Source organism: Arthrobacter sp. 05N429, assembly GCF_056397045.1.
This window is the reverse complement of record NZ_JBFTMQ010000003.1, coordinates 1-56,085: the sequence shown is the minus strand read 5'-3', so window position 1 is coordinate 56,085 and position 56,085 is coordinate 1. Positions and strand designations below refer to the sequence as shown.

Sequence of the window (56,085 nt, the reverse complement as noted above, 5' to 3'; positions counted from 1 at the left end):
TCGTATGGTTTACAGTCCTCCGGCGCGGGAATCCTCGGGTCCTCGAAGGCGGCGACGGCGGTGGTGTCGGACATGATCATCCGCCAGGCCGTCGCGCGGATGGCGACCCGCCCCTCGGCTACCAGCTCGGCCTGCACCAGCTCGATCGTCCGGCCGGGCCGGAGTGTGGTGGTGGTGACCTCGAACTCGCCGCCGGGGATCAGCCCGAGGATCTCGTAGCTCAGGCGTGCCATCCGCATGTCGTCCCGCGGTTCGTGCCGGTCCAGGCAGTCCGCCATGATGCCGGACGCCGGCGCCATGTGCTGCTCGTGCTCGTTCCAGGCGCCCTGGGCGTGGAGGGTGGAGCGGAAGCGCCCCTCCCCCAAAACCTCGTAGTAGAAATCGCCCTCGGCAAGCTCCGGTAGTTCAGCAGTCGTCAATGTCTGCCCTTTCGCGTGGCTGGTAATCCCAGAACACACTATCGCTTCACAGCTCCCGCTATAGCCCGTCTCATGGCCGGTATAGGTCCGGTGCCTAGAAATGGTGCATGACTTCAGACAACAACCCACCACGTAAGGCGGGCGGCCGCGTGCGGCGCGCCGTGCTGGCCGGAACCCTGGCCCTGACCCTCTCGGCGGGAGGCGCCACCGCCTGGGCGCTGGACCGCTTCGTCATCGAACATGTCGAAATCTCCGACGTCGCGGCCTACGAGGCAAGCCAGGGCGTAACGTCCGGCACCGCGTCCACCGCTGATTCCGCCACGGATTCAACAGCGCAAACCACGGACAGCTCGTACACCTCGGACGGTGCCACCATCAACATCTCCTCCGTCGCCACCGGCAGCGGGGACAGCACCGTCACGTACTACGTGGCCGACGTCGTCCTGACGGACGCCACCGTGCTGCAGTCTGCCTTTGCCAACAACAGCTTCGGCGAAAACATCACCGAGACCACCTCGGACACCGCGGCAGACCACAACGCCGTCTTCGCCATCAACGGCGACTACTACGGTTTCCGGGACACCGGGATCGTCATCCGCAACGGCGTCGTCTACCGCGATGAGGGCGCGCGGCAGGGCCTCGCGTTCTACCGGGACGGCACCGCGGAGGTCTACGACGAGACCACCACCACGGCCGCGCAGCTCGTGGCCGACGGCGTCTGGAACACGCTCTCCTTCGGGCCGGCCGTGCTGCAGGACGGCGACGTGGTGGACGGCATCGAGGACATCGAGGTGGACACCAACGTCGGCAACCATTCCATCCAGGGAGAGCAGCCCCGCACCGCCGTCGGGATCCTCGGGACCAACCACCTTGTGTTCGTTGTCGTCGACGGCCGGAGCCCCGGCTACAGCGCGGGCGTCACCATGACGGGGCTGGCGGGGATCATGCAGGACCTCGGCGCCACCACCGCGTACAACCTCGACGGCGGCGGGTCCTCCACCATGTACTTCAACGGCGGACTGGTCAACAACCCGCTGGGCCAGACCAAGGAACGCGGCACCTCCGACATCCTCTACATCGGACAATGAGGCGGAGCCATGATCATCCTGATACCGGCCTACGAACCGGACGGACACCTGCTCCGCCTCATCGGTTCCGTCGCCGCCGCGGACCCCCGGCTCACCATCGTGGTGGTCGATGACGGCAGCGGGCCGGACTATCGGCAGGTGTTCGACGGCGCCGCCCGGCTGGGGTGCACCGTCATTGGCTATCCGGACAATCGGGGCAAGGGACACGCGCTGAAGGCGGGCTTCGCCTTCATCGCGGACAACTTCCCGGGCCAGGACGTGGTCTGCGCGGACAGCGACGGCCAGCACCGGGTGGAGGACATCCTCCGGGTTGCCGGGCGGCTTCCGGCTGGATCAGACGCCATGATCCTTGGCAGCAGGACTTTCGGCGGCGGCGTCCCGGCCCGGAGCCGGATCGGCAACACGGCAACCCGGTGGCTGTTCCGGCTGGCAACCGGGGAAAACATCCCGGACACGCAGACCGGCCTCCGGGGCTACCCTGCGGCGATGCTCCCCTGGCTCGTGGGCGTCCCCGGCGAGCGCTACGAATATGAACTCAATCTCCTCCTCGAAGCCAAGCAGGCCGGTTGCCTGATCCGTACGGTGGGCATCGCCACCGTCTACCTGGACCACAATGCGGGTTCGCACTTCCGGCCCTTCGCCGACTCGGTGCGGATCTACGCGCCCCTGCTGAAGTTCCTGGCGTCATCCCTGGCCGCCTTCGTCATCGACACGGCAGCGTTCCTGGTACTCCTCGCCACCACCGGCTCGGTCCTCTTCGCTGTCGTCGCGGCGCGGGGCCTCAGCTCGGCGGTGAACTTCGCCGTCAACCGGCGTCTGGTGTTCCGGCACGGCAGGGACAGGGCGGCCGCCAGCACGGGCGCCCGCTATTTCGCCCTGGTCATCGCCCTCCTGGCCGCAAACGTCGCGCTGATGTCGGCGCTGGATTCGATAGCAGTGCCGGCCCTTCCCGCCAAGCTCATGGTGGAAGCGGCGTTGCTCGCCGTCAGCTACTCCGTGCAGCAGAGGTTCCTCTTCACCCGGGAACCGGCGGCCGATGCCGGCTCTACCCCGGCGATGCCGCGGCCAGCGCGCGCCTTTCGATAGCCGCGACTCATATTCCAGCCATGGTCCCGCCACAGTCCCCGCACAGCCTGGCCGGGAATCGTAGAGACCAATCCACCCACTGATTCCGGAGTACCCCATGACACCCCTTCTTCTCATCGCCGCCGACCTGGCCGCCATCACCGTCCTGACGTTCGCCCTGTACCTGCGCCGGCACCGGCGCCGCGACCTCGTCGTCTCCTACCTCGGCATGAATGTCGGCGTCATGGCCGTGGCCGTTGCCCTCTCCGGCTCGGCCGCCGGCCTCGGCCTCGGGCTGGGCCTCTTCGGGGTCCTGTCCATCATCCGGCTCCGCTCCACCGAGCTGGCCCAGCACGAGGTGGCTTACTACTTCTCCGCCCTGGCCCTTGGCCTCATTGCGGGACTGGGGATCGAGCCCGTGTGGCTGCCGCTGGCCCTGATGGCCCTGATCCTCCTGGTGATGTTCGTGGGCGACCACCCACGGGTGCTGCCGGCCTACCGGCACCAGACAGTCATCCTGGACCGCGCCATCACCGGCGACGGCGACCTGTACGCCCGCCTCGAGGAGGTCCTCCACGGCACCGTCCACTCGGCCACCGTTCAGGAGCTGGACCTCGTCAACGACAAAACGATCGTTGACGTCCGCTATGCCTACAATCCGGCGGGCGCCGCGCACACGTTCTCCCCCGCAGCGGAAACCCGCAGCGCCGACTCCCACGGGGCCCTGTCCCGGCCGGAGCTGGCCAGTGCCACGGCAGGTGCGGCATGAACGCCGGCATCTCAGCGGGCCTCCGGCACCTGCCGGCCGTGGGGCTGGAGGAGCTGAACACCGCGGCGGCACTGCAGACCCGGGTGGACCGCAAGTACGTCATCCCCATCCTGCGGGCCGGGCAGCTTCTGGCCTCGCTTGACGCCGGCGTCCGCGTTCTTGAGATGGACGGACTGCGGACCTTCGAGTACGACTCCGTGTACTTCGATACACCCGAACGGGACAGCTACCTGCTGGCGGCCAGGGGCCGGCGTCGGCGGTTCAAGATCCGCACCAGGACCTACCTCGACAGCGCCGCCAGCTTCCTGGAGGTGAAGACCGAAGGCGGCCGCGAGGCCACCGTCAAGGAACGCATTCCGTATGGCTTGGCCGACCGGAGCCGGATCACCGCCGAGGGACTCGCCTACGTCAACGACACACTCACCGCCGCCGTCGGAGCGGTCCCGGCCGGACCGCTGGGCCCTGTCCTCGAAACCCGCTACCGGCGCACCACGCTGTTCCTCCCCGCATCCGGCAGCCGGGCCACCTTGGACGAGGCGGTCACCTGGCGGCGCCCGGGGCAGAAACCCTGGCTCCTGGACAGGTCCATGGTGCTCGAGACCAAGTCCGGCTCGACGGCCGGCCCGCTGGACCGGCATCTCTGGGCGAACGGCATCAGGCCCAGCCGCATCTCCAAGTTCGCCACCGGCATGGCCGCCCTGTGCCCGGAGCTGCCGGCCAACCGTTGGCACAGCACCCTGGGGCGAAGCCTCCACCTCACCCCTGCACCGAACGCCTGATCCCCAAGCTCTCCCTCCCGTAAGACATTTCCCCCGTCTTTTCGCAGAATAGGACCACTCCCATGAACAAGTTCCGCAGCTACTTCTCCGTCGCCGCGCTGGCGCTCGCCGTCTCACTGACCGGCTGTGCTGTGTCCGGAACCTCGGTCGCCGGAACCTCGGCGGGCGGCAGCTCCGTGGCGGGCAGCCCGGCCGCTGGCACCGCCGCGTCCACCGGCCAGGCCCTCACGGTTGCTTCGGTGGACGAGGACACCCACTTCGACGCCGACGACCTCACCTGGGAAGCCGCCGAGGAAGTGGCAGTCACCCTCGCGGACGGCGCCAGCACGGTGGCGGGCGGCTCGCCGTCGGAAGCTGTAAAGGTCGACGGCGGCACGGTCACCATCAGCGCGGCCGGCACGTACCGCCTCTCCGGCAGCCTGGCCGACGGCCAGGTGGTGGTCGCGGCCGGCGAGGAAGACGTGGTGCGGATCATCCTGGACGGGGTGAACCTCGGCAGTTCCACAGGTTCCCCGTTTGTGGTCGAGAGCGCCAACGAGGCGATCATCTACCTCGAGGACGGCACCACAAATGCACTCCAGGACGCGGCCGGCTACGCGGACCAGGGCGAGGACTCCCCCAACGCGGCGCTCTATTCCATGGCTGACCTGACCATCGCCGGCGCCGGCTCCTTGACGGTTGACGGCCGGTACAACGACGGGATCGTCTCCAAGGACGGCCTCGTGCTGGCCGCCGGCGACGTGACCGTGGACGCTGCGGACGACGGCATCCGGGGCAAGGACTACACCGTCCTCCTGGACGGCGCCTACTCCGTCACCGCCGGCGGGGACGGGGTGAAGTCGGACAACGAGACCGACGAGGGCCGCGGCTGGCTCCTGGTCAGCGGAGGCGCGCTGACGGTCTCGGCCGGGGACGACGGCGTCAAGGCCTTCAGCCAGCTGACCGTCACGGGCGGCACGGTCACCGTGGACAAATCCGAAGAAGGGCTCGAAGCCGCCCACATCGCCGTCAGCGGCGGCACCGTCACTGTCACCGCCAACGACGACGGCGTCAACGCGTCCGGGGGAAGTTCCGGCACGAGCGCCCAGACCGGCTCCCAGGCCGGCGGCCCAGGTGGCCCCGGCGGCGGGATGGGAGGCGGCATGGGAGGCGGGGAAACCGTCGGTGACTATTCCGTCGACATCAGCGGCGGCATCCTGACCATCAACTCCCAGGGCGACGGGCTGGACTCCAACGGCAACGCCACCATCTCCGGGGGCACCGTCGTCGTCAACGGCCCCAGCAACGACGGCAACGGCGCCCTGGACGTCAACGGCGAACTGGCAGTCACGGGCGGCACGGTCGCCGCAGCGGGCAGCGCTGGCATGGCGGTGACGCCGGGAACGACGTCGTCGCAGTCCGGGGTCCAGCTGAGCTTCGGCACGGCTGTTCCGGCCGGGACCACCATCCAGCTGGCAGACTCCGGCGGGAACGTCGTGGCCACCTTCGTCACGGCCAAGCGGACCGCGTCCCTCGTGTTCTCCTCGGCCGCGATCGCCACCGGCGAGGACTACACCGTCTACACCGGCGGGACGGCCAGCGTCACGGCCGGTCTGGGCGACGGAACGCTCGACGGCGGCCAGCAGCAGGGCACCGTGACCGCCGGCGAGTACACGGCGGCGCGTGGCCCCGGCGGCCGCTAGCACGCACGCGGGGGCCGCCCCGGCGGGGGCGGCCCCGGCTCAACCACCGGGCAACCCTTGATGCCGCGGTGCAGGCCTGCCCCCGGTCCCCCGGTCCCACACGATTCACGGGACTGGGTAGACTCGGAACCAGACTGTCCGCGACTATCCACCGAAGAGGTGTTCCCCTGATTCGAGTCATCAGCTACAACCTGCGTAAGCACCATGCCAGCGGTGAGCTGGTTGATCTGGCCCGCGATTTTGAGATTGATGCCTTGTGTCTGCAGGAGTGCGACACCAACGACCTGCCGGACACCATTGGTGATCTGCACCTTGCCGATGCCACCAAGGGCAACCGGCTCGGCCTGGCGATCTACTATCGGATGGACCGGTTCAGGGCCTTCGAAACAAAGACCTTCGCACTGAAGAAGTCACTGCATGACCGCGTCCTGTCCCCCGCCCACGAGCGGCTTATCGGCACCCGGGTGATCGACAACGAGACGGACCACGACCTCGTCATCGCCTCGTTCCACGCGGCCCCGCTGACGGCTTCGAACTCGCTGCGGCGGAACCAGATCCACGCCGCGCACGCGGAGCTGCTGAGCATGGGCGGCGGCCTGATGTCGCTGATGGTGGGCGACTTCAACTATCCGTTCTTCACCAAGAACCTCACGGAACAGATGAAGGACGCCGGCTACGACCTGACGCTCAGCGACCGGCGGACCTACACGCGGTACAAGGTGTTCAAGGGCCACTTTGACTTCGCAACGTCCCAGGGCCTCAACATCGAGAGTGTCGAAACCCTTCCGCGCGGGGCATCGGACCACCTCCCGATCCTCATTTCGGCGGAGTACGGCCAGGACGCTCCGCTGGCCGACGGCTCCGCGTACCCTGCCGCGTAGCCAGGGTCCACCGTGAGAGGCGCTCGGGCACTGAAACTCCCGCCGGGCCTCATAATGGTGCGGGACTATGAGCGTCCCTGGCTGAAATCCGATCTGGCCGCCGGCGCAGCCCTCAGCGCGTTCCTCATTCCGGCCGGCATGGCATATGCCGAGGCAGCCGGGCTTCCGGCCGTCACTGGACTTTACGCCTCGATCATCCCCCTGCTTGCCTATGCCGTGTTGGGACCCTCCCGGGTCCTGATCATAGGTCCCGACTCAAGCCTGGCCCCCATGATCGCGGCCGCCATCCTGCCTCTGGCCGCCACGGAACCGGATCACGCCGTGGCCCTGGCCGGCGTGCTGGCAATCATGATCGGCGGGCTGCTGCTGGCCGGCAGGGTCTTCAAACTGGGTTTCGTGACGGGGCTGCTGTCCAAACCCATCCGAGTTGGCTACCTCAACGGAATCGCCCTGGTCATCATGTTGAGCCAGCTGCCCAAGCTGCTCGGCATCACGGGAACCGGCGGCTCACTGGTCGGCACCGCTGCCGGCACCGCCCAGGCGGTGGCCCAGGGCGCCATCAATCCGCTCGCTCTGCTGTTCGGCGCCGGCACCATCGCCGTGATCGTCGGGTGCCGCTTCCTGCCGTGGAAGCTCCCCGGCGTCCTGATCGCCGTCGTCGCAGCCACGGCGCTGACGGCGGCACTGGACCTGACGACGGCGCTCCCCACCGTGGGTTCCCTACCCCGCGGCCTGCCGTCCCCCGCCCTCGGCGGAATCAGCCTGGACGACGTCATTGCCTTGCTCGGCCCGGCGGCCGGCATCGCCCTGATCGCCTTCGCCGACACGTCGGTCCTGTCGAAAAGCTTCGCCGCGCGGAGCGGAGTCCAGGTCGACGGGAACCAGGAAATGGGTGCCCTCGGCGTGGCGAACGTGGCCAGCGGCCTCTTTGGCGGCTTTCCGATTTCCGGCAGCGCCTCGCGGACCCCTATCGCCCTCGCAGCCGGTGCCAAGAGCCCCCTGAGCGGAGCCGTTGCCGCCGCCCTGGTGGCGCTGTTCATGATCGTGGCGCCCGGGGTGACAGCGTTCCTGCCCTCCAGTGTGCTGGCCGGCGTCGTGATGGTGGCCGCAGCGTCGATCCTCGACCTGAAGACGTTCCGCCGGCTGCTCAGGATGAGCCGGACCGAGGCCGCCCTGCTGGCCGCGACTTTCCTGGGCGTCGCCTTTGTGGGGGTGCTCGAAGGCATCGTGGTCGCGATCGGCCTGTCCCTGATCGCTTTTGTGCTGCGCGCCCTGGACCCCTACCGCACCGAGTTGGGCAGCGTGGGAGACGTACCCGGCTACCACGACCTGGGCCGGCACCCCGAAGGCCACCGTATTCCCGGACTCGTGATCGCACGCTTCGACGCCCCGCTGTTCTTTGCCAACGGCGCCGTCTTTACCGAACACATCAGGACGCTCGTGGACAACGCGCCGGCTCCGGCTCGGTGGGTGATCGTGGCGTCGGAGGCCATCACCGGCTTGGACACCACCGCGCTGGATGACCTAGTGGCGCTCGACGACGAGCTCGCGAAGCGCGGGATCAGCCTGGTCTTCGCAGAGATGAAGGGTCCCATCAAGGACCGCCTGATCCGGTTTGGCGTGAGCAGCCGGTTTGGGCCGGACCACTTCTTCCCGACAGTGACCAACGCGGTGCGGAGCTACAAAAGAATCTTCGGCCTGGACCAGCAGGACTAAGGCCGGCCGGAGCTGTGCCTAGCCGGCAACACCGGAGATGCTGCCGGGTGCCTCTTCGGTGAGGTCGACGACGTCGCCGGCTGCGTTCTTCTTGACCGATTCGACCCCGCCCATGGCGCTGGCCTTCGATTTGTAGCTTTGCGAGGAAGCGATCACTTCGCCGTTGGCGGCCTTGAGCCGGAAGCGGAAGCCGCCGGACTTGTCCTTGTAGACTTCAAATTTTCCCGCCATTTTGCACCCCTGATGTAGCGTCGGTGGAGCCGGCCGGGTGGGCCGTTAGCCACAATCTACCGCTGCGGGACCGGCCTGACCAGTGGGTCCGGGGCCCTCAGCCCAGCAGCGGAATCACGTCGATCCTGCCGCCCGGGCCGACCGTCACGAGCACGCGTCTTCCGGTCACGCCCTCGAGTTCCCCGGCCAGCAGAACAGCCAGCTGGCCGGCGTCGGCAACGGCACCCGCGACGGCATCCGGGCCCGCACCGGCGTCGACCCGGCGCCAGACAGTCACACCTGCCCCGGTCACATCCTCAATGACCCGTTGCAGCGGAGCCGGGTCGGAGCCGGTCACCAGGATGACGTGCCCGACGGTGCGTTTCCGGGCAGTCCCCGCCGCCGCGAGGAGGGCACGCTCGCGGCGCCACACCGCGAAGTGGTACCCGGCGACGAGCCCGGTGGCCACGAGCAACCCGAGTGGGGCACGGATCCTTTCCACCAGGCTGCCGCCCGACAGGTCGCCCAGGAAGTACTCGAACACCCGGAACCCGATAACCAGGAGGGTGATGACTGCAACCACGGCGCTGAGGCCGAACACCACAATCAGGTAAACCCGCCGGGCGTTCAGCCAGTCTCCGGAATGGCCGGCGGCACGGGCGTCCGCCGCGGAGATCCGGTCGAGCGGTTTCCAGGTGAGCCACCAGACCGGGCCTCCGACCAGGAGCGAACTGATGCCGCCGAGCAGGAGCGTGCGTGCCCCGGACCCTGCCAGCGGGGTGGCCGCCATGGCGAGCGTGGCGTTGACGATCACGCCGATTCCGGACGCTGCGGCAACCAGGGCGACGCCCGAGGTCACCAGCCGGCTACCCTGTCGGAGGGTCTCCGAACTCCCGCGCGCCAGTCCGCGGTGGTACACCCAGACGAGTGAGCCGATGGCGGCGGCGGCCACCGCGGGTGCCAGGGGTTCAAGCAGCAGCTCCATCGATTCGATGCGGTCGAATGCGAGCCGGAGCAGGACGAACAACGCAACGCCGGCGCCTCCCAGGGTCAGCACTCCGGCGCCCAGCACTCCGACGGCGATGAGGGCGATGCCGGCGAATCCGGTGCGCAGCAGCCGGCCGCCGTCGTGCTTCCAGTGGAACCACCAGACCAGGCAGCCGCCCCCGGCCCAGACAAGGTACTGCAGCGCGGACACCCCCCACGGCTTCCCCACCATTGCGGCCGCCGTGGCCCCGCGGAGGGCTGCATCCAGCAGGGTGGACAGGGCGCCGACTGCGCCACTGACGCCCATCACCAGCCCGATGTAGGTGCCCAACACGGTGGGGACGTCAACCAGGTCCAGCGGCCGCTTGCGGGGATGCCGCGACATCCACCGGTGCCAGAGCCAGACGGCGGCCCAGACGAGCCCGGCGGCCAGGGACGGGCGCCACCGCAGCGACCGGCCGCCGATCAGCGTGGTCAGCGTACTGAGCAGGTTGCTCGCCGCCAGAATCAGGGAAAGCACGTACATGCCGGTCACGTAGAGGCCCCAGCCGACGGAAGCCCGCTCTGTGTCGTCGCCGAGGCGCCGCCAGACAACCCACCATAGGAGCGCGGCGAGGGGTCCGCCGATCAGGGCGAAGGCCAGCGAACGCGCCAGCCCGGCCACATCCGCCGTCGCCAGTTCGGTACCCGCCACGAGGAGCCTCTGCAGCAGCCCACTGAGTCCGACGGCGGCGACCACCACCAGGGCGAAGAGCAGCAGGTACGTGATCAGCCGGCGGACGGTCCGCTGGGCCGAACCCACAGCCGAGTCGGCGCTCATCATTTCACCGCCGGGTCAGGGCACACCGTCAGTTGCCAGGGCGCGTTCTCGATCAGCCACTTGTCGCCTGTCTTGACCAGGTCAAAGACGTCCTCGATCTGGTACTCGGCGTTCCCGAACGGCCCGCCACCCTCGGAGACGGTGATCAGCACCTTGACGTCGGCGGTGGCCGGCCGCTCGGTCGTTGAAACGAGGGTGACGCGGAGGTTGTCCCCGGGCATCCGCTCCACGGTGTTGCAGCGGTTCTTGACGGAGTCAGTCAGGTAGGCGGCCGCGGCCGCCTCGTCCCCGGCGATGACGGCGGCAGAGTACCGCTGGACCACTCCGGCGGGGGTGGCCTCGTCCACGGGGACGGGCCCGCCGCGGGTGAAGACGACAATGAGGGCGACGACCACCAGGACGGCGATGGCGGCGAGGATGGCGAGCAGGGTCCGGTCCGGCCGGTGATGTTCTGTTGCCGGGCCCGGTGCAGGAGCCGGACCCGCGGCCGGTTCTGGCTGGTTCGGCTCGGGTTCCTTCGCCGCTGGGCTCATGCCGCCAGTATGTAGCAGGCGGGGCCCTCCGTCACGGTGCCTTTAGGCCCCATTCGGCCCTGACCTGCTGTTTCGCCGCCGCCGGAGGCCCCGCACGATAAGCGAGCCGACGACGATTGCCAGGGCCGCATAGACGGCATAGTTGAGGAAACGCGAGTACTCGTCGATGAGCCGGTACTGTGCACCGAGCAGGGCGCCGAGGCCGATCAGCAGCCCGTTCCAGATGACGCTTCCCGCGATCGTGAACGCGCTGAACGTGCCGAGGTGCATCCGCTCGGCTCCGGCGGGCAGCGAGATCAGGCTGCGCACACCCGGAAGCAGCCTGCCGAAGAAAATGGCAGACCTGCCGTGGCGCCGGAACCAGTCGGCGGCCTTCTCAAAGTCTTCGCGGTCCATGAGCGGAAGCCTGGACAGCCACCGGATCGACCGCTCGAGCCCCAGCCGGGCTCCGAGCCAATAGAGCAGCAGCGCGCCCGCGTAGGCGCCCAGTGTGCTGGTGACAAAGGACGAGTGCCATGTTCATGGTCCCCTGGCGCGTGAGGAAACCGGCCAGGGGAAGGATCACCTCGCTGGGGATGGGTGGAAAGACCGTCTCCGCCAGGGTGAAGAGCCCCACGCCCCACTCGCCGAGCGCGTCGACGGCCTGCGCCGCGAAACCGACCAGACCGCCCAGTTCGTCGACCGGAGTGGCGGGTGTCATGGCTGCCCCGGCCGTTCAGTTTCCTCGGACACTGCCGCATTCCCTTTCACGTCGGACCTGGCCAGCCTAGCCGAAACGGCACCGCGGGGACCGCGCGCGTCCGTCGACGCCGCCCGCGGCAAGCACTACGCTCAGGAAATGGGAATCGTGCGGAAAGTCCTCGGTGTCCTCCTGCTGGTGGTGACCGGGCTGGTGGGTTTGGGGCCGGCGGCGCTGGCCGTCACGCCGGTCGACGTCGTCGTGGAGGACCGGGCGGGGGTGCTGGATCAAAACACGCTTCTGCCCGCCGTCCGGGCGATCGAGTTTTACCAGCCCACCAAGGTGGCCGTTTATACCTACAACGGCTCGGCCTCGGACAACCTCAACGAGGAGGTCCTGCGGTTTGCCCGCGCCGAGCGCCCGGAGTGGATCAGCGCGGACGGGCAGAAATGGGCGGACGGGCTCTTCATCTTTGCCCTGGACCCGGTGGGCCGGCATGTGGGGACGTACATGGGTGAGGACCGGAAGGTCTCGCCCGGACAGCGCGAGGACATCCAGGATGCCTCCAAGGAACTCCTCCGTGATGCCCAGTGGACGGACGGCACCATCGCCGGGATCCAGCGCGGGGCGGAGCTGATCAACCAGCCGTGGTACCGGTCCACGGCTTTCCTCGTCGCTGCCTGGACCACCGTGGTTGCCGCCGTCGCGGGCGCAGCCACCTGGCTGATCGTGCGCTGGCGGACCCGGGTCAGCAGCCGTAAGGAGCTGGCCCGCGGCGACGCCAGCTATGCCAACGTCAGCATGGATCTGCAGGTCACGGAACTGAACGCGAGCACCATCCCGGACGCCTCCCGCTACGGCAGCACGGTGCTGGAGAAGCACAGGACCTTCATGACGAAGTACAACACCGCCACCGGCCTTTCCAACCAGGTCCATGCCCTGTCGCCGAAAGGCCTCAGCAGGCGGCCAAACCTGAAGCTTCTCCGGAGCTACGCCGACGCCGCCGCCGAACTGGATGCCCTCGACGACGTCATCTCGGACACCAACGCCCTGCTCAACCGCGGCTCCGCCTGGGCGCCCGCCTGGGACCGGCAGCTGGCCCCCTTCCGCGCCGACCTGGCCGGGATCGAACAGATGCTCATCAAGCGCAACGCCGAGGGCGACTCCGCATCCGCGGCGGCGCTGCGCTCGTTCCGGGACGAAAGCCACCGGGAGCTCGAACGGTGGACCTCGGAACTCTCGGACGGAACGATCACTCCCGAGACGGCCCTGGACCGGCTGCGGGACGCGCGCACCCATTTGTCCGAGTTGCTCAAGAACCATGCCGATACCGTCATCGAGGGTTACGCCAAAAACGAAAAGGAAGCCCGGCTCATGCGCCAGGAAATGGAGAGCGCGCAGGCCGGAAGCAAGGCCAAGTATGGGCGCGCGTACGAGCCCAGCATCCTGGGCACCGTTTACCCCGCGTACTACTTCTTCTCCGTACCCACCTTCAACTCCGGATTCACCACCGGCGTCAGCAGTGTCAGCAGCGCCCGGGGCGGCGGTAGCAGCACCACCGGTTACGGGGGCAGCGGCGGGAGCTTCTCCGGCTCCGGCAGCTCATCGAGTTTCTAGCGGGGTCAGGTCTTGCCGTGTTCGACGACGAAATCACCGCCCGGGAACAGGATGGTCTCGTGGCCGTCGTCGAACCTGACGTGATACGGCGGGGCTCCGTCAGCGCCCTTGACCTCCAGGATTTCTCCGTGCCGGTCCGATGATTCCACCGTGGTGCCACGGATGATGATGCGGTCTCCCTGTGCTGCCTTCATGGCATTCACCTCCGTACTCCAGCCTACGATTCTGTGTCCTTTAGGGGAACGGGCCCTTTAGTGAACGGCCCGTTTGGGAAGCGGATGCTTCGTCAAAAGACCCCGGCGGCGACCTTGCCGGTGAGCTGCTGGATGACACGGCTCCGTGCCGCCATGTCCGACATGTCCCGGCCCAGGGTGTAGACCACAAACACGACGGCCCGCTCCCCCTGCACAAGGATGCTCGCGTCGTGGAGATTGCCGTTGAGCAGACCGTACTTATGGAAGACGTTGACCCCCGGGGGCGCGGCGGCCGGGATCAGCGTCTCGTAATTGGTGTTCTGCATGTAGGACAGCAACTGGGCGGTGTTCGCGGCGTTGAGCAGCCGGCCGCTGTACAGCCCGGAGAGGGTCTTCGCCATCTCTGCTGGAGTCAGGCCGTTCACTGTCCGGTCATAGGGGATGCCCAGCGAGGCCGCATAGTCGGTCAGTCCCTTGTGGCCGACGGCGGCCAGGATCAGCGCCCAAGATTCGTTGTTGCTTTGCTGGATCATCTGCCGGATCTGTTGGCCCGCGGTGGACGCCCCCATCCGGGCCGTCAGCGACGCTTTGCCGGTTTCCACCATATGGTAGTAGGCCTCTGCGGCGAGGACTTTCCCGGTACTGGCGGCCACAAACTTGGTCTTCACCCCGTACTCGTGTACCTCCCCATCGCTGAGATCGATAAGGGCCACTCCCACCCGGTAAGCGCTGTTGGCTTGGATGACCGCGTTAATTTCCGCGTCGAGCGCCGGTCCGATGAAGCTCTTGGGAGGAACGACGGCGGCGGGCGTCGGGGACGGCGTCGAATCCGGCGGTGACGGTGACGCTGCCGACGGCGCCCCGCCGGTGGCGGACCGTGCGTCGGCCGCTCCAGCGGCACCCGCAGTGGCGGATTCGGTCGCTGCCTGCGGAGCGCCGGCGTCGACCGATACCCGGGACTGGACGGTGGCGTAAACGCCCACGGCCGAGATCAGGGCGAGGACCGTCACCAGCACGATCAGGAACTGTGGGCGGATCCCGCCAAGGCGCCGGAGCACACGCTGCCCCGCACCCTCGGTGGTCTCATGTGTGTGTCGGCCGCTGCTGTAATGCCGGCCTGGCCCCCAGGAATCCACCCGGCCTCACCGCCGGCACATCGGGGGCAGCGCAAAGTGCGTAAGCGCCACAGGCAGGTTCGCAGGCATACTCTTCCTTCGAAAGTAAAGAACCGCGGTGCGGCTATAAATCTAATGCATTCTGCCCCGGGCACGGCCTGAACGCAAGGTTCGGTGCCCGGAGGGCGTCTGTGTCAGCCGATGCCATTTGCCCCGCGTCCGACGCAGGGATGGCCAATCCGGCAATATGCTGCCGCCCGGCCTCGGGCAGTATCCCCCCGCCGCGTCCGCGCCCGGCGTCGTACGCTGGAACCCCTGCAGCCCATTGAAGGAGCCCGCGATGCGCAAGGTCATTCTGATGATGCAAGTGTCCCTGGACGGATTCATCGAGGGCCCGGACCAGGACCTGAGCTGGCATCGGGTCGATGAGGAACTGCACACCCACTTCAACGACTTGCTCCGGACGATGGGCGGCTTTCTGGACGGCCGGGTCACCTACGAGATGATGGCCGAGTATTGGCCGACGGCGGACCAGGACCCCTCGAACTCTGCCCCCGAGAGCGAGTTCGCCGGAATCTGGCGGGACATGCCCAAGATCGTCTACTCCGGGACCCTTGCGAAGGCCGGCTGGAATACCGAGGTGGTGGGCGACGTGGTCGTCGAGGACGTCGTGAAACTCAAGGACCAGCCCGGCGGCGACCTCGCACTGGGCGGCGCCAACCTTTCGGCGGCGTTCAGGCGGCTCGGCCTGATCGACGAGTACCGGATCTACGTCCATCCGGTTCTGATTGGTCGCGGCACCCCCCTTTTCAAGGAGACGGATGCCCTGACGTCGCTCCGGCTGCTGGAGAGCCGCACCTTCGGGAACGGCGTAGTTCTGCTGCGGTACGCGGCCGAGCCGGACACCGCGCACGCAAAAGACCGGTGATCCGCTGCCCCCAAGGCAACCGATCGACCGGTCTTCTGCGTGCTGTTTGCGGTACTGCTTAGCCGGCGCGGACGAACGTCACGGGACCGGTGGCGGTCAGCCAGGACAGCGGGTGCGCCATGGTGGCGTTGACGCCGTTCATGCCGCCGCTGATTGCCTGGCCGTTGCCGGCGTAGATGGCAACGTGGCCGGACTGGACGATGATGTCACCTGGCTGCGGAGTGGCTACGACCTGGCCGTACTTCAGGAAGGCCGTCGGGCCGATGTTGCCGACCGGGATGCCGGCAGCGTTCAGGGCCTTCTCCACCATGGCGGTGCAGTCCTGGGTGATGCCGATCTGGCCGTATGCCATGGACAGCAGTGTGGCGTTGACTCCACCTGCTGCCGGGGCAGCGGCGGGGGCGGGGGTCGACTGGACCTTCACCGTCGCCTTGGCGGCGGGAGCGGCGGGGGCCGGTGCTGCCGGGGCCTTCGGAGCGGCCGCGGGCTTGGGGGCCTCGACCACGGGGGCCGGTGCCGTTTCAACGGCGGGGCGCTCGAAAGTGATCTGGACAGCGGAGTCCGCCATGACCGGTGCACCGACCTGGCCCTTGACGTCAACGGACGACGCCGGGGCGGCGCCGCGCTCGGCCGGCGCATCGGCTGCGTTGGCGGCCATGGCGCCGCTAAGCACCATTCCGGAAGCGGCGACGAGAACTGCGGCCTGGCGGCCGATGGTCCCGGCGGTACGGCGTTTGCTGCGAAGATCGGCGCGCTTGGGCGCATGGGTATTGCTGAAAGTCATTAAAAGGAGCCTCTCCCAATGCCTGCGAGGTGAGCTGTCGGATTCGGATGGGAGGCACCCGGCCGCACTCGGGCCCGATCATTGCGGGCCGTGCGGCTTCACCCCAAGACCCCTGACGAACAGTGGGTCAAAAGTGGTTTCCCCGTCTCTGCCGGACGTTGCTGCGAGTTATCCCCACGGCCGCGGCAGAGTTAGGCAATCGGCTGGGGAGAGCCCGTCTCGGAAACAACAGGCACCTAACAACGGTAACGGAATGATCACGGCATGTCACATTGAGGTAACGGCAGGAAGGGGTTGCGGGCGGTCTTTCCCCACGCCAGACGCCGATTCGGGAATACGATAATGGCATCACCGTTCCCAGAAGCGGAGGCCCCAAATGAACAATCCCGACGTCAACACGCACTGCGTTGCCATCTGCCAGCTGAGCAATGAACCGCCGGAGGACTTCAACGTCAACACCGAGCTGCTGGTACTGGAAAACGGGGAGGTCCACGTCTCCACCTGGGACGCTGAGCCCCGTGACGGCGGCTTCGATGTCCACGTCCTCAACGACCGCGTGGACGCGTTGGGTTTCATGGTGGTCACCGACTGGGAGTTCTTCGACGAAAAAGCCTATGCCGTGGTGGAGCGCCGGCCGGGAAGCTAGGGAATTTTCCCCGGGCGTTAAGGGCGGTCAGATTCCAGCTCGGGCCCGTGCCCGGCCATCAGGGCGGCGCGTCGCAACCAGCCGTCAGGATCCCTCACCCAGCGGTCCAGAACGCTGTCCGCGCGGACCCTGCCGACGACGTCGAGACCCGCGATCAGGGGGCCGACGACGTCGGTGGCGAGCGGGTCCACCAGGGCGCTCAGCTGTGCGCTCCGGACGAAGCCCTCGATCCGCGTCAGGTCCGTGTTGGTCAGCAGCCGGACGCTCGATTGCAGGAGGACGACGGCGGCGAGGCGGCGTTCGAAGACCGGCACCTGCCACAACTCGGAGCTAAGCGCCGTGACGTCATCGTGCGTGAGCCCCGGATAGCGCCGGAGGGCATCGCGGACAGTTCCGCGCACGGCTCCGACGGATGCGCCGTAGTACCGGTGGCCACTTCCATGCCTGGCCTCGGACTCCTCGGCGCGGCCCCACGACGACTCGCGCTGGAGCGCAAGGTCGATGAAGTCGCCGGCATCACTCATGGGGCCATTCTTTCGCATCCGGCGGCGCGACTGGATCCCCTGCAGGCCGGCGCCGAACTGCCCCCGTCGATTCCACTAGTAGCCGCAGGGCAGCGGAGTCCGGTGTCGGCCTGGCCCGGTGTCCTACTGCCCGGGGGGCCGGTAAGTCGGCGTCTTCTTCGCCGCATCGTCAAGATCCTCCGGCGTCAGAAGCGGCTTCAGGCGCACGTTCACAGAACCGGATGAATTGATCATGAGAGAAAGCGCGGCGGCATCGGCCGGCGCCGGGACCTCGAAGACCCCCAGCACGTCCCGCTCCCCGAAGGCGTAGTAGAAGCATTCGAGCGATCCTCCCACGGATTTGAGGGCGTCGACGAGCGCATCACGGCGCTTCGTTCCCCCTTCGCGCATGAGGCCCTTGATGCCCTCGCCCACGTAGTTCGCTTCGAACAGATATTTGGTCATGACCCTTACCGTCCTGTCATATCCAGGACTCGGGCAACGCAAAGTGTGTCAAAGACACTTTTGACGGCAGGTCCCGGAGGTGGTCCCCAGAATGGGGTTGTGGCCACATCGTAGGCGCTCCCCCGCGCCCTTTCAACGGTTGCTGAAGACTCCCCCGGCAGGCAGGCCATTGTTCGCCCGGGCCCCGGTGGCACAAGCAACTGCGGACGACGACGGTCCGGGCTTCAGGCGGCTTTGGGCCGGACGACGAGGACCGGACACGGTGCGTGGCTGATGATCTGGGTGGCGACTGAGCCCAGGTGCAAGCCGGGAAATCCGCCGTGCCCGCGGAAGCCGACCACCACCAGATCCGCATCCTTGGCGGCGTCGACCACTGCTGCTGCCGGTGAATCGTTGTGAACGACCTGCCCGGTGGCTTCGACTCCCGCGTCCTCGGCCGATTTCAGGGCGTCGGCCTGCAGGGTTTCCGCGATTCCTTGCGGGGAATCCTCTGCCACGATTTCGCCGGCGGCCGTTTCCAGGACCGCCGCATACCAGGCAAGCGGGGGCTTGCTCCAGGCCGTGACCAGACGGATCTGGCCGTTGCGCTGCCGGGCCTCATCCACAGCCCACGTCAGCGCATTCTGAGAATTCTCGGAACCGTCAAAACCAACCACAATCACGAACGAATCTGAACCGGCCATTGTCTTTCCATTCCCTAGCTCCACTGAGCAGCCTGGACCTTTCAGTTTCTGCGAGGGCCAAAGTCAGTGTCAAGGCATCACCACGGAGAACGCGGGTTCTCCCCGCGTTCTGTCTGGTTCATCCGATCAGGGTGTGGCGCCAACCGGGCAGGCGGTCCTATGTTATGGACATGGGATTACTGCGGCACCGGGTAGAACGCCACAACCGACGACGGCGGTGAGGCGCTCCGGGATCTGAATCGATCCGGACAGGGGTGAAGCGGGGGCATTTTTGACCACATTTTTCGAGCGTGACAAGTGGGGGAAAGATGGAGCTGAGAAGACGAACCCGATCTCGTCTCGCCGTGGCTCTCTGGGCAATTCTCGGATACTTCACAGTGAGCGCGCTCTGCGGCGTCCTGGTCGCCGGCCTGGTGGTCCCCGGTGTTGCCGCCGCCGGAGTTGCCGGCAGCAACTCGATCATCTTCTTCAACCAGCTCCCCTCGGGGCTGACGGTTGAACCGCCGTCGCAGTCAACCAAGGTGCTGAGCGCGGACGGCAAACTGATCGCCAACTTCTACGCGGAGAACCGTGTGCGGGTCAGCCTGGCCGAAATGTCCCCGTACATCAAAGACGCGATCATCGCCGTCGAGGACCGGCGCTTCTATGAACATGCCGGCGTAGACCCCCAAGGGATACTGCGGGCGCTATCCTCCAACCTGACCGGCGGTGGCCGGCAGGGCGCGTCCACGCTGACCCAGCAGTACGTCGCCAACGTCGTCACCGAGTCCCTCGTGTCGGCGGACCGGGGCGACGAGGTCATCCGCGGGGGCCAGAAGACCGTCGGGGACAAGATTCGCGAGATCAAGCTGGCCATCGAACTGGAGAAAAAGTACACCAAGGACCAGATCCTCGAGGGCTACCTCAACATCGTGTTCTTCAACCGGGACGCCTATGGCATAGAGGCCGCGGCGCGCTACTTCTACAGCACCACAGCCAAGGACCTCACCCTGCCGCAGGCCGCCCTCCTCGCCGGCCTGGTGAACAGCCCCAGCTTCTACGACCCCTCCGTCTATCCGGACAACTCCCTCCGGCGCCGCGACGAGGTCCTGGCCAGGATGCTCAGCCAGAGGATGATCGTCCAAGCCGACTACGACGCCGCCATCGCCACCGGCGTCGACCTCAAGATCACGCCGGGCAGGCAGGGCTGCGCCGGCGCGGAAATTGCACCCTACTTCTGCGACTACGTTTCTCACCTGATCCTCAACAATCCGGCTTACGGCGTCGACCTCGCCACCCGGCAGCGGAAGCTGTACCGCGGAGGCCTCACCATCACCACCACCCTGGACAGCAGGCTGCAACTGGCCGCGCAGGCGCAGGTGGACGCCACAGCCGGGGCCAACCCGGACAAATGGGGTGCGGCGCTGGTCTCCGTCGTGCCAGGCACGGGCAAGATCCTCGCGATGGCGCAGAACACCGTGTTCCTCCCCGAACCCGGAAAATTTGATACCCAGCTCAACTTCAACGTCGATTCCAAGGACGCGGACGGCAATGACCTGAACGGCGCCGGCGGGTTCCAGCCCGGATCCACCATGAAACCGTTCACGTTCGCGGAATGGCTCAACTCGGGGAAGACCCTGACGGCCATGGTGGACGCCTCCAAGAGGACGTATCCGCTCGATTTTCCGTGGAAATCCAGCTGCGGAAAGGTGCGCGGCGCCTACAGCACCAAGGAGAAAAAAGCGGGACTCGACGCCACGGACGACCTCCAGAACAACGACGAGGGATACTACCGTCGCATGCCCGTTGACTACGGGCTCTACAACTCCATCAACACGGCGACTTTCGCGGAGGCCGCCCAGCTGGATTTCTGCAACATCCAGAAGATGGTCGACACCGTTGGGCTTCACAGCGGTTTGGACAACGCCCAGATCAACATGCACCAGCTGGGCAACCTGTTGGGTGCCATTGGAGTGGCGCCGCTGCACCTTGCCAATGCGTTCGCCACGTTCGCCAACGACGGCGAGTACTGCGCCCCGATCGCCATTGTGGAGGTGACCGACCCGGCGGGACGGAAGTTCCCGGCGGAGACCAGCGACTGCCGCAAAGCCGTCAAGCCCGAGGTGGCCCGCGGCGTGAACTCCGTCCTCCAGGACGTGCTGAAACGCGGGTCCGGCGTCTATATCAAGCCCAAGGTCCACAGCCAGTTCCCGGTGGCCGCGAAGACCGGCACCTCCAACAACAACGGCGCGACGTGGGTGGTCGGCTACACCTCCGGCATGGCCACCGCGTCCTTCTTCGGAGACACCCTGGAAGGCCAGAAGCGGCCCGGCCAGAACGTCACCATCAATGGCAAGTTCTACAAGGGCATTGATGGCTACATGCTCGCCGGCCCGCAGTGGGCGAACTACATGCTCGAGGTGGCAGGACTCTACCCTGCCAAGTCTTTCCCCCCGCCGCCGGATTCCATGACAAAGAAGCAGCCGGAACCTGCGAGCAGGAGGCGATGACCCCGCTGTTGGGGAATGCCGTGATTCCAGCCCGCACCCTATGCCGCGAGGCCCGAAGCCTCTATTCTCTTGCCATGAGAGTTGGGGGCAAGTTCCGGCGAGGGGAACCGCGCCATTTCGTGCGAGCGGCCCGTGGATACCTCTAGCGCCCAGCCTCCTGACAATTACGACGCCTTCCTGTCGAGGCTGGATGCCGCCACCATGAGCCTGAGCACGCGGGCCGGAGCGCTGGACAAGGCGCTGGCAGCCGCCTCATTGCTCTTGGGACCTTACGAATCCGCCGTCCGGAAATGGGAACGACGGCGCCGCCACGTCGGAGAGCAACTCGCCGGGCACTCCGGGCCGCCGCAGTCACACACCGCGCTGAGCGAACTCCACGACGTGGCAGCAAAAATGGAATCGATGCTCCGTGGCCGGGTCCAGCGCGTCCAGGACAATTTGTCGGTGATGCACGGTCGTCGCGAGGCCATCGACAAGTCGCTGCTGGACCTTGAACTGAGCCGGCTGAAACTCAACTCGTCCCGAATGCTGTCACAGGACCGGGAAAAGCTGAGCAGCATCTTTTCTGCACTCGCCGGCTCTGCCGTTGCCGTCTCGGCACACCCCGATATGGGGCTGCTGAGCGATCTTAGAGAAGCACGCGAGGCAGTCATCCTGGCCGAAGCGCTGATGGAATTGAAGGGGTACTAATCATGGAAAATTCACCGGTCGAGCCGCCCCGCAACAACACCGTCGCTCTTGTGCGGTGGTCGAGGAAGCCAGGCGAAAGTCCGGTGATCAAGTTCGTGCTGTTCAGCGTCTTCGGCCTCATCCTGTGCCTCGTCCTGATGATGTTCATACCCAGCCTCAGGAATTTCGGCGCCGTCGTGTTGTTTACGGTTTTCTTCGCCGCCCTGCTCACCATTCCCACCGTCAAAGGCCGGAGGACATTCATGTTCGGGCTGACCAAACGGGTCAACGACACCATTGCGGAGGTGACTAACACCCCTGGCGACCAATTGTCGGTCAAGGAATTTCAGCGCATGGTCAAGAGCGGCGAGCGGCGTCCGCTCCTCGTCAACGGGGTGCCCGGGTTGAACCTGCACGTCGAGCGGATGGGATCGCTGGACAACAACGCCCCCGAGAAATGGCTTGCGGTCTTCACCGTGGTCCCGCCGGAAACCGGGACCGAAAGTTTTGATCGCCTGGTTGCCGCGGCAATGGATGCACGCCGAGGCGGCGCCACCGCTTTCTAGGCTTGGGGCGCGGAGTTCAAGCCCCTGGCATATCCGGCCTGCCCGACATGCTGCAGGCAATCGGCAATGGTGCTGACCAGCCGCACGCCAAGCGTGACGGGAGGATCCCAGCGCCTGTCCACGATGCGGTCAAGGTCGTCGTCGCCAAGGTCCGTCAGGAATGCCACGGTCTGACGGTGAACGGCGTCGTAATACTCGAGCAACAGCCCCGGCGCGGCCTTCACGGCGTCGACTTGGCCACTCGAGTGGCCGTAACCCGTGTCGCGTTCGGACAGCGGAAGATCAAATCGTCCGGCAAATCCCTGCGAGGTCCAGACCTGTTCCAGGCCGGCGACGGAAGAGAGCTGCGCATCCTCGACCCGGCTGAGGTGCCAGATCAGCCATGCCATCGAGTTTCCGTTCCCTGCGGGCCGACGGACCAGGGTCTGGCCGTCCGCCCCTTCAAGAGTTCGTGCCACGGTCTCATGGATCCGGCCGAAGGCGTCCAGCAGCAGTTCGTTGGATTTCATCGAGCCCCCTCACGGTGCATTGTCAGTGAGTCCCCATGGTTGCACGGGAACCGGGCCCCCGCTACGCAAAGTGTCCAGGCAACGTCACCCCGCCCACGCCGGCAACGCGCGCAACCGGACGGCTCCACGTGACGAAGCTCTCATCCAGCCGCGGAAGTTGTCCGGGCTCCCGATTGTCCGGGCACTTCCGGCCGCTGCGGCCACTTCCGGGCCCACCCCGGCCCGCACGCAGAATTTTCCGGGGCCAGAACGAATATTTCGCTAATGGAAGTTCGGATTAGGCGCCACAAACTTCTCCTTGGCAGAATTTGTGCCCGGCGTTCGGACCATTGTCTAAACCCAAGTCTGCGGAAACGCTTCCGTGAAGATTCCAGCCACAACAGGGAGCACCATGATTTCCGTAAGCCGTGTCTCCAAGAGCTATGGCTCCGGGACGGCCGCGGTCCGTGCCCTTGACGACGTCTCGCTGTCCGTTGGCCGGGGCGAGATTTTCGGCGTCGTCGGCCAAAGCGGCGCCGGCAAGAGCACGCTGATCCGCACCATCAATTCACTGGAGCGCCCAGATTCGGGCAGCGTCAGCGTCGACGGCCGCGAGATGACCACCCTCGCCGGCACGGAGCTGCGCGAGGCCCGCCACAACATCGGCATGATCTTCCAGCACTTCAACCTGCTCAGCAGCAGGACCGTGCTGGCCAATGTAGAGCTCTCACTGGAGATCACCGGCGCCGGCCGCGCCGCGCGGCGGACCCGTGCACTGGAGATCCTCGAACTCGTGGGCCTCCACGGCAAGTCCGCTGCCTACCCGGCACAGTTGTCCGGCGGACAGAAACAACGCGTCGGTATTGCCCGTGCACTGGCGTCCAGCCCGGCCGTCCTGCTCAGCGACGAGGCGACGTCGGCGCTCGACCCCGAAACGACGCGGCAGATCCTCGACCTCATCCGCCAGCTCAGCAAGGACCTGGGACTGACCGTGCTGCTCATCACGCATGAGATGGATGTGGTCAAGCGGATCTGCGACTCCGCCGCCGTCATGAGCGGGGGACGGATCCTTGAGCAGGGGCCTGTGGAGCAGCTGCTAACGACGGAGAAATCCCTGCTGGGCCAGGCGCTGTTCCCGCTGGGGGAAATCCCGGAGACCTCCAGCGCCATCGTTGAAATCACCTTCAACGGGGTCACGACGGACCGGCCCGTGATCGCCCAGCTGGCGCGCAAGCACGGCATCGACGTCGGCATCCTGGGTGCCGCGGTGGAAACCATCCACGGCCGCCAGACCGGACGCACCCGGCTGGAGCTGCCCGGCGACGGGCGGACCGTGGCCGACGCCGTGGCCGATCTGCGTTCCCAGGGACTCTTCGTGGAGGTAATCAAGTGATCGACCGCAATGACCCGTACTTCTGGTCGGACCTCCTGGACACGATCCTCAAGGGTATGGGCGAAACGTTCTACACCGTGGGACTGAGCCTGCTGTTCACGGTCGTTTTCGGCCTGGCCGCCGGCGTCCTGCTGGTCACCACGGAGTCCGGCGGCCTGCTGTCCAAGCCGTTCGGCAGCCGTGCCCTGGGGATCTTCGTCAACCGGGTGCTGGACGTTGTGGTGAACATCGGCAGGTCCATCCCGTTCATCATCCTCATGATCCTGCTCATTCCGTTCACCCGCCTGCTGACGGGGTCCTTCATCGGGCCCACCGCGGCCATTGTCCCGTTGACCATCGCCGGCATCCCGTTCTTCGCCCGGCTGGTGGAGATCGGCATCCGCGAAGTGCCGGTGGGACTGGTCGAAGCCGCGCAGTCCCTGGGGGCCACGCGGTGGACCATCCTGACGAAGGTCATGGTTGCCGAGGCGGTTCCGGCACTGGCCCTCGGCCTCTCCACCACTATCGTCGGGCTCATCGGCTACTCGGCCATGGTGGGCGCCGTGGGCGGCGGCGGCCTAGGCGACGTCGCCTTCCGCTACGGCTACCAGCGCTACAGCCCCGAGTACATGTTCGGCGTCGTGATCCTCCTGATCCTGCTGGTGCAGGTGTTCCAGTCCCTGGGCAACTTCGCGGCGCGGCGCCTGTCCCACCGGTAGCCGCCGCCCCGCCCCGTAAATTTCCTCTCCCCCAACACATTCATCCTGCGAAAGAGTTTCCCAATGTTCCGTTCACACATCCTGAAGGCCGCCGCCACCGGCGTCGCCGCCATCCTCGCCCTGTCCGCCTGCGGCGCGGGCACCACCAGCAGCCCGGCCGAGACCATCAAGGTGGGCGCCCTGGCCGTTCCGGCCGGGGACATGCTCAAGCATGTCCAGCGGGAGCTCGCCGCCAAGGAGGGCCTGACCGTCGACTACAAGGAATTCAGCGACTACAACACGCCCAACCCGGCCGTGAGCGACGGCGACATCGACGCCAACCTGTTCCAGAACACCACCTTCCTGGAGACCTACAACAAGGCATCCGGCAAGGACCTCGTCAGCGTGGGCAAGGTGTACCTGCCGCCGATGGCCCTGTACTCCAACGACGTGAAAAGCCTTGAGGAACTGCCCGACGGCGCATCGGTCGCCATCCCGAATGACCCCACCAATGAATCCCGCGCCCTGAAGTTGCTGGCATCCAAGGGCCTGATCGAGGTCAGCGAGAAGCCGATCACCCTCAAGGACGTCACCGCGAACCCGAAAAACCTCCAGTTCACCGAGATCGAGAACGCCAGCCTGCCGCAGGCCCTCAACGACAAGGACGCGGCCATCGTGACGCTGGCATTTGCCCTTCCCGCCGGCCTGAGCGCCGACAAGCAGCTGCTGGTCGAGGGCAAGGACAGCGCCTACTACAACGTCCTGGCCGTGAAGGCCGAGATGAAGGACGATCCCCGAGTGCAGAAGCTGTACAAGATCCTGACCTCGCAGGACATGAAGGATTTCCTGCAGACCAAGTTCAAGGGCCTGGTGATCCCGGCCAGCTGACCGGACAGCGCGGGGGCGGTGTGGATTCCGTAACTGGCCACGCCGCCCCCGTTCCCCGTCGCACTCTCACACTCCACTCCAGGGCGGAACGGACGCCGCCGGCTCCGGACTATTTCCCTCCCGCTTGAGGGACCCCTTCCGCTCGATACCGCTGGAGGGCTAAGGTCCAGATCTACCTTGGACGTCCCCATGCGTGAGAGGACCGGCAGATGATCGAAACCCGAAGCTATCAAAGGAATGGCCGCCTGCGCCGAACGGCGATCGTCGTCGTGCTGGCGGCTGCCGGGGTCGGTGCGGTGAGCGGCACGGCGCAGGCCGCCCCCAAGCACGACGGTACCGGCTACGTGGCCGGCGCGCCCGGCAGCGGCGACGAGTACTTTCCCTACGCCGGCAACGGCGGCTACGACGTTCTGAATTATGACCTCGCCCTCCGCTACGCCCCGCCGGCGGATCCCGGGGTGCTCGAAGGCCGCCTCACCGGCGTCGCCACCGTCACCCTTCGGGCGAAGCAGGACCTGCAGTCCCTCAATTTCGACCTGCGGGGCCTCAACGTTACGTCGGTCCGGGTCGACGGCAAGGCGGCGAAGCCCGGCAAATCGCAGGGCGGGAACAGCGCCGAGTGGTCACAGGAACAGGACGACGCGAACCGCATCTGGGAACTCACCATCGGGCTGGAACCGAAGCTGAAGGCCGGACAAAAGACGACGATCGTCATCGAGTACGGCGGGACCACCGGCCGGCCGCTCGACACCACCGGGGCCCTGTACGGGTGGGTCACCACCGCTGACGGCGCGATGGTCGTCAACGAGCCCGAGGGCGCTGCGACCTGGTATCCGGTCAACGACGACCCGGAAGATAAGGCAACCTACACGTTCCGCATCACGGTGCCGGAGGGCAAAACAGCAGTTGCGAACGGCGTGCCTTCCGGCCGTCCGGCGACGAAGTCCGGATGGACGACGTGGACCTGGAAAGCATCAGACCCGATGGCCAGCTACCTGTCGACGGCGGGCGTCGGCGACTTTGCCTTGTCCTACGACAAGGGGCCGCGCGGGCTGCCGATCATCAATGCCATCGACGCCGGCGTGACCGGCGCGGAATTGGCGGAGACGAAGGCGTCACTCGCATTGCAGCCGAAGATGATCGCGTTCCTGGAGGACCAGTTCGGGCGGTACCCGTTCGAAGCGTTTGGAGCGATTGTCGACGACGACACAGTCGAGTACGCGCTGGAGACGCAGACGCGGCCGGTCTACTCGGGAATCGCGAGTGAGTACACGGTACTGCACGAACTGGGGCACCAATGGTTCGGAAATAGCGTGAGCCCCTCCGACTGGCGGGACATCTGGCTGAACGAGGGCTGGGCCACCTACCTCGAATGGCTCTGGGCCGAGCACCGCGGCGTGGCGACGATGCCGCGGCAGTTCTCGGACGCTGTCGATTACCTCGATGCGGAAAACCGCTGGGCGCTAAACATTGCCGACCCGGGCCGTGACAACCTGTTCGCCGGCCAGGTCTATCTCCGCGGCGCCGCTGCTCTCCACGCCTTGCGGGCCAAGATCGGCGACAAGGCGTTTTTCGCGGGCGCCCGGTTCTGGCTCACTCGGCACAACGACTCGACGGCGACGACAGAGGACTTCGAGGCTGTCATGGAAAAGGCTTCGGGCCGGCAGCTCGACAAGTTCTTCGACGATTGGCTGCGTGAAGGGAACCGCCCGGCGATGCCCTAGGCCCTAGGGCGTTGAGCGCCCGCCCCCGCTACGGGCAATGGACCTGTCCAGGCGCGCATCTGCGCCCGGCCCCCTTGGGCCTGCCAGATCTTTCTACGCGGACGTCCTGCCCGACTCCGGGAGGCTCCCGATGACCGTGAAGATCAGGGCCATATAAAAGATGAAGAAGACCACCCACAGGACGAACAAGCCAATCCCCACCCAACCCAGCACCCGCCCCTCGGAAGCAGGCACCCCGTAGGCCTCAGCCTTCTTCGACCGGGCGATCGCCAACGGCCCGAACAGGACCCCCAGGCTGAAGATCGACAGGATGCCGAACACTGTGGCCAGCCGGGCGTGCCGCATGCCCTCCATGTACCAGCGCAGCTGACCCATGGTCACTGGTTGCTGGTCCTGGTTCCGATAGGCGTATTGCGGTCCGTACTGGCTGGTCGACATTGGTCCCCCTGGTATTCCGTGCTGCTGGCGATGGTTGCGGTCACAGCATATGGCGTTGGGGGCGGAAGATTCCGCAGCCACTCAGGCGCTTCCTGACTCGGCCCGGCGTTTGAGGTTCGCAAACTGCCGGGTCTGCATGATCCAGTGCGAGGGCTCCAGCAACACAATACTCAGAACAGGCTGCAGCCATTTCGGCCGGAACGACCAGTACCCGCTGACGACCAAGCGGGTGCGCCCGGCTGCCGCGTCCTTCAGCTCGAATCCCCACAGCGAGTCGGTGAAATATCGAGGCCGCTCCCCCACGGGATCGAACGGGCGGCCCCGCAGATCAAGCGACATGCGCAGGCCCAGGAACCGCTCCGGATCCAGTGCCGCGACCTCCCACCACTGGCTTCCGTCCGGCGTGCCCGCCAAATGGTCGCCAACAGCGATGTCCTGCCACTCGGGGCGAATAGACCTAGTGCTGCTGCGCCCGAAGTTATCCAGCCGGTCCCAGCTGTACCACCCGCCCCGGTCGGTCCCCATCTGCACCAGCCAGGGCCACACGCGCGAGCGTGGCGCATCAACCGTCACCGCCATGGTGGCGCTCCGGGTACCGCCCGGGATAAGCCCGTCCCCCGGATAGGGCCCTGCGGCTTCGCCTGGGGTGGCGCCGGCACGCAGCAGGCGGGGCCGCACAACTGCCAGGTAGGCGGTCACTAAACCCGCCGCCGCAGCAGCGGCTCCGGCCGGTGCCGACCGTTTCGCCGCGCGGAGCGTCATCGTTCCTCCCCAGTCGCCCGGATACTTCATGAAGCAGCTATCGGTCTATCAGCTGCGCCGTGGCCACGGAAGAGTCCTCGGCCGCAGGCAACGTCCCCGACCGGGCCCAAGCTGGCGCTGCGGGCAGAACTTTCGCCCCGACTGTAATCCCGGGCCATGCCCGGGAAACCTAGTCAGTGAGCGGGACGACCAGCCCGCCGTCAAAGAACATGGGGGTTACACAATGAATTCCAAGCGCACCGCCTTCGCCGCAAGCGTCACCATGGCAGGGTTTGCCGTCAGCCTGGCCCTTGCCGGCTGCGCGCCGCAGACAGGCACTCCTGCCGCCGCCTCGAACCCTGCCCTAAGTAGAACGGCCGACCGAACGGCAACGCTGACCGTCGCATCGACGCCCACCGCGGCGCCGGAGGCACCCGCCACCGGTGCGGTGCCGGCGTCGAAAGTTCCCACCCCATCGGCGAAGCACGTGTCTCCCGGGCTGAAGACCTTCACCTTCCCGGACGGGCACATCTCGTTCGCCTATCCGGAGACGTGGACGGTGCGGACGGTACAGCCGCCGGCCGGCCTCCCCGGGGTCGAGGCGATTGTCGCTGACGCCGCGGGAAACGAACTCCTGACCCTGGCCAACGGCGTCACCGCCGGGTGCGCGGGCGGCCCCGTGTCGCGCCAGGTCTTGGACCAGGCGTCGGTTCCGGCAATGAAGGCCCCGAACGGCACGGAACCCAGCTTCGGATTCGTTGCGGAAAACTATGGGAACGGCGAGGCGTATTTCATGGGACTCACCGATCCCCGGTCGCTGAAGGAAGGAGAGGGCGTCTCGTCCTGGTGCAACCTGATCCCCACGGCGAACGGCGGCCTTTTCACCCGCGTTCATTTCAACGACCCCGGCTTCCCGAACCACGGCGCGGCCAAGGCCTGGATGGCGACCGATCAGTACGCCCACCTCAAGGCGCTGCTGTTGAGCCTGAGTTACAGCTGATCGTTGGTTTGCCAATGCAGCCGGCCGGCGCAGCCCCGAAAAGCCCTGCACCCCGAAAGGTGCAGGGCTTTCGCGTTCAGTGCCTTAAGTCAGGGTCCAGGAGCGCTTCGACAGGCCGAACCAGAACCCGTCGATGGCGGTTTTGGCGTGCAGGTCGCCGGACTCGTAGGCTGCCCCGAGCGCGACATACAGCGGGGCCCAGTGTTCGCTGCGGGGATGCGCTTCGCGGGCTGCCGGGGCCTTGTGGAGGAAGTCCAGGATGGAGTCGACGTCGCCGCGCGCCATTGCCTCCTCGGCCCATTGATCGAACTCACGGGAGACCGAGGGCGGGGTGCTGTCGGGGCCGCCCGCGGGATTGAACCAGCGCAGATTGTGGGTGGTGAACCCCGAACCGACGATCAGCGTGCCGCGGTCGCGCAACGGGGCCAGCGACTTGCCCAGATCGAACAGGCCCTGCGGATCAAGGGTGGGCATGGACATTTGCACCACCGGTACATCCGCGCCCGGGAACATCTCCTTGAGCGGGACGTAGGCGCCGTGGTCCAGGCCGCGGTACTCGTCGCGCTCAACGTGGTGGCCGTGGCCGGCCACGAGCTTCTCCACCTCGGCGGCCAACCCGGGAGCCTGCGGGGCGTCGTAAGTGACGTCGTAGTACTTCTGGGGGAAGCCGCCGAAGTCGTAGACCAGTCCCGGGTTGCGCCCGGTGGCGCTGAGCGTGACCGGGGCGTTTTCCCAGTGGGCGGACACCATAAGGATGTCTTTGGGCTTGTCGAAAGTGCCGGACCATTCGTTGAGTTCGCGGGTCCAGGTGGCGTCGTCAGCCAGCGGCGGCGCACCATGGCTGAGGAAGAGAACCGGAGGGCGTTCGAGCGTCGATGTCATGACATCATCGTATCCGGTTTTACTTGAAGGTTCAAGTGTCTTAGAAACCCTTGGCTGCGGCCTAAGTACGGGTACGGCCCCGGTAAAGGCGCCGGTAACTGGACGGTGTCGTGTTGAGTTCACGCATGAAGTGAAGCCTGAAGTTGGCGGTCGTTCCCAGCCCACTCCTGGCTGCGACCGCTTCCATGGTCAGATCGGTCGTTTCCAGCAGCCGGCACGCCTCGGCGATCCGCTGGCCGGTAAGCCAGCGCAGCGGCGTCGTCCCGGCCTCGGCGAGGAATCTTCGGGCGAACGTGCTCGGCGCCCATCCGGCGTGGGCGGCCATGTCCCCCACGGAGAGCGGCTCCGCCAGATGCTGGCGGGCCCAGGTGCATGTTGAGCCGAATTGGGCCAGCGGCACAGCAACTGGACGTTCAATAAACTGGGCCTGCCCGCCCTCGCGATGGGGCGCAACGACCATGCGCCGGGCGATGCGGTTGGCAGCTTCTGTTCCATAGTCTTTGCGGACCAGGTGAAGGCACAAGTCGATGCCGGCTGCCACGCCAGCGCTGGTGCTGATGGCGCCGTCGTCAACGTAGAGGACTTCCGGGTCAACGGTCACCGCAGGGTGCAGGGTCTGGAGCTGCTGCGCATTCCTCCAGTGGGTGGTTGCCCGCTTACCATCCAGGAGCCCGGCAGCTGCCAGGGCAAAAGCACCTGTGCACACCGAGACGACCCTGGTCCCGCCGGCGGCCGCCCGACGAAGCGCGTCGCATACAGGTGCAGGAGGGTCGTTGAGGGGTTCGAATCCCGGCACCACGATCGTGTCGGCTGTAGCCAATGCGTCGAGTCCCTCTGCGGCGTAGATGGAGAATCCCGACGTCGTGGCAATCATGCCGGGCTCTGCCGCGCAGATCCGGAACGAATAGCGTTTCCGTTCGTCCTCGTGGCCGAAGACCTGCGCAGGAATGGCGAGGTCGAAGGCGACGACCCCGGGTAGCGCCAGCGCAACGACATGATGCATGCAGTTACTGTACCTACCTGGCCGACTCCGGAACCTCCGAAAGCAGGATTCTTTTCAAGGTAGGCGTTTTTACCGCTCCCACGGTCGGGCCGAAGCTGACAGCGTTGACCTATGAACAAATATTCAGGGGCACTGCACCGACTGGGGCGTGCCGCCTTGGCCGTCACGCTCGGGGGCGCGACCCTCGCCTCCGTCCTGCTGGCCGGCACCGCGGCGATCAGGCACGACAACGGTCTGGACGCTGCGGAGGCCGGTCCCGTCGAGGCTGCTGCCGGCGCCCTCCACCCGGCGGCCGGAACGATCCACGTTGCCTTCGTGTTGGGTCGAAGCGGGACCGAGGCGGCCGATGTGCTGGCCCCCTATGAGGTTTTCGCCCGGTCGCCCAAATTCACCGTATCGACAGTTGCCGAAACCAGACTGCCCGTTCGGCTTGTGGGAGGTCCCGCCGTCATGCCCGCCAGCACTTTCTCCGAGGTGGACAGCGGTGCGGCGTCCGCGCCGGACCTCCTGGTGGTGCCCGCCGTCGAGAACCCGTCCGAGGACAGCGAATCCGCCACAAGATCCTGGATCGCCCAGCAATCTGCCCGGGGCATCCATATTCTCGGGATCTGCGCCGGGTCAGTGCTGCTCGCCGAAACCGGGGTGCTCGACGGGCACCGCGCCACCTCGCACTGGTCACGGATCGGTTCACTGAAAAAGAGCCGGCCGGGCGTGCAGTGGGTTGGCGGCCAGCGCTTCGTCCAGGACGGCCGGATTACGACGACGGCCGGCGTGACTTCCGGCATCCCCGGGGCACTGCAGCTGATCCACGACCTCGCCGGGCCGGCGGAAGCTGCGCGGGTCGGCGCGGAGGTCGGTTATCCGGGCTGGTCACCGTCCGGCAGCACGGCCATCCCCGAACAGGCTTTCAGCGCCAGCGACGCGCCCGTCGCGCTCAACGCCGCACTCCCCTGGTTCCGGCCCACCGTCGGCATCGGCCTGACCGATGGAATCGGCGAGATCGACGCCGTCGCGCCCTTCGAGGTGTACGCCGTCTCCGGTTCCGCGCGAACGGTTGCTGTTGCCGCCACGCCGTCCATCACAACCCAGCACGGCATGATCCTGCTCACGACGCTTCCGTCCACGGACGGGCCGGCGATGGACCGGTTGATCCTGCCAGGCACCGCCGCAGACGACGCGCGGCTCACCGCTTGGGCGGCGAAATGGCCTCTCGGCACAACCGCCCTGCCGGAACGTTCGCACCAGGGCACGGCCTTCGATGCGGCCCTCGAAGAGTTGTCCCGGCATGCAGGCGGCGCTGCGGCTGCTTCGACGGCCAAATTCATTGACTACCCCACCGCCGGACTCCAGCTACAAACCGACGCGACGGACACCCGCTCCCTGTGGCTGTGCGCCCTGGCGGTGGCGGCCGCCGTCGGCATCGGGGCGCTGCCCGGACTGATCCGCTCCGTGGCCCGTAAATCACCGGCCAGAAAAACACCCGCACCCCACCGCACCTTCAGCCTTGAAAGTGGAATGTCATGACCATCACCGCCCCCGCCCCCAGCCGAAATTCACGCAGGCTCCGGAACCTCTGGGTCGTCCTTGCCACCCTGGCCGGGCTGGTTGCCGCGTCAACCACGGCCAACCTGGTGATCGAACACGCCGAGCGTTCCTCGACCGCACCTTACGGGGAAAGGGTGCCGGTCAGCCACGGAACACTCAACGTGTACCGCACCGCCGGCGGTCGCGGCCCCGGCGAACCGGGCACGGGAACCGCCGGCCCCGGAAAAACCATCGTGCTGTTGAGCGGGCTGGGCACTGCGGCTCCGGCCCTCGACTTCGCCCCGCTCATCCGGGAGCTGGGCGGCTACGACGTGGTGGTCGTCGAGGGATTCGGCTACGGGTACAGCGACTTGTCCCCCAAGGAACGGACCGTCGAGAACATCACCGCGGAACTGCATGAAGCCCTATCCAAAGTGCACGTCGGCGGACCGTACATCCTCGCAGGTCATTCCATCGCAGGTTTCTACACCCTCTTCTACGCCAACAAATACCGGACGGAAGTATCGGCCGTCGTCGGCATAGATCCCACAGTCCCCGCAGCCGGAGCCGGTCATCCGGACGCCGGGGCCGCTCCGGACGGCGTCAACTGGGGCCGCCTGCTCTCCACCACGGGAATAGTCCGCTGGGCCAGCACTCTTGCCCCCGCCCTGGTCGAACCGGACGGCGACGGATACACGGCGGCCGAACGTGAACAGATGCGCCGGATGACCAGCTGGAACTACGACAATCCCGCCGTCGCCGACGAGACAAACCGGATCGCGGAGAATGCCCACGAGGTGCAGGGACTCCGCTACCCGGACGATTTGCCCGTCCTGACGTTCCTGGCTGACGACAAGGGAACTCCTCCGAACCGGGCACTGCACGAGGAGCGGCTGCGGAACGTCAGGCAGCATGCGGTGGTTGTGCTCCCCGGCGGACACTACCTCCACTGGACGCAGGCACCGGCCATGGCGCAGCAAATCACGGCCTTCCTCGGCCAGGCACCCGGGTGATGGAAGCCGGCGCCGCGAGCGGACCGCCTGCGGCGCCGGCATGGCGCCAAAGGTAACGACGCCGGCTGGGCCTGCCTGCGCGTTCTTGTAAAGCCCTTCCAGTGGCTCCTCGACCGGAGACAGGCCGAGGGACGACGTCCGTCGAGTGTCTGAGGTGACCGGTAACCTCGTCATCATGACTGAAAGCCCGCAACTGGTGAACCGAGCACGCGATTGGATCGCAAAGGCCCGTTCATTTCACTTCCAACAGCGCAGCAGACACCGCAAGGTCAGACGCCTTGGAAAGACCCGCCTGACATTCACCACAGGTCAGGGCTTAACCAACTTGAACGCCTTTTTTGTTGCCGGGTCGACAGGCTCGGCAGACCTGCCGGATTGGGCTGTCGTGGGTGTTTTACTCGGGGGCTTCCTGGGCGGCAAGTACCTTTTCCCCGTCCCGGACAGCAGTATCGCCAGCCGGAGGGGCCCTGCCGATGTGGTCAGTAGAAGCGCTACGGAGCTCGACAGCATGACCCCGGAGGAAGTCCGGGTTTACGAGAACAACATGGTTCTCAAGCACCGGCTCAAGGGCTCCGGAGGGCTGGGGACCGAACAAGCACTTCAGCGCCAACAAGAGGCCGCCCGGAAATCCGAGGAGGCCGCTGGCGTGACCCCCGGAAGCCTGAGCGGCGTGTCGTTGCTTGACGCTCAGGCCTTCAGCTCAATTGCGGCGCGGCACAAACTTCTGGACAGCCGGTGGCTGGCCTACGAGGTTGACCCGAAACTGCAGTTCGATTTTCCGGCGATGTCCGATACTGCTTTCCCTGCCACCGCGGCCATGATCAGGGCGAGGCGGAGGGCCGAACAGGCCAAGTCAGAAAGCAACACGGCGAACTACCAGTCCGCCGTGGCGGCGTTCGCCGAGGCGCTGGCGGCAGCAGAGTCCGCCGCCGGAGTGCCCCAGAGGTAGGCCACCTGCGAAGAGCCGCTCACCGACTTGGCCTCAGCGCGGAGACCGGACACCTGGTCGGTGGGAGGATGCCGCTGAGGAGCATAGGCCGGCGCCCAAGGGGACTCCAGTTTGCGGATCGACGAAGAAGGTCCGGGTGTCACTTGCCGTGGCGTCGCCGACAGTCGGGCTGACTTGGCTCTCGGTGATCCATTCCGCCTTATAGAACCCAGGAAAATTGTCGATGCAGGCCAGGTACCATTCCTGACTGGCTAATCCCGACGGCTTTTGAATAGTGACGACATCGCTGGGATCAAGAAATGCCGAGTCACGGGTAACCAGCAGGACCAGGCCGTTGCCAGGCCCGGCCAAGGAATACTTTGGTGGCGGGGGGACGGTCATGGCTCCCGCGCCCACCAAGCCCAATGCCACGCAGCCTCCCAGAATGCCGGCCGCCCACCGTTCGCTGCGCCGGCCCGACGAGAATGCCCCCGCAGTCACAGCCGCAGCGGTGGAAAATGCGCCGATGAAATACGGATTCAGGTTTTGCACGAGGACGTAGCTCGAGTGGCTGCTTGGATCTGCCAAAGCGATGACACCGGCGATGGCAGCCAGGCCCGCGAAAAGTCCGCTGATCTGGCGTCGTCGTCGCACCGCAACGATGTTTCCTTCGACGGACCCAATCACTTAATCGCTCCTCTAAGCCGCTGTGCCGTCTTCCAGCTCGCGGATTGCGACCCGGTCCGGCTGCGGACCGAGCAGCTGTTGGGCACGGCCGTAAGTGCGGCACAAGGAAACACTCAGGAGGATCAGGGCAATGGCACCGGCACTGCCCAGGGCGAAGGACATATCCAGCAGGGAGTGCGCTTCGTCGTAGCCTGGATCGTCGTAGCCGGATCCGCCCTGGGCAGACCATTCTTCGAACGCCTGCACTCCGGAGACAATGCTGGTCGCCAGCAGCGCGGATACCCACAGGAGTGATGCCCCACCCGCGAGGTAGCTCCCCCGCATCATTCGCCTGTGCCGGTTCCAGGCCCTATAGGTCTTCGGACGCAGTTCCGCAGGCATTGGCCCCAATGCTGCTGCGGAGCGTTTCCACCAGCGATGCAGCAGGACCGAGGTGAGGACCAGTATGGCGGTCAGTCCACCAAGAGCAATGGCAAGGAGATCCTTCGAGTCCTGCAAATACTCGTAGGCAGGATGGCCGAAGGCGACGTCGCCCCGCAGGAGTGGCCCGCAGACGTTCAGGAGCCAGAAGCTGACCAGGAAGAGCCCAACAGCCAACGGCAGTTGGACGACAATGACTGTGACCACGTAGACCACGTTCATCCGCCGGCAGCGCCGGGACCACTCCGTTGTGCGTTCGGCTGTCTCTGCGTGCTGCAAATCTGTCATTGAGGTCCCCCACCCAAATGGCTACGTGGCTCCAGCTTAGCCGGGGGAAGGACGCTGGCCGCTCTCCCGCCGCCCGGCTGTCTACGCATGTTCCCGGGCAGAGACCTGCGCCAATCGAAGACCTGTTGATCTGTACCTGGCCTCCTTACGGTGACTGAGACTGGACCCGCGTGGCATCCGCGCCGTCGGCGTATATCGTGGCCCGGAGACCTCTCTGGGGCGGTTCGAATTCGAACTAGTAATATCCCGACAGCCGTCCGAGACTGGAATCGGAGGCGAGGGCAAGAGATGAAGAGCCGGTATGACGTGGCCGTGGTGGGTGCGGGCAGTGCAGGCTGTGTGCTGGCTTCGCGGCTCAGCGAGGACGCCGATCGCGAGGTGGTGCTGTTAGAAGCGGGGCCGGACTACCCGGCGGCGAGCCTCCCGGCCGACCTCGCGGACGGCATTCATGGCACCAGCACGGCCTCGCACGACTGGGGGCTTCATGGTACGGGCGTCGCCGGCGGACCTCCGCTGGACCTTCCGCAAGGGCGGGTGACCGGGGGGTCGTCGGCCGTCAATGCCACCTTCGCTCTGCGCGGGCATCCGGCCGATTACGACGGCTGGGCCTTGCCGGGATGGACGTTCGCGGACGTGCTGCCGTCTTTCCTCCGCCTTGAGCATGACCTCGACTTCGGTTCATCGCCCTATCACGGGACAGACGGCCCGGTGCCGATCCGCCGCTACCTGGGGGACCAACGGTCCGAGCTCACGCGCGCTTTAGAGGACGCCATCGCGGACGTGGGCATCCCCCGAATTCCAGACCACAACGCCCCGGGGGCCGTCGGCCTCTCGGCGCTGCCAGTCAACTGTGTGCGAGGCCTTCGGGTCAGCACCGCGGGGGCCTATCTGGATCCAATCCGCTCCCGGCCCAACCTGACCATCCGCGCGACCTGTCCGATCGCCGAGGTCGTGTTAAGTGGCGGGCGTGCGATAGGGGTCCGGTCCTCCGACGGCGAGATCATCGCGGCCGATGAGGTGATTGTCTGCGCGGGCGCCTACCACTCGCCAGCGCTGCTCATCCGGTCTGGCATCGGCCCCGCCGCGGACGTAGCCGCATTGGGCGGGCCCGTCACGATGGACCTGCCCGGTGTCGGAACGAATCTCGCTGACCACCCCTGGGTGGCAATCGACCTGCCCTGTCTCCAACCGCTGGGCGACCCTCCGCTCTTCCAGGTGATGGCGACAGCCCGGAGCAGCCGGAGATCAGCTGCGGATCCCCCGGATCTCCAGCTCATGGTATGCGGACCCTACCGGCTCGAGGACGGGTACCACTGCATGCTCGCCGCAGCGTTGCTGAAGCCGGCGTCGCGCGGTGAGGTGCGGCTGCACAGTCTCGACCCGAACGCCGCGCCGGCCATCGACCTCGGGTACTTCCGCAATCCAGTGGACATCGACCGATTGGTGGAGGGCCTGCAGCTCGCGGACGCTGCCGTGTCCCACCCTCACCTGACCCGGATCACTCGCGGTTCCCGGCTCGCGCCCCGGCGGGACCTGGTCGCTGACGCCGTCGCCGTTCGCGCCTGGATCAAGGCCACGGCCACGACCTACCACCACCCCGTGGGCACCTGTGCGATGGGAACGGACCCTCGGGCCGGGGCCGTGGTCGACACGTCGGGTCGGGTGTACGGAGTGCCAGGCCTCTCGGTGGTCGACGCCTCGATCCTTCCTGAACCGCCGTCGGCTAACACCAACATCCCCACGATCATGGTCGCCGAGCACATCGCGACCCGGCGTCGCGGGGTCGGGGCGGGACCCTGAGGCAAGCACACGAGCTTGGCGCTGTTCCAAAGTACTCGACCTATTCCTGCCGCGTTTGGGAACATTTCCTTTGTTTGGCAGTGACCTTAGACACCAAGAAGTCCCCTAGGCTGCTACGTTGTTCCCAGCTGGGGGGCATTGGGTTCTCCCTGCACTCTCGGGGGGAACACACATGAGCACGGAATATACACACGCGGGCTACCCAGCCATTGCAGCGGAGACTGACGACGCCAAGCGCTCCCGTAAGGGACGGACAGGCATCGGAATCGGGCTCCTTGTAGTAGGTGCGCTGGCCGCGTTTGGCATGGTCTGGTTGTACACGCAGTACGGCTCTCTCATCGGCACCCTCAGCGAGAGCGAGATTGTCGAAGTCGTCATATTCGATTCCCTTAATGTCCTTTTCATTGTCGCCCTGCTGGCAGGCGGGATATGGAACATCGCAGCACGGCGCAGCAAATCCCTGGCTCCCCTAATTGCGGCGCTGGCCCTCTCGGGCATCGGCCTTGCACTTGCCATCATCAACCTCCTGGACACCTTGAATACGGCTGGAATGCGGCCAACCCTTTTTGCGGTAGTTCTCTACTTGAGCATCCTCGTGCAGACAATCAGACTCGTGCGGGGGCGTTGATCAGCTTCTAGCCGACATTCTGGTCCTTCGCCAGAGACAGGACGACCTCAGCCGGCGATCAGGAGTGTCCGGTCCATGGCGTCCTCATCCAGCCTCTCGGTGGTGATTGCCTGGTCCCGTCTTCCCGTGGACAGGCAAGTTGGTCCTTTTCCGCAACCGACGGAATGACCCGAAGGTCAGTCCAGCGGGACGTCTCCACGTCCCGCTGGCAATTCGGTGCAGCGCGCACGAAGGTTGCCGAGCAGGCTGCGGCGCCTTAAAACCGCGTGTTACTGGGCGATGTCCAAGATCAGCGGCATGTGGTCGCTATGCGCCAACCAGTCTTCGGATCCCCCTAATCGGAGATCGGCCGGGAGTCCATCGCTCAGGAATGCGAAGTCAATGTGATGCCCGAAGCGGAGGTTCCGGGTGTGAAAGTAGGTTTTCGTCGGCTCCGCCCCTTGGTCATTCACCGCGTCGCGGTGGTAGACGCTGCTGAGTCCAAGCCCAGCCAGCTTTTCGACCAGCATGCTGTGGTTCCTGCCCGGATGATGCCCATCCCAGACCGTGTTGCTGTTGAAGTCCCCCATGAGCAAGGCGTTGCCGCCGGCAAGGAATCCAGCATGGCGGTCGACTACCTCATGGGTCACGCGAACATACCTGAGATCGCGATTCAACTGATGCGCCCAAAGGGCAATGACGTTTAGGCCGTCGATCGAAAAGGGAAGATGCCAGGGCAAATTGGGATCCGCGTGCTCTGAAATTTTGTAGCGCGCGTTGGCGAATCCAATAACCCCGAGACCTTTGTTCAGATTGCTGCCGGTCCATGCCGCGAAAGGTTGCTCGGCCGCGGAAATGTCCTTCTTGGCGACCTCTTGGAGTATGACGACGTCGGGCTGCAGCGCCTCGATCAGGTGTCGTTTCTTGTAGTACGCCATAGAGCAGTTCCACGAGACGATTCGCACTGGGTTCCTTTGTGCTCGGCGAAGATGCTGATGGCATCTTACCGGCGCCACTTACCCCCGCGGCGACTCGGCTGTCGCAAGGGTCGACGCCACGACAGCCGCGCGGTGCCACAGGAGGATCGTCGGCTCCGTCACTGTAGGCCCGCTGACAAGGAACGCTGGCGCCACAACTACCGGATGGCCTCAAAAGATGCACTTGTGGCGCGACTAGCAGCGCTCCAACCAAGGCCCTGCACCCCAACGGGTGCAGGGCCTTCCGCCTACGCGTAGACGGTGTTCTCAACCTTCCACTGCATCAGCCGCGGGTAGACCCAGAACGTGTAGATGCCCAGCGTGATGATGCTCAGCAGCAGCCACTTGATCCACAGTCCGAAAATGCCCCACCCGGTGCCGATAAACCGAAGCTGCCGGCCGTGAAGATAGGTGTTTGTTGCCCGCCACCGTTCGATCAGGACGACGGCGAACGGGTAGCAGATCCCAAGGGTGCAGACCGTGATCAGGACGCCGAGGATCTGGGTACCGAACCAGGACGCAGCCCCGCCGCGGAACTGGTACATCTGGACCCCGGGAACCGTTCCGATGCCGGCGGTCACCATGGTTCCGGAGCCTGCATCGGGCATCTGCCCATACGGCGAAACTTGCTCCTTGTTGATGCTCATGAAATCCCCCAATTGGTAATACGAAAGTGAACAGTTGAACTGTAGGCGACCAAAAGGAGCCAGGTGCCACAGACACGGCTCCCTTGCCGCCCTACCCCGGGATCTGGATCCGGGCGGCTTCCTGCATGAGCGGGGTGGATATCATCACAGTGGAAGCACCGGGCGCGATGTCGAAAGCAATGAATCCTCGCGCCTTGTCACCCGGCAGAATGTCGCCGGAGCCCAGCTGGTTGTCCGCGAAGAGGTTCAGATCGGCTTTGCGCCCGCTGGAGTCCTTAGCCGAGAAGTAGAACGGGTTGGAGCTGGTCTTCCCCGTCTCCGTTTCCCACAGGACGTCCAGGAGCAGGTAGCTGCCGTTCTTCGCGGGGGTGGCGAACGCTGTGGTGGCGACAGCATCCGTCCGCACGGCAGAGACAATTGTGATCTTCGCGACGTCGCCGCTGCCCATCTTTACGCTGAAAGGTTTCCCGACGACGGGTCCGGCAGCGACCGTCGGTGCCGGTGCCGGAGCGGCAACTGCCGGAGCAGCAGTAGCATTCGGGGCCGCCGCAACAGCCGCCGCGGAGGACGGCGCCGCCGCAGGGCTCACGTCACTGGCCTGCTTGGCACCGCCGGAGCACGAGCCCAGGGCGATGCCGAGCACCAGAACACCGGCGGGGATGAGGAAGCGCTTCTTCTTGAAGAACGGTCGCGGCTGAGGCGCTGCAATCGCAGCGGTCAAGGGCTGATCGGAGATCTCGTGTGTCATGTGGTGCCTTTCTACAGGTGAATGAAATGGTGTGAGTGCGTGGGGTTGCTACTGCTTTTCCCACGTGCCGCAGCGGCTGGACTTGAAGTCCTGGCCGCCGGAGAGGGCAACTGAGGGCCGGCCTCCGCCGGGGAGATCGTTGTCGATGATGTTGCTGCCGTTGCTGCCGGTGGCGTAGATGCCCCAGTAGCAGGAGGAGCCGACGTCGGCTGTCGCCCGGTAGGTGCCTGGCGCTATGTCCGTACCGACGGTCCAGGTGCCGTCGCCGACGGTATTGGCCGCCTTCGTTTTCTCGGCGCCGGTTACTGCTTCTTCGCGCTTCTTGACCTCGGCTTCGGCAGTCTTGACGGCTGCATCGGCCTTCCCGACGTCTGTTTCGCGGGCGGTGACCTTGGCTTCGCGGGCCGCAATGCCGCTCTCTAGAGTGTCGTACTTCGATTTCATCGACTCGTAGCTGGACTTAGCCGAGTCGCGCTCGGACTCCACGGACGCCTTCTCCCCTGCCAGCGCCGCGTAGGCGTCGCTGGACTTCGGGTCCGGCAGCGTGGTGCCGACGGCGGTGGCACCCGCCAGAAGGCCCAGGACGGCGACGGCAGCCAAGATCCGCCGCTTCCGTCCCGGCTTAGCCTTGACCCCGGCCGGCTGCGCCTCCCCCAGTACGTCTTTGCTATGCGTGCCCGCCGGCTCGTTGGTGGTCTCGGTGTTCAACATTGATGTGCTCCTCTGTTCTCGGATGGCTGCTGAGCGGCGGCGGGACACCAGTCCCCCAATGCGTGGTTCCCCGCCGCCGCCGTCGCAGCTCCGGAGGATTCCTTCGTAGCTGCAGAACGAAGGTATGGCGGCCCACCCCAACAAGAACCAAAGAACACTGATAACCCCCGTTATCAGCACCTGACAAGAAAAGCCGCGGAGCCCAGTTAGGCTGAGGGTCGACGTTGTAAGGAGGCGGAAAATGAATGAAGCAGAAGCTCTGCGCATGACCCTTTCGGACGTTGCCGCCCTCGCGCAGGTCCAGCGCCCCGTCGTTTCCATGTGGCGCAAACGCAGCGCCGCGTCTGCCCACCCGTTTCCGGCGCCGGCGGCGCTCGACGGCGGAAGGGAACTGTTCGACGCCGACCAGGTCGGCGCTTGGCTGGAAGCCACCGGCCGCGGCAACAACACTGAGGCGCGGTACGACGCTGCCGCTTTTGCCGCCCCGGCTCTGCAAGGCCAGCGGGAGACCTTCAACGCCCTGACGTCGCTCCTGGCGTTGAAAGTCCTGACCGGCCGGCAACTGTCAACGCTCGGCACGGACCAGTTACTGGACGTCGCGGACGAATGCGACCCGGACGATCGCCTGCTTTACTCCGAACTGGAAGCCCTCACGGACGAGTTGCCGGCGCTGGCCGGCTATGGAGACAGACTGACCGACAGTGCGTACAGCGCACCGGCAGCCTTCGAAGCGCTCCTGGCGGACCGGTTCCGTGCCGGCCTTCGCGAACACGCGGACACCGCCCTCACGGCACCGGCCCTGTCTTTGGTCGCGGCGGCCGCCACGGCGCTGGCCGCCACCCTGGACGGCCGTCCGGTGTTTGTTGATCCGACGGCCGGCGGCGGCGACCTCCTAGTCGCGATTCTCCAGGCACACACGGATGCCGCCCACGTTCCGGTCTTGACCACGGACGACGACGGCGCCGCCGCGCGCCTCTTGAGGCGGCGGCTCGCGGTGCACGGCGCCGATACGGGGCTGGTCAGCATCAAGGGCGAGGACGGTCTCGCCATCTCCGGGCCAGCAGTTCAAGCGGCCCAGTACCCCTCCCCCGGCAACCCAAGCGCCACCGCTGAGGAAATCCTGGCGGGGATCGAAAACGTCGTGCTGCAAATGGACGACGCCCAGCGCGCCGTAATCATCGCACCCGCCAGACTGCTGTCCGCTCCGCTGACCGGAACAGCCGGCAACCTGCGAGGCGACCTGTTGCGCTCCGGCCGCGTCCGGGCCATCATCCAGCTGCCGCCGGGCTTGCTCAAGGCCAAGCCTCGGGAGCTCCAGGCCCTCTGGATCCTTGGGCCGTCCTTCGCCGAAGTCCCTATCGTGGACCGCTGGACCATGGTGGCGGACCTCAGCACCCGGCGGCTCACGCAGGACGTCAGCCAGGACCTCGTCAGCGACGTAGTCGCCGCCATGGGCAACCGCTGGACTCTCCGCGCGCATTCCTTCCGCTTCGCTCGCCTCATTCCCACCCGTACCTTGCTGGCTGGAAAGGGATGCCTCGTGGCGGCGTCCGCGCCAACGACTACGCGTGTCAGGGCCAGCGCCGATGCCGCCCTCAGGATCGACGAACTGCTCAGGCCCGGACTCTTCGGGTCCACGGAAGCCAGGCTTATGGTTGAGCCAGTGGAGGCGCCGGCGGCAACGGGCACCGTCAAGGTCGAGGAACTGCTTCGTCTAGGTAACCTTCGGTACATCAAGGGCAACCGGGTTCAGGAGGCAACCGCGACCAAACCGGAGGGCACCCGGCTCCTCGGACCGGCGGATCTCCTGAACGCGCACGCTGCGCCGCACCGCTGCATCGACCTTCTCGAGTTTGCCGCCAACAATCCTTCCGGCCGGCTCACTGAGCCGGGCGACGTCGTCTTCTGCACCAGCCCCCGTCCCGCGGCTCTGGTGGATCACGAGGGCGGCTCCGCCGTCGTCTTCCCGGCCAGGGTGTTACGGATCGACGCCGGTGACCCCGGCGGCCTGCTGGCCGACGTCGTCGCCGCGGACATCAGCGCCCTCGGTGCAGCAGACAAGTCCTGGCGCCAGTGGCGCCTACGCCGCATACCGGGTGCCCAGCGCAAGAAGCTGGGTGAAACGCTCGCCCGGCTGCAACACGAGCAGCAACAAGCCCGCGAACGCCTTGAGCGGCTGGAAGAACTCGCTACCCTGATTACGGACGGCGTAGCGGGCGGAAGCCTCACCCTGACAGACCCCACCATTAAGCTCGCCGAACCACAGACCGAAGGAACCCGTTAATGCCCCCGAAAATGAAGGTGGACCTCGCCCCGTCCACCATGAAGGAACTCAAGGACACCCTCTGGAAGGCCGCGGACAAACTGCGCGGTTCCATGGATGCCTCCCAGTACAAGGACGTGATCCTGGGCCTGGTGTTCCTGAAGTACGTCTCGGATGCCTTCGAGGAGCGCCGCGGGCAGATCCAGGCCGAGCTGGAAGCAGACGGGCTCAAGGAAGAGCAAATCGCCCAGCTGATCGACGACGTCGACGAGTACACCGGCCGCGGCGTGTTCTGGGTATCCGAACGGGCCCGCTGGACCTACCTGGCAGACAACGCCAAGGGCCTCCCCGCGATGGAAGGCGCCGAGCCCAAGCAGATCGGCCAGCTCATCGATGAAGCCATGGAACTCATCATGGCCGACAACAAGTCCTTGGCGGCCACGCTCCCCCGCATCTACAACCGCGACAACGTGGACCAGCGCCGCCTCGGCGAACTGCTGGACCTGTTCAACTCCGCCCGCTTCACCGGCCAGGGCGCCAGCAAGGCCCGCGACCTGCTCGGCGAGGTCTACGAGTACTTCCTGGAGAAGTTTGCCAAGGCCGAGGGCAAGCGCGGCGGCGAGTTCTACACCCCGGCCGGCGTGGTCCGCGTTCTCGTGGAGGTTCTCGAACCCCTCCGCGGCCGCGTCTACGATCCCTGCTGCGGTTCCGGCGGCATGTTCGTCCAGGCCGAGAAGTTCCTCGCAGCCCACAACATGGAGGGCTCGGACATCTCCGTCTACGGCCAGGAGCTCAACGAGCGCACCTGGCGGATGGCCAAGATGAACCTCGCCATCCACGGCCTCAACGCCAACCTCGCCTCCCGCTGGGGCGACACGTTCGCCCGGGACCAGCACCCCGAACTGACCGGAAACAACGGCGCCGACTTCATCATGGCCAACCCGCCCTTCAACATCAAGGACTGGGCCCGCGCAGAATCCGACCCCCGCTGGAAGTACGGAGTGCCCCCGGCTGGCAACGCCAACTACGCCTGGATCCAGCACATCATCTCCAAACTGGCCCCCGGCGGCAGCGCCGGCGTCGTCATGGCCAACGGCTCCATGTCCTCCACCTCCGGCGGCGAGGGCGAGATCCGGGCCCAGCTGGTGGAAGCTGACCTGGTCTCCTGCATGGTGGCGCTGCCCACCCAGCTCTTCCGCAGCACCGGCATCCCCGTCTGCACTTGGTTCTTCGCCAAGGACAAGACCGCCGGCAAGAACGGCTCAGTGGACCGCACTGGGCAGGTGCTCTTCATCGACGCCCGCAACCTCGGCTACATGGTGGACCGCGCCGAGCGCGCGCTATCCGACGACGACATCGCCAAGATCGCCAACACCTACCACGCCTGGCGCGGCACAGCATCCGCCGGTGAGGCGGGGCTGACGTACAACGACGAAGCTGGCTTCTGCTATTCGGCCAGCCTCGCGGAGGTGAAGGCCGCAGACTACGCGCTGACGCCTGGCCGGTATGTCGGTGCGGCCGATGTTGAGCACGACGGCGAGCCGATCGAAGAAAAGATCGCCCGCCTGTCGAAGGAGCTCTTCGAGCAGTTCGAGGAATCCGAGCGGCTGGCCCAGGTTGTGAGCGAGCAGTTGGGGCGGGTCCTATGAGTCTCAAGACTGTCACCATTGCCGAGATCGCAGCGCCCGACAATCGGTCGATAGCTATCGGGCCGTTTGGATCAAGTCTGAAGGCTGATTTATACGTTCCATCGGGGGTTCCCGTTGTTCGCGGTCAGAACATTGGGGAGGGCGGGGAACTGGATGAGTCCGACCTAGTCTTTGTTGAGCCGGAAACGGCGGCTCGGTTTCCCGCTTGCTTGCTGAACGAGGGGGACTTAGTTTTCCCTCATCGCGGGGCAATCGGTCGCGTTGGCATCGTTGGGAAGCGTCAGATGCTGCTGTCCTCCAGCATGATGAAGCTCACGGTTGATCTACGTAGGGTTGATCCCCGTTTCGTTTTCTACTACTTCCGCGGACCCGGTCAACGGGAGCTCTTGAACCGCGCGTCAACCGTTGGAACACCGGGCATCGGGCAGCCGCTTACTTCGCTACGTGGGATTTCAATCCAAATACCGGAGCTGGATCAGCAGCGGGCGATCGCGGAAGTACTGGGGGCTCTCGACGACAAGATCGCCGCCAACACAAAGTTGGCCGCTCTTGGAGACGCCTGGATCCGAAGTAACTTCGACCTCCTCTCCTCTGAATCCGCGGACACTAGGCCGCTGGCAAAACTCGTGCGATCCCGCAAGGAGCCGGTCGACCCTACGAAGCTCGATGTGACGATTCCCTATGTCGGCCTTGAGCACATTCCGCGACGACTAATGTGGCTGGGTGAGATCGGCGAATCATCGGATGTCACAAGCAATAAGCACCGTTTTAGCGATGGCGACGTCTTGTTCGGAAAGCTCCGCCCCTATTTCCACAAGGTGGTCACCGCCTCCACAAACGGCATTTGCTCCACGGACGTCCTAGTCCTAAGCCCCGGTGCCCACGAAATGGCAGGTTTCGCACTGGCTGCCTTAGCGAGCGATGAGGTTGTGCGGGCAGTTACGGCGCTAAGCGAAGGAACAAGAATGCCTCGAACGAGCTGGAAGGATCTATCTTTGGTTGAAATTCCGTGGCCCGGAACAGAGCGAGCCCTCGCCTTCGGCCAGCAGGTCCTGTCCATTCGGGGTTTGGCATTGAACGCGGCGGCGGAGAACCAGACGCTCGCCACCACCCGCGATGCCCTCCTTCCCCAACTCATGTCCGGAAAGCTACGGGTCACGGACGCGGAGAAAGTGCTGGAGGAAGCGGGGGTATGAGGTCGGGCGATAGTGCGTCTCAGCTAGCAATGGCGACGCCCTGCGCCGCAGCCTGGCCGCCGGCCACAGCGATTGTGCATGCGCTGCTTGCACAATCGCGTTGGCGTCACCACCTCGCGCTCGTACAGCCCAATAAGTGTTGGCTCGAGGCCGAGCTTACGCACGACATCTAGAATGACATCCGGTCCATCAGGGGGAAACACCGTGACAGCAGCACCCGCAGTAGCCTTTTCCGAAGCCGATTGGGAAGGCATGGCGCTAGACCGTTTGGCCGAGCCGCTCGGGTGGCGGCCAGCTACAGGGCAGGACATCGCGCCGGGCAGGGGTGAGCGCGATTCATGGGACGAGCTGTTGATCCGGCCCCGGCTGGCCGCGGCTCTGCAGCGGTTCAACCCGAGGGTTCCGGCCCAGTACCTGCAGCAGGCACTCGCAGAGATTGCCGCGCCCAAGTCCAACGACGCCATCACCGAAAACCACCGTATCCACAACTACCTCGTAGACGGCTACCGGCTCAGCTACATCGACTCGGATGGCAACGAGGCCAACCCCACCATCCACCTGCTGAGCTCGGACCCGGACCAGAACGACTGGCTCGCCGTCAACCAAGTCACCCTGGTGCAGGGCGACTTCAAACGCCGCTTCGACGTCGTGCTCTACTGCAACGGGATGCCCGTCAGCGTCATCGAACTCAAGAAGGCCGGCAGCGCCACCGCCGACGTCGCCTCCGCGCACGCCCAGCTGCAGACCTACCTGCGCGAGTTCCCCATGGCGTTCCGCTTCTGCGTGTTCACGCTCGCCTCGGACGGGATCCAGGCCAAGTACGGCACACCGTTCACTCCCCTCAACCACTTCTCACCATGGAACGTCGACGACGACGGAGTGCCCGTCGCGCCCGGGTACATGGAAGACGGCGAGGCCGTGACAGCCCTCGAGACCGCACTTCAGGGCCTCTACAACCAGGAGCGGTTCCTTCAGTTGGTCCGCAACTTCACTGCGTTTGATGAAGGCTCGGACGGCCTAAGCAAGCGCATCGCAAAGCCGCACCAGTATTTTGCCGTGACGAAAGCCGTGGGCAGCACCGTTCAGGCCGTGGAAAGCAACGGCAAGGCCGGCGTCGTCTGGCACACCCAGGGTTCGGGCAAGTCCATGGAAATGGAGCTCTACGCCAACCTCGTGGCGCGCCACCCCAAGCTGAAGAACCCCACCGTCGTCGTCATCACTGACCGCAACGAGCTCGACGGCCAGCTGTTCGAGGGCTTCGAACGCAGCCTGTTGCTGGCCGAGTCCCCCAAACAGATCAAGAAACGCTCCGAGCTCCGGGACGAATTGAGCAACCGCACCACCGGCGGCATCTACTTCACCACCCTGCAGAAGTTTGGCCGCAGCAAGTCGGAGAAGGACGCCGGCGCCGAGCACCCGCTGCTGTCCGACCGGCGCAACATCATCGTGGTGGTGGACGAAGCTCACCGCTCGCACTATGACGACCTGGACGGTTACGCCCGGCACCTTCGTGACGCCCTTCCCCACGCCACGCTGATCGCCTTCACCGGAACACCGATCTCGTTCGACGACCGCAACACCCAAGACGTGTTCGGAGAATACATCGACATTTATGACCTCTCCCGCGCGGTGGAGGACGGCGCTACCGTGCCTGTGTACTTCGAGCCGCGGCTGATCAAGGTGGGGTTGGCTTCGAACGTGACGGAGGAGATCCTGGACCAGGCGGCCGATGAGGCCACGGTGGGGCTGGATGACACCGAGCGGGCGCGCATCGAGGCGAGCGTCGCCGTCGTGAATGCCGTCTACGGTGCGCCGCAGCGGATCGCGGCGCTGGCCGCCGACCTGGTCGCGCACTGGGAGAACCGCAGCGTCCGGATGGGCAAGTTCATCGAGGCGCCGGGCAAAGCCATGATCGTCGGCGGGACGCGGGAAATCTGCGCGAAGCTGTACACGGCCATCGTGGAGCTTCGGCCTGAGTGGCATTCCGACGACCTGGCAAAGGGCAAGATCAAAGTGGTCTACTCCGGCACCGCGTCCGACGTGCCGCCGGTCTCCGATCACGTGCGCCGCGACTCTGCGAACGCCTCGGTGAAGGAACGGCTCAAGGACGTGGACGACGAGCTGGAACTGGTGATCGTCAAGGACATGATGCTCACTGGCTTCGACGCCCCACCGCTGCACACCCTGTACCTGGACCGGCCGCTCAAGGGCGCGCTGCTGATGCAGACGCTTGCCCGCGTGAACCGTACGTTCCGCGGCAAGGAGGACGGGCTGCTGGTGGCGTACGCCCCGCTGGCGGAGAACTTGGCAAAGGCGCTGGGCGAGTACACGCAGTCCGACCAGAAGAACAGGCCGGTGGGTCGCAATGTCGATGAAGCGGTAGGCGCTGCCCTTGGACTGGTGGAGTCCCTGCGGGGTTTGATCGCCGGCTACGACTGGAAGGCCGTGCTTATGAAGGGCGGCCCGAAGGCGTTTGTGTCCGCTGCGACGGGCGCAGCCAACTACCTGCGCAGCCCGGGGACGCCTGGAAACCAGCCTGCCGAAGGCGAGGAGACGCTCGCCTCGAAGTACCGGCGGTTCTCCAGCCAGCTCTCGCGGGCGTGGGCGCTGTGCTCGGGGTCCGAGACCCTGGCCGAGCTGCGGCCGGAGATCCAGGTCTATGAGGAGACCCGGGTGTATATGGCCAAGTTCGACGCCGCCGACCGGCAGGCCAGCGGCGAGCCGGTGCCGGAAGAGATTCAGCGGCTGCTGGGCAATCTGATCGCGACCGCAACGTCTTCGGGCGAGGTCCTGGACATCTACGAGGCTGCCGGCATGCCCAAGCCATCGCTGGATGACCTGACGCCGGAGTTCATCGCCAAGACCCAGCAGGCGCGGAATCCGCAGCTGGCCATCGAGGCGCTGCGGAAGCTCATCGCCGACGAGTCGGCGAAGACGACCCGGAATAACGTGATCCGGCAGCGGGCCTTCTCGGAGCGGATCACCGAGCTGATGAAGAAGTACACCAACCAGCAGCTGACATCAGCGGAGGTCATCGCTGAGCTGGTGGAGCTGGCGCGTGAGGTGGCCGCAGAAGGCAACCGCGGTGCGCAGTTCACTCCGCCACTGAATACGGACGAACTAGCCTTCTACGACGCTGTGGCTTCGAATGAGTCTGCTGTGGAGGTTCAGGGCGAAGGCGTCCTGGCTGACATCGCCCGCGAGCTTGTGTCGGTAATGCGCCGTGACGTCCGCACTGACTGGACTGTGCGCGACGACGTGCGGGCCAAGCTACGGTCCTCGATCAAGCGACTCCTGGTCCGTTTCGGGTACCCGCCGGCCAAGCAGCCAGAGGCGATCAAGCTGGTCATGGAGCAGATGGAAACCATGGCCCCGCGGTTCGCCGAGGCGCGCAGATGAATCCAGCCACGAACTACCTAGCCAATATTCAATGCGCCATCAGCGACGTCATCGTCGCTCGCAGGAGGATGAACATATGACGGCGAACCTAGCACCCACACTGGAGGCGCACGAATTGTCTCTTGAAAAGATCTTTTCTAGTGACTTCGCGTTCTCCATCCCGGACTACCAACGTCCCTACTCTTGGTCCACCGATCAGTCGGGTCAACTGCTCGACGATCTGAAGGACGCCATGGATCAGAACGATGGCGAACCCTACTTCTTGGGTTCCATCGTTCTCGTGAAGTCGAAGGGTAGTCCGGCGGCCGATGTAATTGACGGTCAGCAGCGACTAACTACACTAACAATATTGTTCTCGGCACTGCGCGCGCTGGCCACGGAAGAAACCGTCGTCAACCGTATAGAAAGCTGGATCCACGCGCCCATCGACCCGTTCGATGATGCGCCATCACAGCCCCGTGTGATCCTAAGAAATCGTGACCAAGAATTCTTTTACCGTAATATTCAGTCCGCCGCGGGTCTGGAAAAAATCACTGATATGAAATCGCCACCCATTGATGCCTCTGAATCGCAACAGAGAATCTTCGAGAACTTCAAGCATTTTCATGAGGAACTCATTTCTTGGAGCTCCGAAAAGCGGAAGCAGCTCGCCGCGCTGCTATCTAAGAAGACTTTCCTCGTTGTGGTCAGCACACCCTCAACTGAAAGCGCACATCGCATTTTTAGCGTGATGAATTCGCGCGGCCTTGAACTTTCCCCAGCCGACATCTTCAAGTCTCGCGTCATCGGCTCAATATCGGATGAACCCGCCAGAAAGCAGTATGCGTCGAGATGGGAACAGGCCGAGGTAAATATAACGCGGTCGTCCTTCGCTGACTTGTTCCTTCACATCCGCACAATTTTCGTCCAAGAACGGGCCAAAACTTCCCTACTCAAAGAGTTCCAAGAACTAGTATTGGCCAAGTTCCTACCCGACCGAGCCACTGACTTCGTCGACAGGGTTCTAGTCCCGTATTCGCAAGCATACGAAATCGTTACAAATTCTTCCTTCCAAGGTCGCGCGCGATCCGTCGAAATCAACTCTGCTCTTAGACGATTGAACGCATTGAACAATAAGGACTGGCTACCACCTGCTCTCTGGGCAATTCACAACCAAGGCGACGATGAGGACTTCCTGGCGGACTTCTTCCGCCGATTCGAGCGCCTCGCCGCCTCGATGCTTATTCGCCGCGAATACGCCACCCCACGCGCCCAACGGTACGCCGAGCTCTTGCGACATCTGGAGAGCGGTAACGGGCTCGAGTCTCGTGCTCTCCAACTCACAGAACAAGAAAAGTCCGCAACCCTAGAAGCGCTGGATGGCCAAATTTACGGGGCCAACCCCGTTGCTAGATATGTCTTGTTGCGTACCGACGAGATTCTATCGGGAGAAGCAGGAGTCAGCTACAACCATAAGGTGATAACCGTCGAGCATGTGCTCCCACAGAGGCCGGCCCCGGATTCGTCTTGGCGTCGAATATTCAGCGACGAAGAACGAGCGACCCTGGTGAACCGTCTGGGTAATTTGGTCTTGCTAAATCAGAGAAAGAACTCCCAGGCGGGCAACGCTGACTTCGATTTCAAGAAGTCGACATACTTCAAGACAGCTAAGGGCGTGTCAGTTTTTTCAGTTACAACGCAGGTCATCACGCAGGATCAGTGGGACGCCAACACCATTTTGGAGCGCCAGCAAGCACTTCTTAGCATGCTGGAGAAGGAATGGGATCTGAGGCCCGACGCGACCACCGAAGCCATTTCAACTGTGGCTACAGAGGGACTCAGCCTCCGACTGTACGGCACAGAAGGTTCATTCGGCGAAGCTCAATTTTGCAACGGACAATTCCAGCTGACCAAGGCTCGGCTGCTCCGAACAACGAAAGTCTCTATGCGGGAATCCCTTTTGAGTCGAAGAAGAGATCTGATCTCCCAAGGAGCGTTGACGCCTGACGGACCACACCACTTGCTGCTTGATCGGCCCGTCGAGTTCCCATCGCCCAGCGCTGCGGCGATGTTCGTCCTCGGAAGGTCCGCTAACGGACGAACGGAATGGAAGACTGAAGATGGCACTCTGTTGCAGGACGTAATTTTCTCGAGCCTACTATCCTAGAAGGGTCGCCCCGCAGAAGATTGCCGGGCGACCCCGAGGTTGATGTGAGATTCCGACCTATCTGGACCATTGCGCATAGTTGATCCCACTGTTTCCGACTCGTAATTGTCGGCTCAAAATCTTGGTGTTCCAACCTTAGTTGACACTCGTTGCAGCTGCACTACGTCGTCCCTGTTTGTGATGTTGTCGGCAGACATCCTTCGGGTTTTGCAGTCGCCGCCCTCGATCCCAGTCCGCTTACAGGCTCTCGTTTTTTGCTCATCAAGGGACGGCGCTCGATAACAAATGGACGACGTCACGGGCACCGTGTCGCCCAAAGTGCAGGGCAGGCCCTGTGGGCCCGAACAGACATGTGTGTCCGACGTCTGCGTCAGTGAGTATTCAAGCGGCGCTCAGACACGGGTCTTAGCCGACGCCTTGTCCGCCTGAGTTCCAGCTAGGGCCAGGATCACAGCCGCGGCCACATCCCAAGGTGCCCAGGCCGCCCTCGTCATCAGGTACATGGGAGCGATCGGATTGAACAGAATGGCAACCGGCACCAAGAGGAGCAGCCAGCCTGCTTTGCCGTTCTGCCACGCCAAGACAGCAATCCAGGCGGCGGCGATGCAGACAGCCCATCTGAGCAGTGTGTAGTAGCCGATTGGCATTGGTCCGAGTCCGATAAGGATGACGGCGGCTGCGGCCGCGCCGATGATGGTGGCCGTCTTTGCCATGGTGGGATGCTTTCGCTTGGAAGTGCGGTGTCAGAGCGAGTCCGCGCGAGGCTGCCTCGCCGTATCGCTGTCCGATCGTCCCTTGTTGTAGAAGTACACGGCCGCGATGACTCCGGCGATAATGAGCATCGTTATTAGCCCGCTCTGATTACTGTTGCGTTCCAGTTCACGCATGCACGCATCGAAGCCCTGGATCCCCGATTGCTCCTGACCGAGGCAATAGTCTGCCTGTTCCTCCGACGAAGCCAATATTGTCGATGCTTTGAATGCCAGACCAGTCCCCATCCGACGATCCTAGCGCCTGCTTGGACGGCTTCGGCAACTATTTGGTGTCAGCGATGGTCGAAAACTGAGCCGTTTCGTGGGTTGAAAAGTGAGCCACGTTGACGTTCGTTATTCTGCCTGATTTTCCGGTCGTGTCGAGGGCAGGGAGTCCGTGCGGGTGTGTTTGAGACGGTAGCTCGAGCCTTTGAGGGTGACGACTTCGGCGTGGTGGACGATGCGGTCGATCATGGCCGAGGCGACGACCTGGTCTCCGAACACATCTCCCCAGCGGGCGAACGGCAGGTTCGAGGTCAGAATCAGCGAGGCGTGCTCGTAGCGTGAGGAGACGAGCTGGAAGAACAGGTTCGCGGCGTCCTGTTCGAACGGGATGTAACCGACTTCATCGACGATGATCAGCCCGTAGCGGCGCAGCCGGACCAGCTCCTGCGGCAGCCGCCCGCCCTGATGCGCAGCCTGAAGCCGGGCGACCCAGTCGATGGCGGTCGCGAACAGGACCCGGTGGCCCAGCTGGGCGGCCCGCAGCCCCAACCCGGTCGCGAGGTGGGTTTTGCCGGTTCCGGGCGGGCCGAGCAGGACGATGTTGGAGGCCTCGCTGAGGAACGCGCCGGTGGCCAGGTGCGCGATGGTGTCGCGTTTGAGGCCGGGCTGGTGGTCGAAGCTGAAGTCATCGAGTGATTTACGGGCAGGGAAGCCGGCGGCCCGGGCACGGGATTCGGCTCCGGAGGCTTCCCGTGCGGCGACCTCCCGGGAGAGGACCGCTGCCAGGTATTCCTCATGGGTCCAGCCGGCCTCGCGGGCCTGGTCCGCGAGCCGGGCTGCCGCTTCCCGGATCCTTGGGGCTTTCATCGCCCGGGAGTAGTACTCGATCTGGCCGGCGGTTTCCTTCGCTTCGGTCATCAGGCGACCTGCCCGTCATCGAGAACGACCCCGAACGCCCGGTCGTAGTCCGCCAGGTCCCGCAGCCCGGCCGTGTCCCCGGCAGGTGCCGGGTTTTGGAAGGCTTTCCGCAAGGTCCGGGCAGCCTCGACATGGTCCGGATCGGTGATCGTCTGCCCCGCGCCCCAGGACCTGGGATGGCTTCCGACGCATCGGCCGTCCAGGCTGACCGTGACGGTCTCCAGGTCTGCGGTGACATCGACGAACCTGCCGATCGCCTGCGGATGCACGGAGTAGTCATTGGATCCCATCCGGATGTAGTAGTCCCGCGGGAGCCGGACCCGCGCGGCAAAACCGGTCACGGGCGGAACCGGCGGCAGTCCCAGCATCGCTGCCTTGTCCGGGCCGATCAGCTCGGTCGGCCGGGCGCCGGTCCGCCGGACCAACCGGGCGTTGGCTTTGGGCAGCCACTGGCCGAGCTGGGCGTTGAAATCCTCCGGCGACGCAAAGGCCCGGCCGGGCAGGAAGGAGGTCTCCAGGAACTGGTTCGCCCGCTCCACCACGCCCTTGCTCTCCGGGTCGTAGGGTTTGACCTGCACGATCCTGGTCGCGAGGACCCCGGCGAACGCCGCGACGCCGGCGGCGTAGCTGTTCCGCCGTCCGATGCCGGTTTCGTTGTCCCAGATCAGCCGCCGCGGAACCGCACCCAGGGATCCGATCAGCTCCCACATCCCGGCCAGCAGGTCCCCGGTCATCCGGGACGGGACCATCCGGGCCATGATGAACCGTGAATGCGAGGACACCATCACCAGCACCGGCAGCATCCGGGGTTTGCCGGCGCCGACGGGTATCCGCACCTCGGGGAACCACAGGTCGCACTGCGCCTGGTCGCCGGGTTCGTAACTGATCCGGTCCGCAGGATCCGCCGGAGCATACTCCGGCCGGATCCTGGCCACGTTCTCCCGGAACCAGGCCGGGGACCCGGACCACCGCTATTGACCTCATCGACTCACCCTCGGCAAGATGCAACCGCCGAATAAGCGCCCAATCCTCCACTGTGATCACCCACCCAATCGTTTGGAACAGGTGGCTCAGTTTTCAACCGTCACAATGGCTCAGTTTTCGACCGTCACCGACATTCATCTTTCAGGCTCCGCCGCCGCCCGCCTGAAGTCAGCCGGGTGTGGCGGCCCGGTGGCGCCGGCTTTCGGGCGCGCTCAAATCGACAGAGCAGTGCTGCCCTACTAGCGCACCATCCGAAATTCGACCTCGTGGGACGTTGGCGTCCGGTGGAGGATAGCAGGTATCCGCTTTCTGGCGGCCTCGGTCAAGCAAGGAAATGGTCTCAAACCCTCCGCCCGTGCGGCCGGCATCTGCAAAAGCATTATCCCGGCGACTAAAGGCTGGCGATGTGTCCAGCTTGGTCTACACCGGGACCCTTGAATTTTGGTTTTCCCCACACTTCTCCGCCAGGCGTGTGTCTCAGTTTCACCGCTCCAGTGGTGACGAGTATTCATCGCTCTCTCCCAGTGCCAGTCGGGACGCGATTGCTTTTGATGTGGGGTCATTGTGGGAGTTCAGACGCCAGGAAACCCTTGCCACGGAATCAGTAGGCGCAGCAGCAGTTCCACGTCGGGAGGCACTCATCATGGCTGCACTTACTTCCTTCCTATATCGCTCCCACAAA

General features: G+C 65.2%; 53 protein-coding genes, 1 pseudogene and 1 riboswitch (1 of these 55 only partly in view). Of the genes and pseudogenes, 28 read left to right on the top strand and 26 right to left on the bottom strand.

The window, feature by feature from the left end; all coding sequences use genetic code 11:
• On the bottom strand, nt 1-419 hold the 5' portion of the coding sequence (locus tag AC1DF4_RS07215; protein ID WP_476912248.1) for a thioesterase family protein. 388 nt of this gene lie to the left of the window's left edge; only the first 419 of its 807 coding nucleotides appear in the window; its start codon is at nt 417-419; its stop codon lies beyond the left edge, outside the window.
• A 107-nt stretch (nt 420-526) separates the two neighbouring features.
• Between AC1DF4_RS07215 and AC1DF4_RS07210 the strand changes: the two genes are divergently transcribed.
• The 7 genes from AC1DF4_RS07210 to AC1DF4_RS07180 all read left to right on the top strand — a co-directional run bounded on the left by AC1DF4_RS07210 (nt 527) and on the right by AC1DF4_RS07180 (nt 8,399).
• The gene (locus tag AC1DF4_RS07210) at nt 527-1,507 is read left to right on the top strand and encodes a phosphodiester glycosidase family protein (protein WP_476912247.1); all 981 of its coding nucleotides are present in this window, start codon (nt 527-529) and stop codon (nt 1,505-1,507) included.
• 9 nt (nt 1,508-1,516) lie between these two features.
• Complete coding sequence (locus AC1DF4_RS07205) at nt 1,517-2,593, top strand: GtrA family protein (protein WP_476912246.1); 1,077 nt, start codon at nt 1,517-1,519, stop codon at nt 2,591-2,593.
• Nucleotides 2,594-2,690: 97 nt separating this feature from the next.
• A complete protein-coding gene (locus AC1DF4_RS07200) occupies nt 2,691-3,341 on the top strand; it encodes a DUF4956 domain-containing protein (protein WP_476912245.1) in 651 nt (216 codons plus the stop codon).
• Complete coding sequence (locus AC1DF4_RS07195) at nt 3,338-4,120, top strand: polyphosphate polymerase domain-containing protein (protein WP_476912244.1); 783 nt, start codon at nt 3,338-3,340, stop codon at nt 4,118-4,120. Before AC1DF4_RS07200 ends, AC1DF4_RS07195 begins: the two co-directional genes overlap by 4 nt.
• A gap of 62 nt (nt 4,121-4,182) precedes the next feature.
• The gene (locus AC1DF4_RS07190; protein ID WP_476912243.1) at nt 4,183-5,802 is read left to right on the top strand and encodes a carbohydrate-binding domain-containing protein; all 1,620 of its coding nucleotides are present in this window, start codon (nt 4,183-4,185) and stop codon (nt 5,800-5,802) included.
• A gap of 170 nt (nt 5,803-5,972) precedes the next feature.
• Nucleotides 5,973-6,683: an endonuclease/exonuclease/phosphatase family protein gene (locus tag AC1DF4_RS07185; RefSeq protein ID WP_476912518.1), complete on the top strand. Its 711-nt coding sequence runs from the start codon at nt 5,973-5,975 to the stop codon at nt 6,681-6,683.
• 12 nt (nt 6,684-6,695) lie between these two features.
• Entirely contained in the window at nt 6,696-8,399 is a 1,704-nt protein-coding gene (locus AC1DF4_RS07180) for a SulP family inorganic anion transporter (RefSeq protein ID WP_476912242.1), read from the top strand.
• Nucleotides 8,400-8,417: 18 nt separating this feature from the next.
• Here the strand turns inward: AC1DF4_RS07180 and AC1DF4_RS07175 are convergent, their stop codons facing one another.
• The 4 genes and pseudogenes from AC1DF4_RS07175 to AC1DF4_RS07160 all read right to left on the bottom strand — a co-directional run bounded on the left by AC1DF4_RS07175 (nt 8,418) and on the right by AC1DF4_RS07160 (nt 11,649).
• Entirely contained in the window at nt 8,418-8,630 is a 213-nt protein-coding gene (locus tag AC1DF4_RS07175) for a YegP family protein (RefSeq protein WP_476912241.1), read from the bottom strand.
• Between the two features lie 97 nt (nt 8,631-8,727).
• The gene (locus tag AC1DF4_RS07170; protein WP_476912240.1) at nt 8,728-10,419 is read right to left on the bottom strand and encodes a DUF5671 domain-containing protein; all 1,692 of its coding nucleotides are present in this window, start codon (nt 10,417-10,419) and stop codon (nt 8,728-8,730) included.
• On the bottom strand, nt 10,416-10,949 hold the full coding sequence (locus tag AC1DF4_RS07165; protein ID WP_476912239.1) for an LpqB family beta-propeller domain-containing protein: 534 nt from the start codon (nt 10,947-10,949) through the stop codon (nt 10,416-10,418). Before AC1DF4_RS07165 ends, AC1DF4_RS07170 begins: the two co-directional genes overlap by 4 nt.
• Nucleotides 10,950-10,991: 42 nt before the next feature.
• Nucleotides 10,992-11,649: pseudogene (locus AC1DF4_RS07160) on the bottom strand (DedA family protein).
• Nucleotides 11,650-11,787: 138 nt separating this feature from the next.
• Here AC1DF4_RS07160 and AC1DF4_RS07155 point away from each other — a divergent pair.
• Entirely contained in the window at nt 11,788-13,245 is a 1,458-nt protein-coding gene (locus AC1DF4_RS07155; RefSeq protein ID WP_476912238.1) for a DUF5129 domain-containing protein, read from the top strand.
• A 5-nt stretch (nt 13,246-13,250) separates the two neighbouring features.
• Here the strand turns inward: AC1DF4_RS07155 and AC1DF4_RS07150 are convergent, their stop codons facing one another.
• Both AC1DF4_RS07150 and AC1DF4_RS07145 read right to left on the bottom strand, forming a co-directional pair.
• A complete protein-coding gene (locus tag AC1DF4_RS07150) occupies nt 13,251-13,439 on the bottom strand; it encodes a DUF1918 domain-containing protein (RefSeq protein WP_476912237.1) in 189 nt (62 codons plus the stop codon).
• Between the two features lie 92 nt (nt 13,440-13,531).
• Nucleotides 13,532-14,497 carry a serine hydrolase gene (locus tag AC1DF4_RS07145; protein WP_476912236.1) on the bottom strand — a complete coding sequence of 322 codons (966 nt, stop codon included), beginning with the start codon at nt 14,495-14,497 and terminating at the stop codon, nt 13,532-13,534.
• Nucleotides 14,498-14,894: 397 nt separating this feature from the next.
• Between AC1DF4_RS07145 and AC1DF4_RS07140 the strand changes: the two genes are divergently transcribed.
• Complete coding sequence (locus AC1DF4_RS07140; RefSeq protein ID WP_476912235.1) at nt 14,895-15,482, top strand: dihydrofolate reductase family protein; 588 nt, start codon at nt 14,895-14,897, stop codon at nt 15,480-15,482.
• A gap of 58 nt (nt 15,483-15,540) precedes the next feature.
• Here AC1DF4_RS07140 and AC1DF4_RS07135 read toward each other — a convergent pair whose 3' ends face one another.
• A complete protein-coding gene (locus tag AC1DF4_RS07135; protein ID WP_476912234.1) occupies nt 15,541-16,266 on the bottom strand; it encodes a hypothetical protein in 726 nt (241 codons plus the stop codon).
• A gap of 5 nt (nt 16,267-16,271) precedes the next feature.
• A riboswitch (cyclic di-AMP (ydaO/yuaA leader) is annotated at nt 16,272-16,442 on the bottom strand.
• Between the two features lie 200 nt (nt 16,443-16,642).
• Here AC1DF4_RS07135 and AC1DF4_RS07130 point away from each other — a divergent pair.
• Nucleotides 16,643-16,912: a hypothetical protein gene (locus tag AC1DF4_RS07130; protein WP_441404263.1), complete on the top strand. Its 270-nt coding sequence runs from the start codon at nt 16,643-16,645 to the stop codon at nt 16,910-16,912.
• 17 nt (nt 16,913-16,929) lie between these two features.
• Here the strand turns inward: AC1DF4_RS07130 and AC1DF4_RS07125 are convergent, their stop codons facing one another.
• The 3 genes from AC1DF4_RS07125 to AC1DF4_RS07115 form a co-directional block, all read right to left on the bottom strand.
• Nucleotides 16,930-17,436, bottom strand: a complete 507-nt coding sequence (locus tag AC1DF4_RS07125; protein ID WP_476912233.1) for a DNA alkylation repair protein — start codon at nt 17,434-17,436, stop codon at nt 16,930-16,932.
• Between the two features lie 123 nt (nt 17,437-17,559).
• Nucleotides 17,560-17,880: a GYD domain-containing protein gene (locus AC1DF4_RS07120; protein WP_476912232.1), complete on the bottom strand. Its 321-nt coding sequence runs from the start codon at nt 17,878-17,880 to the stop codon at nt 17,560-17,562.
• Between the two features lie 224 nt (nt 17,881-18,104).
• On the bottom strand, nt 18,105-18,563 hold the full coding sequence (locus tag AC1DF4_RS07115; RefSeq protein WP_476912231.1) for a universal stress protein: 459 nt from the start codon (nt 18,561-18,563) through the stop codon (nt 18,105-18,107).
• A 308-nt stretch (nt 18,564-18,871) separates the two neighbouring features.
• On the opposite strand from AC1DF4_RS07115, the gene AC1DF4_RS07110 reads away from it, so the two are divergent.
• From AC1DF4_RS07110 to AC1DF4_RS07100, 3 genes are all read left to right on the top strand, one after another.
• Entirely contained in the window at nt 18,872-21,052 is a 2,181-nt protein-coding gene (locus tag AC1DF4_RS07110) for a transglycosylase domain-containing protein (protein WP_476912517.1), read from the top strand.
• Between the two features lie 132 nt (nt 21,053-21,184).
• On the top strand, nt 21,185-21,742 hold the full coding sequence (locus AC1DF4_RS07105) for a hypothetical protein (RefSeq protein ID WP_476912230.1): 558 nt from the start codon (nt 21,185-21,187) through the stop codon (nt 21,740-21,742).
• A gap of 2 nt (nt 21,743-21,744) precedes the next feature.
• On the top strand, nt 21,745-22,287 hold the full coding sequence (locus AC1DF4_RS07100) for a hypothetical protein (protein WP_476912229.1): 543 nt from the start codon (nt 21,745-21,747) through the stop codon (nt 22,285-22,287).
• On the opposite strand, the gene AC1DF4_RS07095 is transcribed toward AC1DF4_RS07100, so the two are convergent.
• Entirely contained in the window at nt 22,284-22,796 is a 513-nt protein-coding gene (locus tag AC1DF4_RS07095; protein ID WP_476912228.1) for a mycothiol transferase, read from the bottom strand. The two genes, AC1DF4_RS07100 and AC1DF4_RS07095, sit on opposite strands and share 4 nt — an antisense overlap.
• Nucleotides 22,797-23,187: 391 nt before the next feature.
• Here AC1DF4_RS07095 and AC1DF4_RS07090 point away from each other — a divergent pair, with 391 nt between their 5' ends.
• The 4 genes from AC1DF4_RS07090 (at nt 23,188) to AC1DF4_RS07075 (ending at nt 27,457) form a co-directional block, all read left to right on the top strand.
• A complete protein-coding gene (locus AC1DF4_RS07090) occupies nt 23,188-24,168 on the top strand; it encodes a methionine ABC transporter ATP-binding protein (RefSeq protein ID WP_476912227.1) in 981 nt (326 codons plus the stop codon).
• On the top strand, nt 24,165-24,866 hold the full coding sequence (locus AC1DF4_RS07085) for a methionine ABC transporter permease (protein ID WP_476912226.1): 702 nt from the start codon (nt 24,165-24,167) through the stop codon (nt 24,864-24,866). Before AC1DF4_RS07090 ends, AC1DF4_RS07085 begins: the two co-directional genes overlap by 4 nt.
• A gap of 63 nt (nt 24,867-24,929) precedes the next feature.
• Nucleotides 24,930-25,733: a MetQ/NlpA family ABC transporter substrate-binding protein gene (locus AC1DF4_RS07080; RefSeq protein ID WP_476912225.1), complete on the top strand. Its 804-nt coding sequence runs from the start codon at nt 24,930-24,932 to the stop codon at nt 25,731-25,733.
• Between the two features lie 209 nt (nt 25,734-25,942).
• The gene (locus AC1DF4_RS07075; RefSeq protein ID WP_476912224.1) at nt 25,943-27,457 is read left to right on the top strand and encodes a M1 family metallopeptidase; all 1,515 of its coding nucleotides are present in this window, start codon (nt 25,943-25,945) and stop codon (nt 27,455-27,457) included.
• A 93-nt stretch (nt 27,458-27,550) separates the two neighbouring features.
• Here AC1DF4_RS07075 and AC1DF4_RS07070 read toward each other — a convergent pair whose 3' ends face one another.
• Together AC1DF4_RS07070 and AC1DF4_RS07065 are read right to left on the bottom strand one after the other, a co-directional pair.
• The gene (locus tag AC1DF4_RS07070) at nt 27,551-27,895 is read right to left on the bottom strand and encodes a hypothetical protein (protein WP_476912223.1); all 345 of its coding nucleotides are present in this window, start codon (nt 27,893-27,895) and stop codon (nt 27,551-27,553) included.
• A gap of 81 nt (nt 27,896-27,976) precedes the next feature.
• Nucleotides 27,977-28,687, bottom strand: coding sequence for a hypothetical protein (locus tag AC1DF4_RS07065; RefSeq protein ID WP_476912222.1), 711 nt, complete (start codon nt 28,685-28,687; stop codon nt 27,977-27,979).
• A gap of 193 nt (nt 28,688-28,880) precedes the next feature.
• Here AC1DF4_RS07065 and AC1DF4_RS07060 point away from each other — a divergent pair, with 193 nt between their 5' ends.
• Nucleotides 28,881-29,636, top strand: coding sequence for a hypothetical protein (locus tag AC1DF4_RS07060; RefSeq protein WP_476912221.1), 756 nt, complete (start codon nt 28,881-28,883; stop codon nt 29,634-29,636).
• A gap of 84 nt (nt 29,637-29,720) precedes the next feature.
• Here AC1DF4_RS07060 and AC1DF4_RS07055 read toward each other — a convergent pair whose 3' ends face one another.
• Nucleotides 29,721-30,518, bottom strand: coding sequence for a dioxygenase family protein (locus AC1DF4_RS07055; RefSeq protein ID WP_476912220.1), 798 nt, complete (start codon nt 30,516-30,518; stop codon nt 29,721-29,723).
• Nucleotides 30,519-30,579: 61 nt separating this feature from the next.
• Nucleotides 30,580-31,521 carry a GlxA family transcriptional regulator gene (locus AC1DF4_RS07050; RefSeq protein WP_476912219.1) on the bottom strand — a complete coding sequence of 314 codons (942 nt, stop codon included), beginning with the start codon at nt 31,519-31,521 and terminating at the stop codon, nt 30,580-30,582.
• 111 nt (nt 31,522-31,632) lie between these two features.
• Here AC1DF4_RS07050 and AC1DF4_RS07045 point away from each other — a divergent pair, with 111 nt between their 5' ends.
• The 3 genes from AC1DF4_RS07045 to AC1DF4_RS07035 all read left to right on the top strand — a co-directional run bounded on the left by AC1DF4_RS07045 (nt 31,633) and on the right by AC1DF4_RS07035 (nt 35,007).
• Nucleotides 31,633-33,045 carry a DJ-1/PfpI family protein gene (locus AC1DF4_RS07045; protein WP_476912218.1) on the top strand — a complete coding sequence of 471 codons (1,413 nt, stop codon included), beginning with the start codon at nt 31,633-31,635 and terminating at the stop codon, nt 33,043-33,045.
• Entirely contained in the window at nt 33,042-34,058 is a 1,017-nt protein-coding gene (locus tag AC1DF4_RS07040) for an alpha/beta fold hydrolase (RefSeq protein ID WP_476912217.1), read from the top strand. Before AC1DF4_RS07045 ends, AC1DF4_RS07040 begins: the two co-directional genes overlap by 4 nt.
• Nucleotides 34,059-34,233: 175 nt before the next feature.
• On the top strand, nt 34,234-35,007 hold the full coding sequence (locus tag AC1DF4_RS07035) for a hypothetical protein (protein WP_476912216.1): 774 nt from the start codon (nt 34,234-34,236) through the stop codon (nt 35,005-35,007).
• Between the two features lie 33 nt (nt 35,008-35,040).
• Here the strand turns inward: AC1DF4_RS07035 and AC1DF4_RS07030 are convergent, their stop codons facing one another.
• Together AC1DF4_RS07030 and AC1DF4_RS07025 are read right to left on the bottom strand one after the other, a co-directional pair.
• The gene (locus AC1DF4_RS07030; RefSeq protein ID WP_476912215.1) at nt 35,041-35,673 is read right to left on the bottom strand and encodes a hypothetical protein; all 633 of its coding nucleotides are present in this window, start codon (nt 35,671-35,673) and stop codon (nt 35,041-35,043) included.
• A gap of 12 nt (nt 35,674-35,685) precedes the next feature.
• A complete protein-coding gene (locus AC1DF4_RS07025) occupies nt 35,686-36,381 on the bottom strand; it encodes a hypothetical protein (protein WP_476912214.1) in 696 nt (231 codons plus the stop codon).
• A gap of 288 nt (nt 36,382-36,669) precedes the next feature.
• On the opposite strand from AC1DF4_RS07025, the gene AC1DF4_RS07020 reads away from it, so the two are divergent.
• Nucleotides 36,670-38,181 carry a GMC family oxidoreductase gene (locus AC1DF4_RS07020; RefSeq protein WP_476912213.1) on the top strand — a complete coding sequence of 504 codons (1,512 nt, stop codon included), beginning with the start codon at nt 36,670-36,672 and terminating at the stop codon, nt 38,179-38,181.
• Nucleotides 38,182-38,353: 172 nt separating this feature from the next.
• The gene (locus AC1DF4_RS07015; protein WP_476912212.1) at nt 38,354-38,809 is read left to right on the top strand and encodes a hypothetical protein; all 456 of its coding nucleotides are present in this window, start codon (nt 38,354-38,356) and stop codon (nt 38,807-38,809) included.
• Between the two features lie 269 nt (nt 38,810-39,078).
• On the opposite strand, the gene AC1DF4_RS07010 is transcribed toward AC1DF4_RS07015, so the two are convergent.
• From AC1DF4_RS07010 to AC1DF4_RS06995, 4 genes are all read right to left on the bottom strand, one after another.
• Nucleotides 39,079-39,753: an endonuclease/exonuclease/phosphatase family protein gene (locus tag AC1DF4_RS07010; RefSeq protein ID WP_476912211.1), complete on the bottom strand. Its 675-nt coding sequence runs from the start codon at nt 39,751-39,753 to the stop codon at nt 39,079-39,081.
• A 260-nt stretch (nt 39,754-40,013) separates the two neighbouring features.
• On the bottom strand, nt 40,014-40,412 hold the full coding sequence (locus tag AC1DF4_RS07005; RefSeq protein WP_476912210.1) for a DUF898 family protein: 399 nt from the start codon (nt 40,410-40,412) through the stop codon (nt 40,014-40,016).
• Between the two features lie 91 nt (nt 40,413-40,503).
• Nucleotides 40,504-41,160 carry a DUF4352 domain-containing protein gene (locus AC1DF4_RS07000; protein ID WP_476912209.1) on the bottom strand — a complete coding sequence of 219 codons (657 nt, stop codon included), beginning with the start codon at nt 41,158-41,160 and terminating at the stop codon, nt 40,504-40,506.
• 48 nt (nt 41,161-41,208) lie between these two features.
• On the bottom strand, nt 41,209-41,871 hold the full coding sequence (locus AC1DF4_RS06995) for a hypothetical protein (RefSeq protein ID WP_476912208.1): 663 nt from the start codon (nt 41,869-41,871) through the stop codon (nt 41,209-41,211).
• A gap of 241 nt (nt 41,872-42,112) precedes the next feature.
• On the opposite strand from AC1DF4_RS06995, the gene AC1DF4_RS06990 reads away from it, so the two are divergent.
• From AC1DF4_RS06990 to AC1DF4_RS06970, 5 genes are all read left to right on the top strand, one after another.
• Nucleotides 42,113-44,155 carry a hypothetical protein gene (locus AC1DF4_RS06990; RefSeq protein ID WP_476912207.1) on the top strand — a complete coding sequence of 681 codons (2,043 nt, stop codon included), beginning with the start codon at nt 42,113-42,115 and terminating at the stop codon, nt 44,153-44,155.
• Nucleotides 44,155-45,783, top strand: coding sequence for a class I SAM-dependent DNA methyltransferase (locus AC1DF4_RS06985; RefSeq protein ID WP_476912206.1), 1,629 nt, complete (start codon nt 44,155-44,157; stop codon nt 45,781-45,783). The genes AC1DF4_RS06990 and AC1DF4_RS06985 overlap by 1 nt, the downstream gene beginning before the upstream one ends.
• Nucleotides 45,780-46,979, top strand: coding sequence for a restriction endonuclease subunit S (locus AC1DF4_RS06980; RefSeq protein ID WP_476912205.1), 1,200 nt, complete (start codon nt 45,780-45,782; stop codon nt 46,977-46,979). Before AC1DF4_RS06985 ends, AC1DF4_RS06980 begins: the two co-directional genes overlap by 4 nt.
• A gap of 174 nt (nt 46,980-47,153) precedes the next feature.
• Nucleotides 47,154-50,378, top strand: coding sequence for a type I restriction endonuclease subunit R (locus AC1DF4_RS06975; protein WP_476912204.1), 3,225 nt, complete (start codon nt 47,154-47,156; stop codon nt 50,376-50,378).
• Nucleotides 50,379-50,454: 76 nt separating this feature from the next.
• Entirely contained in the window at nt 50,455-52,524 is a 2,070-nt protein-coding gene (locus tag AC1DF4_RS06970) for a DUF4357 domain-containing protein (protein ID WP_476912203.1), read from the top strand.
• A 392-nt stretch (nt 52,525-52,916) separates the two neighbouring features.
• On the opposite strand, the gene AC1DF4_RS06965 is transcribed toward AC1DF4_RS06970, so the two are convergent.
• From AC1DF4_RS06965 to AC1DF4_RS06950, 4 genes are all read right to left on the bottom strand, one after another.
• Nucleotides 52,917-53,237 (bottom strand): DUF6804 family protein, encoded by a 321-nt coding sequence (locus AC1DF4_RS06965; protein WP_476912202.1) that lies wholly within the window; start codon nt 53,235-53,237, stop codon nt 52,917-52,919.
• A 30-nt stretch (nt 53,238-53,267) separates the two neighbouring features.
• On the bottom strand, nt 53,268-53,522 hold the full coding sequence (locus AC1DF4_RS06960) for a hypothetical protein (protein ID WP_476912201.1): 255 nt from the start codon (nt 53,520-53,522) through the stop codon (nt 53,268-53,270).
• A 108-nt stretch (nt 53,523-53,630) separates the two neighbouring features.
• Nucleotides 53,631-54,419: an IS21-like element helper ATPase IstB gene (gene istB / locus AC1DF4_RS06955; protein WP_476912200.1), complete on the bottom strand. Its 789-nt coding sequence runs from the start codon at nt 54,417-54,419 to the stop codon at nt 53,631-53,633.
• On the bottom strand, nt 54,419-55,354 hold the full coding sequence (locus AC1DF4_RS06950; RefSeq protein WP_476912199.1) for a Mu transposase domain-containing protein: 936 nt from the start codon (nt 55,352-55,354) through the stop codon (nt 54,419-54,421). The genes istB and AC1DF4_RS06950 overlap by 1 nt, the downstream gene beginning before the upstream one ends.
• Between the last annotated feature and the right edge of the window lie 731 nt (nt 55,355-56,085).

Coding starts and splice junctions, on each gene's coding strand:
- AC1DF4_RS07090 (WP_476912227.1), top strand. CDS start 23,188: ATGATTTCCGTAAGCCGTGTCTCCAAGAGCTATGGCTCCGGGACGGCC.
- AC1DF4_RS07125 (WP_476912233.1), bottom strand. CDS start 17,436: ATGAGTGATGCCGGCGACTTCATCGACCTTGCGCTCCAGCGCGAGTCG.
- AC1DF4_RS07020 (WP_476912213.1), top strand. CDS start 36,670: ATGAAGAGCCGGTATGACGTGGCCGTGGTGGGTGCGGGCAGTGCAGGC.
- AC1DF4_RS06990 (WP_476912207.1), top strand. CDS start 42,113: ATGAATGAAGCAGAAGCTCTGCGCATGACCCTTTCGGACGTTGCCGCC.
- AC1DF4_RS06995 (WP_476912208.1), bottom strand. CDS start 41,871: ATGTTGAACACCGAGACCACCAACGAGCCGGCGGGCACGCATAGCAAA.
- AC1DF4_RS07005 (WP_476912210.1), bottom strand. CDS start 40,412: ATGAGCATCAACAAGGAGCAAGTTTCGCCGTATGGGCAGATGCCCGAT.
- AC1DF4_RS06965 (WP_476912202.1), bottom strand. CDS start 53,237: ATGGCAAAGACGGCCACCATCATCGGCGCGGCCGCAGCCGCCGTCATC.
- AC1DF4_RS07080 (WP_476912225.1), top strand. CDS start 24,930: ATGTTCCGTTCACACATCCTGAAGGCCGCCGCCACCGGCGTCGCCGCC.
- AC1DF4_RS07170 (WP_476912240.1), bottom strand. CDS start 10,419: ATGATGAGCGCCGACTCGGCTGTGGGTTCGGCCCAGCGGACCGTCCGC.
- AC1DF4_RS07115 (WP_476912231.1), bottom strand. CDS start 18,563: ATGGCCGGTTCAGATTCGTTCGTGATTGTGGTTGGTTTTGACGGTTCC.
- AC1DF4_RS07130 (WP_441404263.1), top strand. CDS start 16,643: ATGAACAATCCCGACGTCAACACGCACTGCGTTGCCATCTGCCAGCTG.
- AC1DF4_RS07150 (WP_476912237.1), bottom strand. CDS start 13,439: ATGAAGGCAGCACAGGGAGACCGCATCATCATCCGTGGCACCACGGTG.
- AC1DF4_RS07025 (WP_476912214.1), bottom strand. CDS start 36,381: ATGACAGATTTGCAGCACGCAGAGACAGCCGAACGCACAACGGAGTGG.
- AC1DF4_RS07070 (WP_476912223.1), bottom strand. CDS start 27,895: ATGTCGACCAGCCAGTACGGACCGCAATACGCCTATCGGAACCAGGAC.
- AC1DF4_RS06975 (WP_476912204.1), top strand. CDS start 47,154: ATGACATCCGGTCCATCAGGGGGAAACACCGTGACAGCAGCACCCGCA.
- AC1DF4_RS07140 (WP_476912235.1), top strand. CDS start 14,895: ATGCGCAAGGTCATTCTGATGATGCAAGTGTCCCTGGACGGATTCATC.
- AC1DF4_RS07050 (WP_476912219.1), bottom strand. CDS start 31,521: ATGCATCATGTCGTTGCGCTGGCGCTACCCGGGGTCGTCGCCTTCGAC.
- AC1DF4_RS07015 (WP_476912212.1), top strand. CDS start 38,354: ATGAGCACGGAATATACACACGCGGGCTACCCAGCCATTGCAGCGGAG.
- AC1DF4_RS07055 (WP_476912220.1), bottom strand. CDS start 30,518: ATGACATCGACGCTCGAACGCCCTCCGGTTCTCTTCCTCAGCCATGGT.
- AC1DF4_RS07000 (WP_476912209.1), bottom strand. CDS start 41,160: ATGACACACGAGATCTCCGATCAGCCCTTGACCGCTGCGATTGCAGCG.
- AC1DF4_RS07210 (WP_476912247.1), top strand. CDS start 527: ATGACTTCAGACAACAACCCACCACGTAAGGCGGGCGGCCGCGTGCGG.
- AC1DF4_RS07045 (WP_476912218.1), top strand. CDS start 31,633: ATGAACAAATATTCAGGGGCACTGCACCGACTGGGGCGTGCCGCCTTG.
- AC1DF4_RS07165 (WP_476912239.1), bottom strand. CDS start 10,949: ATGAGCCCAGCGGCGAAGGAACCCGAGCCGAACCAGCCAGAACCGGCC.
- AC1DF4_RS07110 (WP_476912517.1), top strand. CDS start 18,872: ATGGAGCTGAGAAGACGAACCCGATCTCGTCTCGCCGTGGCTCTCTGG.
- AC1DF4_RS06985 (WP_476912206.1), top strand. CDS start 44,155: ATGCCCCCGAAAATGAAGGTGGACCTCGCCCCGTCCACCATGAAGGAA.
- AC1DF4_RS06970 (WP_476912203.1), top strand. CDS start 50,455: ATGACGGCGAACCTAGCACCCACACTGGAGGCGCACGAATTGTCTCTT.
- AC1DF4_RS06960 (WP_476912201.1), bottom strand. CDS start 53,522: ATGGGGACTGGTCTGGCATTCAAAGCATCGACAATATTGGCTTCGTCG.
- AC1DF4_RS07060 (WP_476912221.1), top strand. CDS start 28,881: ATGAATTCCAAGCGCACCGCCTTCGCCGCAAGCGTCACCATGGCAGGG.
- AC1DF4_RS07135 (WP_476912234.1), bottom strand. CDS start 16,266: ATGACTTTCAGCAATACCCATGCGCCCAAGCGCGCCGATCTTCGCAGC.
- AC1DF4_RS07195 (WP_476912244.1), top strand. CDS start 3,338: ATGAACGCCGGCATCTCAGCGGGCCTCCGGCACCTGCCGGCCGTGGGG.
- AC1DF4_RS07155 (WP_476912238.1), top strand. CDS start 11,788: ATGGGAATCGTGCGGAAAGTCCTCGGTGTCCTCCTGCTGGTGGTGACC.
- AC1DF4_RS07065 (WP_476912222.1), bottom strand. CDS start 28,687: ATGAAGTATCCGGGCGACTGGGGAGGAACGATGACGCTCCGCGCGGCG.
- AC1DF4_RS07100 (WP_476912229.1), top strand. CDS start 21,745: ATGGAAAATTCACCGGTCGAGCCGCCCCGCAACAACACCGTCGCTCTT.
- AC1DF4_RS06980 (WP_476912205.1), top strand. CDS start 45,780: ATGAGTCTCAAGACTGTCACCATTGCCGAGATCGCAGCGCCCGACAAT.
- AC1DF4_RS07095 (WP_476912228.1), bottom strand. CDS start 22,796: ATGAAATCCAACGAACTGCTGCTGGACGCCTTCGGCCGGATCCATGAG.
- istB (WP_476912200.1), bottom strand. CDS start 54,419: ATGACCGAAGCGAAGGAAACCGCCGGCCAGATCGAGTACTACTCCCGG.
- AC1DF4_RS07175 (WP_476912241.1), bottom strand. CDS start 8,630: ATGGCGGGAAAATTTGAAGTCTACAAGGACAAGTCCGGCGGCTTCCGC.
- AC1DF4_RS07205 (WP_476912246.1), top strand. CDS start 1,517: ATGATCATCCTGATACCGGCCTACGAACCGGACGGACACCTGCTCCGC.
- AC1DF4_RS07035 (WP_476912216.1), top strand. CDS start 34,234: ATGACTGAAAGCCCGCAACTGGTGAACCGAGCACGCGATTGGATCGCA.
- AC1DF4_RS07190 (WP_476912243.1), top strand. CDS start 4,183: ATGAACAAGTTCCGCAGCTACTTCTCCGTCGCCGCGCTGGCGCTCGCC.
- AC1DF4_RS07075 (WP_476912224.1), top strand. CDS start 25,943: ATGATCGAAACCCGAAGCTATCAAAGGAATGGCCGCCTGCGCCGAACG.
- AC1DF4_RS07200 (WP_476912245.1), top strand. CDS start 2,691: ATGACACCCCTTCTTCTCATCGCCGCCGACCTGGCCGCCATCACCGTC.
- AC1DF4_RS07120 (WP_476912232.1), bottom strand. CDS start 17,880: ATGACCAAATATCTGTTCGAAGCGAACTACGTGGGCGAGGGCATCAAG.
- AC1DF4_RS07040 (WP_476912217.1), top strand. CDS start 33,042: ATGACCATCACCGCCCCCGCCCCCAGCCGAAATTCACGCAGGCTCCGG.